At 71.6% G+C, this 57,671-nt stretch carries 39 protein-coding genes, 4 pseudogenes and 1 riboswitch (1 of these 44 running past the window's edge); of the genes and pseudogenes, 30 read left to right on the forward strand and 13 right to left on the reverse strand.

The window, feature by feature from the left end; all coding sequences use genetic code 11:
* Positions 1–455 precede the first annotated feature (455 nt).
* Together ACFW6P_RS16960 and ACFW6P_RS16965 are read left to right on the forward strand one after the other, a co-directional pair.
* Positions 456–758: pseudogene (locus tag ACFW6P_RS16960) on the forward strand (GNAT family N-acetyltransferase); the annotation flags it as partial.
* 376 nt (positions 759–1,134) lie between these two features.
* On the forward strand, positions 1,135–3,111 hold the full coding sequence (locus ACFW6P_RS16965; protein ID WP_386424035.1) for an ATP-dependent DNA helicase: 1,977 nt from the start codon (positions 1,135–1,137) through the stop codon (positions 3,109–3,111).
* Between the two features lie 193 nt (positions 3,112–3,304).
* On the opposite strand, the gene lexA is transcribed toward ACFW6P_RS16965, so the two are convergent.
* Complete coding sequence (lexA, locus tag ACFW6P_RS16970) at positions 3,305–4,084, reverse strand: transcriptional repressor LexA (protein ID WP_171145262.1); 780 nt, start codon at positions 4,082–4,084, stop codon at positions 3,305–3,307.
* Between the two features lie 621 nt (positions 4,085–4,705).
* Between lexA and nrdR the strand changes: the two genes are divergently transcribed.
* Both nrdR and ACFW6P_RS16980 read left to right on the forward strand, forming a co-directional pair.
* The gene (nrdR, locus tag ACFW6P_RS16975; RefSeq protein ID WP_386352841.1) at positions 4,706–5,266 is read left to right on the forward strand and encodes a transcriptional regulator NrdR; all 561 of its coding nucleotides are present in this window, start codon (positions 4,706–4,708) and stop codon (positions 5,264–5,266) included.
* Between the two features lie 172 nt (positions 5,267–5,438).
* Complete coding sequence (locus ACFW6P_RS16980) at positions 5,439–8,324, forward strand: vitamin B12-dependent ribonucleotide reductase (RefSeq protein ID WP_386424037.1); 2,886 nt, start codon at positions 5,439–5,441, stop codon at positions 8,322–8,324.
* A 115-nt stretch (positions 8,325–8,439) separates the two neighbouring features.
* On the opposite strand, the gene ACFW6P_RS16985 is transcribed toward ACFW6P_RS16980, so the two are convergent.
* The gene (locus ACFW6P_RS16985; RefSeq protein WP_386352847.1) at positions 8,440–8,973 is read right to left on the reverse strand and encodes a TerD family protein; all 534 of its coding nucleotides are present in this window, start codon (positions 8,971–8,973) and stop codon (positions 8,440–8,442) included.
* Between the two features lie 154 nt (positions 8,974–9,127).
* Here ACFW6P_RS16985 and ACFW6P_RS16990 point away from each other — a divergent pair, with 154 nt between their 5' ends.
* From ACFW6P_RS16990 to ACFW6P_RS17000, 3 genes are all read left to right on the forward strand, one after another.
* The gene (locus ACFW6P_RS16990) at positions 9,128–9,733 is read left to right on the forward strand and encodes a YdbC family protein (RefSeq protein WP_386352850.1); all 606 of its coding nucleotides are present in this window, start codon (positions 9,128–9,130) and stop codon (positions 9,731–9,733) included.
* Positions 9,734–9,862: 129 nt separating this feature from the next.
* Complete coding sequence (locus ACFW6P_RS16995; RefSeq protein WP_386352853.1) at positions 9,863–10,522, forward strand: histidine phosphatase family protein; 660 nt, start codon at positions 9,863–9,865, stop codon at positions 10,520–10,522.
* A 12-nt stretch (positions 10,523–10,534) separates the two neighbouring features.
* Positions 10,535–11,440, forward strand: coding sequence for an ADP-ribosylglycohydrolase family protein (locus tag ACFW6P_RS17000; protein WP_386352855.1), 906 nt, complete (start codon positions 10,535–10,537; stop codon positions 11,438–11,440).
* Positions 11,441–11,770: 330 nt separating this feature from the next.
* Here the strand turns inward: ACFW6P_RS17000 and ACFW6P_RS17005 are convergent.
* Positions 11,771–13,309 (reverse strand): annotated as a pseudogene (locus ACFW6P_RS17005) (MFS transporter); the annotation flags it as partial.
* Positions 13,310–13,494: 185 nt separating this feature from the next.
* On the opposite strand from ACFW6P_RS17005, the gene ACFW6P_RS17010 reads away from it, so the two are divergent.
* The 3 genes from ACFW6P_RS17010 (at position 13,495) to ACFW6P_RS17020 (ending at position 15,583) form a co-directional block, all read left to right on the forward strand.
* A complete protein-coding gene (locus ACFW6P_RS17010; protein WP_386352858.1) occupies positions 13,495–14,112 on the forward strand; it encodes a TetR/AcrR family transcriptional regulator in 618 nt (205 codons plus the stop codon).
* An 81-nt stretch (positions 14,113–14,193) separates the two neighbouring features.
* The gene (locus ACFW6P_RS17015) at positions 14,194–14,895 is read left to right on the forward strand and encodes a ribonuclease HII (RefSeq protein WP_386352861.1); all 702 of its coding nucleotides are present in this window, start codon (positions 14,194–14,196) and stop codon (positions 14,893–14,895) included.
* 67 nt (positions 14,896–14,962) lie between these two features.
* Positions 14,963–15,583, forward strand: a complete 621-nt coding sequence (locus ACFW6P_RS17020; RefSeq protein ID WP_386352864.1) for a hypothetical protein — start codon at positions 14,963–14,965, stop codon at positions 15,581–15,583.
* Positions 15,584–15,836: 253 nt separating this feature from the next.
* On the opposite strand, the gene ACFW6P_RS17025 is transcribed toward ACFW6P_RS17020, so the two are convergent.
* On the reverse strand, positions 15,837–16,451 hold the full coding sequence (locus tag ACFW6P_RS17025) for a hypothetical protein (protein WP_386352866.1): 615 nt from the start codon (positions 16,449–16,451) through the stop codon (positions 15,837–15,839).
* 322 nt (positions 16,452–16,773) lie between these two features.
* Positions 16,774–18,939 (reverse strand): RecQ family ATP-dependent DNA helicase, encoded by a 2,166-nt coding sequence (locus ACFW6P_RS17030; protein ID WP_386352868.1) that lies wholly within the window; start codon positions 18,937–18,939, stop codon positions 16,774–16,776.
* A 139-nt stretch (positions 18,940–19,078) separates the two neighbouring features.
* Here ACFW6P_RS17030 and ACFW6P_RS17035 point away from each other — a divergent pair, with 139 nt between their 5' ends.
* The 7 genes and pseudogenes from ACFW6P_RS17035 (at position 19,079) to ACFW6P_RS17065 (ending at position 30,571) form a co-directional block, all read left to right on the forward strand.
* Complete coding sequence (locus ACFW6P_RS17035; RefSeq protein ID WP_386352871.1) at positions 19,079–20,842, forward strand: DUF4192 domain-containing protein; 1,764 nt, start codon at positions 19,079–19,081, stop codon at positions 20,840–20,842.
* 632 nt (positions 20,843–21,474) lie between these two features.
* Positions 21,475–23,391, forward strand: a pseudogene (locus tag ACFW6P_RS17040) (glycogen debranching N-terminal domain-containing protein).
* A 130-nt stretch (positions 23,392–23,521) separates the two neighbouring features.
* Positions 23,522–24,280: an NUDIX domain-containing protein gene (locus tag ACFW6P_RS17045; RefSeq protein ID WP_386352874.1), complete on the forward strand. Its 759-nt coding sequence runs from the start codon at positions 23,522–23,524 to the stop codon at positions 24,278–24,280.
* A 133-nt stretch (positions 24,281–24,413) separates the two neighbouring features.
* Entirely contained in the window at positions 24,414–26,585 is a 2,172-nt protein-coding gene (locus ACFW6P_RS17050) for an ATP-binding cassette domain-containing protein (RefSeq protein WP_386424039.1), read from the forward strand.
* 161 nt (positions 26,586–26,746) lie between these two features.
* Entirely contained in the window at positions 26,747–27,634 is an 888-nt protein-coding gene (locus ACFW6P_RS17055) for a FadR/GntR family transcriptional regulator (protein ID WP_386352880.1), read from the forward strand.
* Positions 27,635–28,059: 425 nt separating this feature from the next.
* The gene (locus ACFW6P_RS17060) at positions 28,060–29,601 is read left to right on the forward strand and encodes an RNA polymerase sigma factor (RefSeq protein WP_386352883.1); all 1,542 of its coding nucleotides are present in this window, start codon (positions 28,060–28,062) and stop codon (positions 29,599–29,601) included.
* Between the two features lie 136 nt (positions 29,602–29,737).
* On the forward strand, positions 29,738–30,571 hold the full coding sequence (locus ACFW6P_RS17065) for a serine protease (RefSeq protein WP_386352886.1): 834 nt from the start codon (positions 29,738–29,740) through the stop codon (positions 30,569–30,571).
* Positions 30,572–30,703: 132 nt separating this feature from the next.
* Here ACFW6P_RS17065 and ACFW6P_RS17070 read toward each other — a convergent pair whose 3' ends face one another.
* Positions 30,704–30,934, reverse strand: a complete 231-nt coding sequence (locus tag ACFW6P_RS17070; RefSeq protein WP_386352889.1) for a hypothetical protein — start codon at positions 30,932–30,934, stop codon at positions 30,704–30,706.
* 441 nt (positions 30,935–31,375) lie between these two features.
* On the opposite strand from ACFW6P_RS17070, the gene ACFW6P_RS17075 reads away from it, so the two are divergent.
* The 3 genes from ACFW6P_RS17075 to ACFW6P_RS17085 all read left to right on the forward strand — a co-directional run bounded on the left by ACFW6P_RS17075 (position 31,376) and on the right by ACFW6P_RS17085 (position 35,817).
* Entirely contained in the window at positions 31,376–33,499 is a 2,124-nt protein-coding gene (locus ACFW6P_RS17075; RefSeq protein WP_386424041.1) for a type IIA DNA topoisomerase subunit B, read from the forward strand.
* A gap of 168 nt (positions 33,500–33,667) precedes the next feature.
* A complete protein-coding gene (locus ACFW6P_RS17080) occupies positions 33,668–34,228 on the forward strand; it encodes a DUF485 domain-containing protein (RefSeq protein ID WP_386424042.1) in 561 nt (186 codons plus the stop codon).
* Positions 34,225–35,817: a cation acetate symporter gene (locus ACFW6P_RS17085; protein WP_386352897.1), complete on the forward strand. Its 1,593-nt coding sequence runs from the start codon at positions 34,225–34,227 to the stop codon at positions 35,815–35,817. The genes ACFW6P_RS17080 and ACFW6P_RS17085 overlap by 4 nt, the downstream gene beginning before the upstream one ends.
* Before the next feature lie 14 nt (positions 35,818–35,831).
* Here ACFW6P_RS17085 and ACFW6P_RS17090 read toward each other — a convergent pair.
* The 4 genes and pseudogenes from ACFW6P_RS17090 to ACFW6P_RS17105 form a co-directional block, all read right to left on the reverse strand.
* A pseudogene (locus tag ACFW6P_RS17090) lies at positions 35,832–36,511 on the reverse strand (response regulator).
* Complete coding sequence (locus tag ACFW6P_RS17095; RefSeq protein WP_386352900.1) at positions 36,511–38,181, reverse strand: ATP-binding protein; 1,671 nt, start codon at positions 38,179–38,181, stop codon at positions 36,511–36,513. Before ACFW6P_RS17095 ends, ACFW6P_RS17090 begins: the two are co-directional and overlap by 1 nt.
* A 103-nt stretch (positions 38,182–38,284) precedes the next feature.
* Complete coding sequence (locus ACFW6P_RS17100; RefSeq protein ID WP_386424044.1) at positions 38,285–39,229, reverse strand: sucrase ferredoxin; 945 nt, start codon at positions 39,227–39,229, stop codon at positions 38,285–38,287.
* A gap of 53 nt (positions 39,230–39,282) precedes the next feature.
* Positions 39,283–40,542 (reverse strand): citrate synthase, encoded by a 1,260-nt coding sequence (locus ACFW6P_RS17105; protein ID WP_386352906.1) that lies wholly within the window; start codon positions 40,540–40,542, stop codon positions 39,283–39,285.
* Between the two features lie 109 nt (positions 40,543–40,651).
* Here ACFW6P_RS17105 and ACFW6P_RS17110 point away from each other — a divergent pair, with 109 nt between their 5' ends.
* Positions 40,652–41,818, forward strand: a complete 1,167-nt coding sequence (locus tag ACFW6P_RS17110) for a citrate synthase/methylcitrate synthase (protein WP_386352909.1) — start codon at positions 40,652–40,654, stop codon at positions 41,816–41,818.
* Positions 41,819–42,177: 359 nt separating this feature from the next.
* Complete coding sequence (locus ACFW6P_RS17115) at positions 42,178–43,281, forward strand: CobW family GTP-binding protein (RefSeq protein WP_386352912.1); 1,104 nt, start codon at positions 42,178–42,180, stop codon at positions 43,279–43,281.
* On the opposite strand, the gene ACFW6P_RS17120 is transcribed toward ACFW6P_RS17115, so the two are convergent.
* A complete protein-coding gene (locus ACFW6P_RS17120; protein WP_386352915.1) occupies positions 43,278–45,734 on the reverse strand; it encodes a DNA topoisomerase (ATP-hydrolyzing) subunit A in 2,457 nt (818 codons plus the stop codon). The genes ACFW6P_RS17115 and ACFW6P_RS17120 overlap by 4 nt on opposite strands.
* 218 nt (positions 45,735–45,952) lie before the next feature.
* Between ACFW6P_RS17120 and ACFW6P_RS17125 the strand changes: the two genes are divergently transcribed.
* From ACFW6P_RS17125 to ACFW6P_RS17140, 4 genes are all read left to right on the forward strand, one after another.
* The gene (locus ACFW6P_RS17125; protein ID WP_386352917.1) at positions 45,953–47,323 is read left to right on the forward strand and encodes a M16 family metallopeptidase; all 1,371 of its coding nucleotides are present in this window, start codon (positions 45,953–45,955) and stop codon (positions 47,321–47,323) included.
* Positions 47,320–48,708, forward strand: a complete 1,389-nt coding sequence (locus tag ACFW6P_RS17130; RefSeq protein ID WP_386424045.1) for a M16 family metallopeptidase — start codon at positions 47,320–47,322, stop codon at positions 48,706–48,708. The genes ACFW6P_RS17125 and ACFW6P_RS17130 overlap by 4 nt, the downstream gene beginning before the upstream one ends.
* 190 nt (positions 48,709–48,898) lie before the next feature.
* A riboswitch (cyclic di-AMP (ydaO/yuaA leader) is annotated at positions 48,899–49,064 on the forward strand.
* 12 nt (positions 49,065–49,076) lie between these two features.
* Positions 49,077–49,865, forward strand: coding sequence for a M23 family metallopeptidase (locus ACFW6P_RS17135; RefSeq protein ID WP_386352923.1), 789 nt, complete (start codon positions 49,077–49,079; stop codon positions 49,863–49,865).
* Between the two features lie 188 nt (positions 49,866–50,053).
* The gene (locus ACFW6P_RS17140) at positions 50,054–50,770 is read left to right on the forward strand and encodes a GntR family transcriptional regulator (RefSeq protein ID WP_386352926.1); all 717 of its coding nucleotides are present in this window, start codon (positions 50,054–50,056) and stop codon (positions 50,768–50,770) included.
* Between the two features lie 144 nt (positions 50,771–50,914).
* On the opposite strand, the gene ACFW6P_RS17145 is transcribed toward ACFW6P_RS17140, so the two are convergent.
* The gene (locus ACFW6P_RS17145; RefSeq protein WP_386352929.1) at positions 50,915–51,196 is read right to left on the reverse strand and encodes an HPr family phosphocarrier protein; all 282 of its coding nucleotides are present in this window, start codon (positions 51,194–51,196) and stop codon (positions 50,915–50,917) included.
* Between the two features lie 176 nt (positions 51,197–51,372).
* On the opposite strand from ACFW6P_RS17145, the gene ACFW6P_RS17150 reads away from it, so the two are divergent.
* Genes ACFW6P_RS17150 through ACFW6P_RS17165 form a run of 4 tightly spaced genes read left to right on the forward strand, consistent with a single transcriptional unit; the run spans position 51,373 to position 56,841 of the window.
* Positions 51,373–54,309, forward strand: a complete 2,937-nt coding sequence (locus tag ACFW6P_RS17150; RefSeq protein ID WP_386424047.1) for a GNAT family N-acetyltransferase — start codon at positions 51,373–51,375, stop codon at positions 54,307–54,309.
* A gap of 51 nt (positions 54,310–54,360) precedes the next feature.
* Complete coding sequence (locus ACFW6P_RS17155) at positions 54,361–54,948, forward strand: DUF5998 family protein (protein ID WP_386352935.1); 588 nt, start codon at positions 54,361–54,363, stop codon at positions 54,946–54,948.
* Positions 54,948–56,144, forward strand: a complete 1,197-nt coding sequence (locus ACFW6P_RS17160; protein ID WP_386352937.1) for an alkaline phosphatase family protein — start codon at positions 54,948–54,950, stop codon at positions 56,142–56,144. Before ACFW6P_RS17155 ends, ACFW6P_RS17160 begins: the two co-directional genes overlap by 1 nt.
* 49 nt (positions 56,145–56,193) lie before the next feature.
* A complete protein-coding gene (locus ACFW6P_RS17165; protein ID WP_386352940.1) occupies positions 56,194–56,841 on the forward strand; it encodes a thymidine kinase in 648 nt (215 codons plus the stop codon).
* Between the two features lie 36 nt (positions 56,842–56,877).
* On the opposite strand, the gene ACFW6P_RS17170 is transcribed toward ACFW6P_RS17165, so the two are convergent.
* Positions 56,878–57,671: the 3' portion of an ABC transporter permease gene (locus tag ACFW6P_RS17170; protein ID WP_386352943.1), read on the reverse strand. 511 nt of this gene lie beyond the right edge of the window; the window shows 794 of its 1,305 coding nt (coding positions 512–1,305); the start codon falls outside the window, past its right edge; the stop codon is at positions 56,878–56,880.

Raw genomic sequence — 57,671 nt, forward strand, 5'->3', positions numbered from 1 at the left:
GAGGACATGCCCGATCCCTCCTTCTGAACGGAGCCGTCGGTGTCTCCCCGCCGGCCCGACCGCCGACACTGCCACCGCTGTCAGTACCGCTGTCGGGACCGCCGTCAGTACCGCTGTCACGGCCAAGGCCGGTGCCGGCTCCCGCGCCGAGCCCGGCTTCGGCTCCGGTCGCCCTGCCGACGATCCCTCCGGCATCGGGGCCCCTGCGGAGCTCCGGCCGGACTCCGCTGCGGACGGGGACAGCGCAGACACCATGGACCTGCGGCACCCGGTGGAACTCCTGGCCCTCATCGCGGAACAGACAACCGATCGCACTCCGCGCGAGGTGGGCTGTGCCGGAGAGGACCCGGGACCACACATCACTCCCGCTTCCGCTGCCCGCTCCGTAACCGCGCCCCCGACCACCTCCGGCTTCCAGTACGACGATCTCCTCGACCACGTCTCCGACTGGGGCCGCGCACCTGGACCCGCTGGCCCGCCACTACCCGGCCCGGCCGCACGACACCGGAGTCCATCTGCTCGTCGGCGCCGTCGCCGACCGGGGCCGTGGTCTGGGCGGTCTGCTCCTCAGAGCCGTGGCCGATCTCGTTCTCGCTCGGCGTCCCTCCTGCGTACGGGGCATCGCGGAACCCGACATCCGCAACACCCCCTCCCTCGCCGCTTTCCTCACCGCCGGCTTCCGGTTCTCCGCCGAGGTCGATCCGCCGGGCAAACGGGCCGCCCTCGTGATCCGAGACCGATCACTCCGGCATCTGATGCAGCACTGTGTCACCGGCCCGTCACCCTTCGAACGCGAGGCGTTCCGCCCCGGTTCCCGGAGACCGGGAGAACGCACACATTTCTCCGGCCGTTCTCCGATTCCCGGCGCCGTCTCCCGGCGCGGTTCCGCCCGCCGCCTCCCTCCTCGCGATCCCTGCGGCCCGCCGTCCCCCCTGCGGCCTCCACCGTCCCGTCCGGCGCACCAGGAGCCCTCGGCCTTGATCCCCTCACTGCCCGCGCCTCGAACTCACCGGACGTCTCGGCCCGCCACCACGCCCCCACGGTCGCTCCGTCCCCTGCCGTCGCCCCGATCGCACCCGGCGTCTCCGTCTCGATCGCCCGTTTGTCAGTGCTGGGTCGTAGGGTGGTCGCGCTATGACGAAGCCCTCACTCCCCGAACTCCTGCATGCTGCCGTCACTGCCGTCGGCGGTACGGAGCGCCCCGGTCAGGTGGCCATGGCCGAAGCCGTCGCGGAAGCGATCGATGACGGCTCCCACCTGCTGGTCCAGGCCGGCACCGGCACCGGCAAGTCGCTGGGTTACCTGGTGCCCGCGCTCGCGCACGGGGAGCGAGTGGTCGTCGCGACCGCCACCCTGGCCCTGCAGCGCCAGCTGGTGGAACGCGACCTCCCGAGAACGGTCGAGTCGCTGCACCCGCTGCTGCGCCGCCGCCCGGAGTTCGCGATGCTCAAGGGCCGGTCGAACTACCTGTGTCTGCACCGCCTCCACGAGGGCGTCCCGCAGGACGAGGAGGAGGGCCTCTTCGACCAGTTCGAGGCGGCCGCACCCACCAGCAAGCTCGGCCAGGACCTGCTGCGCGTGCGTGACTGGGCCGACGAGACCGAGACCGGCGACCGCGACGACCTCACGCCCGGTATCTCGGACCGGGCCTGGTCCCAGGTGTCGGTGTCGTCGAGGGAGTGCCTGGGTGCCTCGAAGTGCGCCTACGGCGCGGAATGCTTCGCCGAGATGGCCCGGGAGCGGGCCAAGCTCGCCGAGGTCGTCGTCACCAACCACGCCCTGCTCGCGATCGACGCCATCGAGGGCGCCCCGGTCCTTCCGCAGCACGAGGTGCTGATCGTCGACGAGGCGCACGAGCTGGTCTCACGGGTCACGGGAGTCGCCACCGGCGAACTCACCCCCGGCCAGGTGAACCGCGCCGTACGTCGGGCCGCCAAACTCGCCAACGAGAAGGCCGCAGACCAGCTCCAGACCGCCGCAGAGGGGTTCGAGCGGTTGATGGAGCTGGCGCTGCCGGGCCGTCTGGAGGAGATCCCCGAGGACCTCGGGTATGCGCTGATGGCGCTGCGTGACGCGTGCCGCACGGTCATCTCCGCGATCGGGAACACCCGCGACAAGTCCGTCCAGGACGAGGACGCGGTCCGCAAGCAGGCCCTTGCGTCCGTGGAGAACGTGCACGACGTTGCGGAGCGGATCACCAACGGCTCCGAGTGGGACGTGGTCTGGTACGAGCGGCACGACCGCTTCGGCGCGTCCCTGCGCGTCGCCCCCATGTCGGTCTCGGGCCTGCTGAGGGAGAAGCTCTTCGCGGATCGGTCGGTGGTCCTGACGTCCGCGACGCTGAAGCTGGGCGGTGATTTCAACGGGGTCGGCGCCTCCCTGGGCCTCGCCCCCGAGGGCACGGAGGGGGACGACGTCCCGCAGTGGAAGGGCATCGACGTCGGCTCGCCCTTCGACTACCGCAAGCAGGGCATCCTGTACGTGGCCAAGCATCTGGCGCGCCCAGCCCGGGACGGCGACCGCGCGGACATGCTCGACGAGCTCAGCGAGTTGATCCAGGCGGCCGGCGGCCGCACATTGGGCCTGTTCTCCTCGATGAGGGGCGCGCAACTGGCCGCCGAGGAGCTGCGCTCCCGGATCCCGGAGCTCCCGATCCTCCTCCAGGGAGAGGAGACGCTCGGCGAACTGATCAAGAACTTCGCGGCCGACCCGAAGACCTGCCTCTTCGGCACACTGTCGCTGTGGCAGGGCGTGGACGTCCCCGGTCCCAGCTGCCAGTTGGTCGTCATGGACAAGATCCCGTTCCCGCGCCCGGACGATCCTCTGATGAGCGCGCGCCAGAAGGCCGTGGAGGACGCGGGCGGCAACGGCTTCATGGCGGTCGCCGCGACCCATGCCGCGCTCCTCATGGCGCAGGGCGCCGGCCGCCTCGTACGGGCGTCGGGTGACCGGGGGGTGGTCGCCGTACTGGACCAGCGGCTGGCCACGGCGCGGTACGGGGGCTACCTCAAGGCGTCGCTGCCCGACTTCTGGTACACGACGGACCGTAACCAGGTGCGGAAGTCGCTGGCCGCCATCGACGCGGCGGCGCAGCAGGCGGAAGCCGGGTGAGGCTCGGGGGGCCGGTCCGCAGCACGCCGGCCCTGCACGCCGCAGGGCCTGTCCGGGGCACCGTGCGGGCCGCGCCCTCCAGGTGGTACGGCTGCTGCCTCGGGACAGCGCAGGACCCCGGAACCGGCGCAGGGGTTCCGGGGTCCGGTACAGAGGGCGGGCCGGCTGGGCCCGCCCGACGCGGTGCGCGGCGTCAGACGCGGCGCAGTACGGCCACCACCTTGCCGAGGATGGTCGCGTCGTCGCCGGGGATCGGCTCGTAGGCCGCGTTGTGCGGCAGCAGCCACACATGGCCGTCCTCGCGCTTGAAGCGCTTGACGGTGGCCTCTCCGTCGAGCATCGCCGCGACGATGTCGCCGTTCTCCGCGACCGGCTGGCGGCGGACCGTCACCCAGTCGCCGTCGCAGATCGCGGCCTCGATCATCGAGTCACCGACGACCTTCAGGACGAACAGCTCACCGTCGCCGACGAGCTGGCGGGGGAGGGGGAAGACGTCCTCGACGGACTCCTCGGCGAGGATCGGCCCACCGGCGGCGATCCGGCCGACGAGCGGGACGTACGACGCGGCGGGCTTGCCGGCGGTGTCCGTCGGCTGCACCGAGGCCGCCTGGTCGGAACCCCGCACCTCGTACGCGCGCGGGCGGTGCGGGTCGCGGCGCAGGAAGCCCTTGCGCTCCAGCGCCATCAGCTGGTGCGCCACGGAGGAGGTGCTGGAGAGGCCGACGGCCTGGCCGATCTCGCGCATCGACGGCGGGTAGCCGCGTCGCTGGACCGAGTCCCTGATCACCTCGATGACGCGGCGCTGGCGGTCGGTGAGGCCCGAGCTGTCCGCCCGGATGCCGGGAGGTCGGCCCGGCAGGGAGCGCTTGTGCCCCTCAGGGTTCGTGGCTTCGTTCATCGCATGCACCGGCTCCAGTCGGCCCTGGGAGCGGTCCTGGGCAGTGATGGTGGCACTGTCTGCGGTGGTGGTCACGTCGGCCCCTCTCGATGGTCTCCCTGCTGGACAACGGTAGTTTCTTTCGAAAGGTTGCGCCAAACACACGTTCGAGTGAAAAATCGCGAATCAGGGGACGCGATCACGAGTCCGGGTGTATTGGCGGCCGCGCCACCTGGCGGGTAAAAGGGCCCGTTGCTGTACTCTTCACCGCCGGATGATCGCCTCGCGGACAGGTGCCCCAGTCTGCCATCCGGCATTCCCGCGTCCCGGGACCGGCCCTCATCCGTGCGGGAGTCGCACGCTCCCTCCCTGCGGCGCCCACGGTATCCCCGCATGCGCCGCAGCGATACGGCTGTGCGTCGAGAGGTGCCGACCGCGGCGGAATGCGGCGGGGCCCAGCGGTGGGGCGGAGGGCGTGCGGGGCCGGTGAGGTACCGCCGGACGTGGGCCGCCAGGGCCCTCCGACGCGACACGCGCGTATGGCCTGGGTGTATGAGCCAATCCCCACATCTAGTGGTTGCATTGCTACAGCAGCCCAGAAGTTGTGGTCCCCCGGGTCTTCGGCTCCATGGTCATCGCCTATGCTGGGGTCTGCTTCGTGGGGCGCAAGAGGCCCGGCGAGGTCATTGAGCCTGTTGTGAGGAGGGTTGGGAAATCATGCACTGCCCCTTCTGCAGGCACCCCGACAGCCGTGTCGTCGACAGCCGTACGACCGACGACGGCACGTCGATCCGAAGGCGCCGCCAGTGCCCTGACTGCTCCCGTCGTTTCACGACCGTGGAGACGTGCTCGCTCATGGTGGTCAAGCGCTCCGGCGTCACCGAGCCCTTCAGTCGCACGAAGATCATCAACGGAGTGCGCAAGGCGTGCCAGGGGCGTCCGGTCACCGAGGACGCACTCGCCCAGCTCGGCCAGCGGGTCGAGGAGGCGGTGCGGGCGACCGGGAGCGCCGAGCTCACCACACACGACGTGGGGCTGGCCATACTCGGCCCCTTGCAGGAGCTCGACCTCGTCGCTTATCTCCGCTTCGCCTCCGTCTACCGGGCCTTCGACTCGCTCGAGGACTTCGAGGCGGCCATCGCGGAGCTCAGGGAAGAGACGGGGCGCCTCGACGCGGACGACGGCGATCGCGGGGGCGAGACCGCGGTGAGCCGCGAAGACGACCGCGGGCCCGGAGGGGCGAGCCAGGTCCCCGAGCCCGCGGGTGCCGCCGACTGACCGGTGGGCCGGTCCCGGAAGGCAGGTCCGGGCCCGGCGGGGCGGCGGCGTGTGAAGAGTGAGGACCTGTTGCGGGTCACGTGAGTGGACATCCGCAACACCAGACAGAACACCGTGCCACGGGAACAAACGGGGCACTTCAGGGCGTTTTCGCCCGTACCAGGGAGGCGGCATGACAGAGACGGCGAGCGGTCCGGCACGGAGTTCCCGCGCCAAGAGCCCCAAGGCGAGCAAGGGCCTGCGTATCGAGCGCATCCACACCACCCCGGGCGTCCACCCTTACGACGAGGTGGCCTGGGAGAGCCGTGACGTCGTCATGACCAACTGGCGCGACGGCTCGGTCAACTTCGAACAGCGCGGCGTCGAATTCCCCGACTCCTGGTCGGTGAACGCGGTCAACATCGTCACCAGCAAGTACTTCCGCGGTGCCGTCGGAACCCCGCAGCGCGAGACCAGCCTCAAGCAACTGATCGACCGCATCGTGACGACCTACCGGAAGGCCGGTGAGGACCACAGGTACTTCGCCTCGCCCGCCGACGCCGAGATCTTCGAGCACGAGCTGGCCTACGCCCTCCTGCATCAGATCTTCAGCTTCAACAGCCCCGTCTGGTTCAACGTCGGCACCCCGCAGCCCCAGCAGGTCTCCGCCTGCTTCATCCTGTCCGTCGACGACTCCATGGAGTCGATCCTCGACTGGTACAAGGAAGAGGGCATGATCTTCAAGGGCGGCTCCGGCGCCGGCCTGAACCTCTCCCGGATCCGCTCCTCCAAGGAACTGCTCTCCTCCGGCGGCAACGCCTCCGGCCCCGTCTCCTTCATGCGCGGCGCCGACGCCTCCGCCGGAACGATCAAGTCCGGTGGCGCCACCCGCCGCGCCGCCAAGATGGTCGTCCTCGACGTGGACCACCCCGACATCGAGGACTTCATCGAGACGAAGGTCAAGGAGGAGGAGAAGATCCGCGTCCTGCGCGACGCGGGGTACGACATGGACCTGGGCGGCGACGACATCGCGTCCGTCCAGTACCAGAACGCCAACAACTCCGTCCGCGTGAACGACGAGTTCATGAACGCGGTCGAGCAGGGCGGCCGGTTCGGGCTGCGCGGCCGGATGGCCGGCGAGGTCATCGAGGAGGTCGAGGCCAAGGCGCTCTTCCGTAAGATCGCCGAAGCCGCTTGGGCCTGCGCCGACCCCGGCATCCAGTACGACGACACGATCAACAACTGGCACACCTGCCCCGAGTCCGGCCGGATCACCGCGTCGAACCCGTGCAGCGAGTACATGCACCTGGACAACACGTCCTGCAACCTGGCCTCGCTGAACCTGATGAAGTTCCTCAAGGACGACGGCAAGGGCAACCAGTCCTTCGAGGCCGAGCGCTTCCAGAAAGTCGTCGAGCTGGTCATCACCGCGATGGACATCTCGATCTGCTTCGCGGACTTCCCGACCCAGAAGATCGGCGAGAACACGCGCGCGTTCCGTCAGCTCGGCATCGGCTACGCCAACCTCGGCGCCCTGCTGATGGCCACCGGCCACGCCTACGACTCCGACGGCGGCCGCGCCCTCGCCGGCGCGATCACCTCCCTGATGACGGGTACGGCGTACCGCCGCTCCGCCGAGCTTGCCGCCGTCGTCGGCCCGTACGACGGCTACGCCCGCAACGCAGACGCCCACAAGCGCGTCATGAAGCAGCACTCGGACGCCAACGACACGGCCGACCGCATGGACGACCTGGACACCCCGGTGTGGGCCGCAGCCAGCGAGGCCTGGGGTGACGTGCTGCGCATGGGCGAGAAGAACGGCTTCCGCAACGCCCAGGCGTCCGTACTCGCCCCGACCGGCACCATCGGCCTCGCGATGTCCTGCGACACCACCGGTGTCGAGCCCGACCTCGCGCTGGTCAAGTTCAAGAAGCTGGTCGGCGGCGGCTCGATGCAGATCGTCAACGGCACGGTTCCGCAGGCCCTGCGCCGTCTGGGCTACCTGGAGGAGCAGATCGAGGCGATCGTCGCCCACATCGCCGAGCACGGCAATGTGATCGACGCCCCGGGCCTCAAGCCCGAGCACTACGAGGTGTTCGACTGCGCCATGGGCGAGCGGGCCATCTCCCCGATGGGCCACGTCCGCATGATGGCCGCGATCCAGCCGTGGATCTCCGGCGCCATCTCCAAGACGGTCAACATGCCGGAGACGGCAACCGTCGAGGAGGTCGAGGAGATCTACTTCGAGGCCTGGAAGCTCGGCGTCAAGGCGCTCGCGATCTACCGCGACAATTGCAAGGTCGGCCAGCCGCTCTCCGCCAAGAAGAAGGAGGAGAAGAAGGCCGAGGAGCCCGCCACCGTCGAGACCAAGGTCGAGAAGGTCGTCGAGTACCGCCCGGTCCGCAAGCGTCTGCCGAAGGGACGTCCCGGCATCACCACGTCCTTCACCGTCGGCGGCGCCGAGGGCTACATGACCGCCAACTCCTACCCGGACGACGGTCTGGGTGAGGTCTTCCTGAAGATGTCCAAGCAGGGCTCGACCCTCGCGGGCATGATGGACGCCTTCTCCATCGCGGTCTCCGTCGGCCTCCAGTACGGCGTGCCCCTGGAGACGTACGTCTCGAAGTTCACGAACATGCGCTTCGAGCCGGCCGGTATGACGGACGACCCGGACGTGCGGATGGCGCAGTCGATCGTCGACTACATCTTCCGCCGCCTGGCGCTGGACTTCCTGCCCTTCGAGACGCGTTCCGCGCTCGGCATCCACTCCGCCGAGGAGCGCCAGCGCCACCTGGAGACCGGCTCGTACGAGCAGGCCATCGGGGATGACGAGGTCGACGTCGAGGGCCTGGCCCAGTCGGCGCCGCGCACCCAGGAGCTCAAGGCCGTCTCCGCGCCGAAGCCCGAAGAGGCGGCCAAGCCCGCCCCGCAGCAGGCGCACACCAGTGCCGAACTGGTCGAGATGCAGCTGGGCATCCAGGCCGACGCCCCGCTCTGCTTCTCCTGCGGCACGAAGATGCAGCGCGCCGGTTCCTGTTACATCTGCGAGGGCTGCGGCTCGACGAGCGGCTGCAGCTGACGCCGAGCGCCTGACCGGATGACGGAGGGGCACCGCCTTCGGGCGGTGCCCCTCTCGTGGTCACGGGCTCCGGCCGGCGGGGCAGCTCCTCACTCACCGTCCGGAGCCTGAGGGCTCACGGCCGCTGCGCGGTGCCCATCGTCCTGGTGAAGTCCACCGGGTCGCCCTCGAATCCGCGCAGGCCGGGGCGGAAGGACCACGGTCCGGAGCCGTCCCGGGCGAACTCCGCGACGGTGGTCGCGGTCGCCGCCAGGACCCCGCCGAAGTCGTCCTCGGCCAGGACGTCGTACCCCTCGCGGATCCGCAGACCGGGGTTGACCACGCTGACGAAGGTGCGTTCGGCCGGGCGCTGCTGGATGACGACACCGACCACCACGCGCGCGTAGCGGGCGTCGAGCCGGTGCAGCTCCAGGGTCATCACCTCGTCGAAGCCGAAGCCCTGTCCGTCCTTGCTGTCCCGGTTCAGATAGATGGTGCCGTCGGGGGATCGGCTGTCGAAGTGCACCACGTACGCCGGGTCGCCGTACGGGTCGTCCGCCGGATAGGTCGCCGCGACGAGATCCAGGTCGGTGGACGGCTGCCCCGCCGAACTGGGATCCCACCGCACCGCGATCTCGACCTTGCGCAGCCCCTTGTTGAGCCCGTCCACCCAAGTCCCCTTCCCCGTCCGTCCCGCCCGTTCGCCCCAACTGCCCGGCGCTCACGACTGTTTGTCCATCCTGCCACGTGTGCGGGTGCGCGCGGGGAGGAGCGGTCCAGCCGACAATGACCGGTGCCACCCCCGCTGGCCTTACCATGGCGCGGTGCTGGTCAAGTGGATTCGCTGCACCGTGGTGGACCGCCGTCGGTTCGAGCGGGGGCAGCGGAAGTGGGCGGGGCTTCTGGGGGAGCCGGGGTTTCGCGGGCAGGGGGGTGGCTGGAGCCGGAGCCGACCGGGCGTGGCGCACATCTTCGCGTTCTGGGAGAGCCGTGCCTTCTACGACTCCTTCATGGCGCGCTCCCACGACCGGCTCGCGTCCGCCCAGTCGGGCACGTTCAAGGACGCCCAGGTCAGGCTCTTCGACTACCGCTTCGACGTGAAGACCGGCTTCGAACCGCGCTTCGCGGACGCGGACCTGCTCCGGGTGGCGCTCTGCCGAGTCCACGAGGAACGGGCCGAGCACTTCGTGCTGATGCAGGAGAAGGTGTGGAACCCGGCGATGGCCGGCTCGCCCGGCATGGTGCGCGGGCTGTTCGGCGAGGCGCCCGGGAACGAGTACCTGGTGCTGTCGATGTGGCGGTCGGCCGCCGAGCACGGCAAATACCGCACCGAGCGGGTGGAACGGCTTGCTCTGCGGGCCCAGACGGAGGCCGATGTGGCTGCTCTCACCGGTGATGTCGTGGACATGGAGACAAGCTGGACCGTGTGATCGCCGTCCGTGCGCGGGTGCGACCGCGAGCCGGACATTTGTGATCCGTAGTGCGGGATCTGTGTGACCTACGCTGTATGCGTACGGTCCGGGTGCTCGACGGGCCCTCACCCGATCTAGGGTTTTGGCATGGCACGACCACGGCGCATCGTCCTTGTCCGGCACGGCGAGTCAACGGGCAATGTTGATGACTCCGTGTACGAGCGTGAACCCGACCACGCCCTGGCGCTCACGGAGCGCGGAAAGCGGCAGGCGGAGGCGGCGGGGGAGAAGCTGCGCGAGCTGTTCGGGAACGAGCGCGTCAGCGTCTACGTCTCCCCGTACCGCCGTACGCACGAGACCCTGCGCCACTTCCACCTCGACCCCGGGCTCATACGGGTACGCGAGGAGCCCCGGCTGCGCGAGCAGGACTGGGGCAACTGGCAGGACCGCGACGAGGTCCGCCTGCAGAAGGCCTACCGGGACGCGTACGGCCACTTCTTCTACCGGTTCGCGCAGGGCGAGTCCGGCGCCGACGTCTACGACCGGGTCGGCGGCTTCCTGGAGAGCCTGTTCCGCAGTTTCGAGGACCCCGACCACCCGCCGAACGTCCTCATCGTGACCCACGGTCTGGCCATGCGGCTGTTCTGCATGCGGTGGTTCCACTGGACGGTGGCGGAGTTCGAGTCGCTGTCCAACCCCGGGAACGGGGAGGTCCGGATGCTCGTTCTCGGAGACGACGGCAAGTACTCACTGGACCGGCCGTTCGACCGCTGGCGAGATCCCGAACAGTACGGGGTCACCGGATAGAGTGGCAGGGCGATGACCGCTGACTTCTCCCCCGACGCCCGCCTGGACCGCGCCCTGGCAGCCCTGCGCGGACTGTCCGTCGGGGACGCCCTGGGCTCTCAGTACTTCGTCCCGGTGAACTACCCTCTGCTCAAGCGCCGCGAGATCCCGAACGGGCCCTGGCAGTGGACCGACGACACGGAGATGGCCGGTTCCGTCGTCGCCGTCCTGGCCGCCCACCACCGCATCGACCAGGATGCCCTCGCCCACTCCTTCGCCGAGCACCACGACTTCGACCGGGGCTACGGCCCCGCCGTCAACCGCCTGCTGCGGCTGGTCCGGGACGGCGGCGACTGGCGCGAACTCGCCGCCGCCCTCTTCAACGGGCAGGGGTCCTGGGGCAACGGGGCAGCGATGCGGATCGCCCCGCTGGGCGCCTGGTACGCGGACGCTCCGGAGCAGGCGACCCACCAGGCGGAGATCTCCGCTTACACCACCCACCAGCACCGTGAGGCCGTAGTCGGCGCCATGGCCGTCGCCGCGGCCGCGGCCTTCGCCGCCGCCCCGGGCGGTCCGCCGGGTGCCGAAGCCCTCCTCGACGGGGTCATCGACCTGGTGCCCAAGAGCGCGGTCGGCGCGGGGCTGCGCCGGGCCCGGGACATGCTCGACTACGGCGACGCGGCCACGGTCGCGGCGGTCCTGGGATGCGGGCGGCGCACGACCGCCCACGACACCGTGCCCTTCGCCCTGTGGTCGGCCGCGCGAAGCCTCGGTGACTACCAGCAGGCGTTCTGGACGACCGCCCAGGTGGGCGGGGACGTCGACACCACCTGCGCCATCGTCGGCGGGGTGATCGCCTCGGGGAAGGCGGGGACACCGCCCGCCGAGTGGGTGGAGCGGACCGAAGCACTCCCGGAGTGGGTGCCCAGGGTGGTATAGGGGACCACGTTCGCCACCGATCGCGAGTCGATCGGAACTCTCCGTGCGCACCGGGGGCTCTGCGTGACCGCCCGTGCGGTCGAGACGTCCGCCGTGCGAGCCGTAAGGCCGTATGCACGGACGGTGCCACGAGCGGAGAGCCAAGGACGCTGGGGGTGGCCGATGCGGACCTTGTACGCCGTTCCGAAGGCCCTGATCCACTGGTGGGGAGCTTTCGCCCGTCGTGAGGGGTGCGTGCGGAAGGCGAGGAGCCGGTCCGGCGGGTGCCGGCGGGTATGTGTCGTGCCCGCCCACGCGCTGCCGGGGCCGATTCAATGCGCCTCCGGGGCAGCCGAGTCCGGGCCCGGCCGAGCCGGAGAGCGCCTCCAGGTCGCTCTTGCGGACCCGGATGACCAGCCAGGCCGTGACCAGGGCGAGGACGGCCATCGCCGCGGCCGGCACGAAGGCCGTGGAGACGCCCTGGGCCAGCACCTCGTGCCCCCACGGCGCGGGCGGTTGCCGCGTGGTGGCGAACTCCGCCTTCTGTTCCGCGGAGCCTTCGGCCATGAACCGTGGAAGCTGTTTCTCCGCCTCCTCCTTGGTCGCGGTGCCGAACACGGTCGTCAGAATGGACAGCCCCAGCGACCCGCCCACCTGCTGCGTGGCGTTGAGCAGTCCGGACGCGGCACCGGCCTCGTGCTGGGCGACGCCGGAGACGGCCGTGAGCGTCAGAGTCACGAAGTGCAGTCCCATGCCGAAGCCGAAGACCGGCATCGGGCCGAGGGCACCGCCGGCGTACGAGCTGTCGGCGCTGATAGTGCCTGCCAGGCCAGTCCGATCATGGCGAGCGCCGAGCCCACGAGCGCGAACGGCTTGGGTCCCAGCACCGGAAGGAACCGCTGCGACAGCCCCGCGCCGAGCGCGATGAGCACCGTCACGGGCAGGAAGGCGAGCCCGGCCTGGATGGGGCTGCAGCCGAGCACGTTCTGCACGAACAGCACGATGCAGGAGAAAACATGCCGAACATCGCCGCGGCCAGACTCAGCATGATCACGTAGGTGCCCGAGCGGTTCCGGTCGGCGAACATCCGCAGCGGGGTGATCGGTTCCTTGGCCCGCGACTCGATGACCGCGAAGGCGACCAGCAGCATCACCGCGGCGCAGAAGGACCCGATGGTGAGGCTGTCCCGCCATCCCTCGTCGGCGGCGCGGATGAAGCCGTAGACGAGGGACGCCGTACCCGCGGTCGAGGCCACCGCGCCCGCGATGTCGAAGCGACCGTTGTGGCGTTGGGACTCGCCGATGTAGAGCGGGGTGAGGACGGCGATCAGCACGCCGATCGGCACGTTCACGAAGAGCACCCAGCGCGGTCCAGCCACTCCGTGAGCATGCCGCCCGCGAGCAGGCCCATGGCGCCACCGCCCGCGGGCACGGCGGCGAAGACGCCGAAGGCCCGGTCAGGGCCCTCGGGGAGCGCGGTGGTGATGAGGGCCAGAGAGGTGGGCGACGCGATCGCGCCTCCCACACCCTGCAGGACTCGCGCGGCCAGCAGCCGCCACGGTTCCTGGGCGAGCCCGCCGAGCAGCGAGGCGAAGGTGAACAGCAGGGTGCCGGTCATGAAGACCCGACGGCGGCCGAGGATGTCCCCGGCGCGGCCGCCGAGGAGCAGCAGACGGCCGAAGGTGCGTGTGTAGGAGCTGACGACCCAGGTGAGGTCGGTCGTGCTGAACCGGAGCGCTTCTTGAATGTGCGGGAGTGCGGTGTTCACAATCGTCGCGTCGAGTACGACCATGAGTTGGCAGGCCGCGATGACCGTGAGCGCGATACCTGGTCGTCCCTCCCGGCGTGCCGCACGCGGCTTGTGATCCTGGAGCAATGGAGAGGTTGTCACAGTGGGTCCCCCACGAGAGCTTTAGTGAACGCTGGCGTTCACTGCTGCGCCCAGGGTGCTGAGCCCCCGACAATGAACGCAATCGTTCACTAAAAGATGGCGTGGCTCCGCACGTCCCCCTGGGGTGCCGACGGACATGCCCCCATCCCCGGAAATCCCGCTTCCTCAGCTCGATGGGGAGTCCGATGGCTACCCCGAGCTGGGCGGACGCCCCCGCTCAGACGGCCCGCCGTCGCGGCGCCGTGCTCGAACGCGCGATCCTTGACGCCGCCCTGGACCAACTCAGCACCGTCGGCTGGAACGGCTCGACGGTGGAAGGCGTCGCCGCCGGCGCCCAGACCGGAAAGGCGGCGGTCTACCGGCGTTGGCCTTCCAAGGGGGACCTGGTCGCCGACGCGCTGCGCGCCGGGCTGCCGCAGTTCGACGTGGTGCCGGACGAAGGCGGAGTCCGTCAGGACCTCTTGGCGCTGTGTCTGGGGGCCCGCGACGCGATGTTCTCCCGCCCTGGTGTCGCCCTTCGCTCGGTCATTCACGAATGTGACACGACGCAGGCGGAGTGCTTCCATGCCGTGATCTTCGAGGGCGTCGTGGAGCCGACGATCAGGATGCTCCGGGAGGTCATCGAGCTTGGGATCAAGCGAGGTGAGGTCCGCGCGGACGCGGCCAACGGATACGTCTTCGATGCCATCCCGGCCATGATGATGTACCGCTCCAGTATGTGCGGCTGCGAATGGAAGGATCAAGAAGTCGAGGAGATGATCGACCAGTTGATGGTCCCGCTGCTGCGCCCGGAGAGCGGCTGACACGGGCTGGTGGGGGAGCGACCTCGTGGAGGCGGGCCAGGGTGTCGCGGGCGGTGGAGGGCGGCGTAATCTAGGGACGCCATGCCGTACGAACCGCCTACTCACACCGTCGAGCGCTCCCTTCGCGCCACGACCGGAGCGAAGATCGTTGCAGGTGTCGACGAGGTGGGGCGCGGTGCGTGGGCCGGTCCCGTCACCGTCTGCGCGGCGATCACCGGACTGCGCCGGCCGCCCGAGGGCCTCACGGACTCGAAGCTGCTCACCGTCAAGCGGCGCACCCAGCTCGCCGAGGAGTTGCGGCAGTGGGTGACGTCGTATGCCCTGGGGCATGCCTCCCCCGAGGAGATAGACGACCTGGGCATGACGGCCGCGCTGCGCCTGGCCGCCGGGCGGGCGCTGGAAGCCCTGCCGGTCCGTCCGGACGCCGTCATCCTCGACGGCAAGCACGACTATCTCGGGGCGCCCTGGCAGGTCCGTACGGTCATCAAGGGTGACCAGTCGTGCGTGGCGGTCGCCGCGGCCTCGGTGATCGCCAAGGTTCAGCGCGACAAAATGATGGCCGAACTGGGTATCGACCATGCAGACTTCGGTTTTGCGGACAACGCCGGGTATCCCTCACCCGTGCACAAGGCCGCACTGGCGGCACGGGGCCCCACCCCCTACCACCGCTTGTCGTGGGCGTATCTTGATGCGCTGCCCCGGTGGCGGCACCTCAAGAAGGTCCGCAGCTTGGCGGGCGCGGGCGTTCCGGAGATCGAGGGTCAGCTGGGCTTCGATTTCTGACCGTTCGTTCGCACTCATGTGCCACCCGCTGACGCGGGCCGTACCAACGTTTGATAGACATCAACCCATGCCTCTCATTCCCGAGGAGCCTCAGATTCACGAGAGTGCCCAGGGTCCCCGCGCCACTCCGGCCACCGGCCGCTCCGCGCCGACCCCTCGTCCCGTACCCGGTCCCCGTTCCGCGGCTTCGTCGCGTCCCGGTCGTCCCGGCCCTCTCCGGCCCGCGTCACCGGTTCAGCGCACGCCGCGTGAGCTGGCCGCCCAGCCCGGTCCTTCGGGCCCCGCCGCCGCTCCGGCTACCCCACAGGTCCAGTTGATCCCGGCTTCCGCCGAAGGCGCGCTCGACGCCGCCGAAGAGGCCGTGGACCTGCTCCTGGACTCCGGTCGTGCCCCTGGCGACGTCCTGGTGATCACCACCGGCGAACAGCACCCGTGGGCCACCCACGAGCTGTCCTTCGGCGAAGCCTCCTACTGGGCGCAGCACGACGCCCGTGACGACGTCTTCTACACGGACGTCACCGTCGCGGCCCGCGCGGCGTCGCGCCCGGTCGTCGTGGTCGCCGTCAACGGCGGTCCCGAGGACGCGGCCGCGAAAGCCTTGCCCCTGGCCCGCTCACGGGCCGACGCCCTGCTGATCGTCTGCGGTGATCCGCAGCGGATCAACTCGGTGCTGGGTGCGGGTGTCTGAGCCGCTGCCGTAGCGCCCACCCGTGCGCTGGGGGATGACTTCAGGTGCCGCGTCGGCGGCTGTGCACAGGGGGCGGTCCGGCGTGGCCGCACAGCGGGACCCCGTGGCGTCAGCCCGGTGGAGGCCGTCTTCGATCCGCGGTGCCGGGGCGTTCGTCGCGGTGCCTGCGCCGACTGTTCCCGGTGGGAGCGTGGCGTGCTGTGCGCTTCGGGGCGGCCCCGGTTCCCGTGTGCGGAACGCGCTGTCCGGTGCCTCAGCGTGCGGCGGCCGCGCGGCGCAGTATCTCGGAGGTGGCGCCACCGGTGCGCGGGGGCGGCGGTGGCGCCTCCGACGTCTCGAACGGCTCCGGCGCCGAGGCCGAGTGGGGGCGGCGTCCGCCGCGGCCCTCGCCCAAGACCTGCCAGCCGTCACGCGTCAGCGTGATGTACGCCCCGCAGCGCAGCCCATGCAGGGTGCACGCGTCGCGCAGCCCCCACATCCAGGCGCCGTCCTCCTCCGTCCAGCGGGCGTCGCCCTCACGGCAGTAGAGCAGGACCGCCGTACGCACCGGTGTGCGGCGCCGCAGGTCGTGCGGGATGACCCGGCGCAGCTGCGCCAGCAGCACATTGCGGAACATCCAGCCGTCGGCCGGGGCCGGGCGGCGGACGAACGAAGCGCTCGCCCGCAACCGTTCGTCCGGGTCGAGCACGGCGATGACGGCGGTGGCCGGCTGCGGATGGTGCCGGGCGTGCAGTCCGCTGACCACCTCGCGGGGGTTGCGCAGCAGTGGGATCCCGGCGGCGGCCCATTCCGCGGGTTCGAGCAAGCGGTTGGCGGAAGCAGTGGACGTCGACGCCGCTGCCGAGGCCGGAGCGAATCCGAAGGTCACGGTCCTCCCTTCGGCTACGCGCCCACACTGCGGGCGGGATGGATTCCTGGGAGCGCACACCGCAGCGAAGCCCTGCCGGAGCGGCTGGCTGTCCGTGCGGGAGCGGATCTCAATTGTTCCTGTCGAACCTGAATGCGGCAACGAGCAATTGAGGCAGCCGACCGTTATCAGATGATGCGCGGCCAATATCCCCACCCGATGTGCCGCCGGAACGCCCCTGGGGCGTTCGAGCCAGACACGTTCATACGCCACGGGGAGGCGCGGCGTCCAGGGGCGTGCGGGACGGGCCGGTGCCTCATGGCCCGAAACAGGCGGCCTGTGGTCAGCCCTGTACCGCCAGCACCAGCGGCAACACCCCCTGCGCACCGCTTCCTCGGAGCAGCCGGGCAGCCACCGCGAGGGTCCAGCCGGTGTCCGTGTAGTCGTCCACGAGGAGCACAGGACCCTGGGCCTCGGCCAGGGCGGACGACAGGACGGGCGGCACTGTCAGCGCGCCGTCGAGCGCCTTCAGCCGCTGGGCGCTGTTGCTGCGGGGGCCGGTGTGCGCGTCGTCCGTGTACTCGACGCTGCCCAGCAGCGGCAGTCGGCCGATCTCGGCGATGCGCGCGCCCAGTGAGTGGATCAGCCGGGGCCGGGTACGGGAGGCCACGGTGACCACGCCGACCGGGCGGGGCGCGGCGTCCGGTGCGCCCGAGGCCCAGCCGCCGGGACCCTTGGCCCAGTCCGCGAGCACGCTCACCACGGCTTTCGCGACATCGTCCGGGACCGGTTCGTCGGGAGCCTGGGGCGCGAGCATGGGGCGCAGGCGGTTGCCCCAGCCGATGTCCGTCAGACGTCCCAAGGCACGCCCGGTCGAGGCCAGTTCACCGGCCGGGATGCGTCCCTTGAGCTCCACTCCGATCGCCGGGAGACCGGTCGGCCACATCCGCCGGGGCTCCACCTCGACACCCGCGCGGCCCAGGTCCACGCGCGCGGCGTCGAGCGCGGCGTCGGAGGTGTCGGCGGTGAAGCGCGGCCCCGCGCAGTTGTCGCAGCGGCCGCATGGCTTGGCCGCCTCGTCGTCCAGCCGGCGCTGCAGGAACTCCATGCGGCAGTCGGCCGTCGAGGCGTACTCGCGCATGGCCTGCTGCTCGGCCTCACGCTGCCGCGCCACCCACGCGTACCGCTCGGCGTCGTACGTCCACGGCTGCCCGGTCGCGATCCAGCCGCCCTTGACCCGCTTGACGGCTCCGTCCACGTCGAGGACCTTCAGCATCGTCTCCAGACGGGAGCGGCGCAGCTCCACCAGGGGTTCCAGAGCAGGCAGCGAGAGGGGCTTCTCCGCGTGCGCCAGGATGTCGAGGGTGCGGCGCACCAGGTCTTCGGAGGGGAAGGCGAGCGATGCGAAGTACTTCCAGATCGCCTCGTCCTCCTTGCCGGGGAGCAGCAGCACCTCGGCGTGCTCCACACCTCGTCCCGCGCGGCCGACCTGCTGGTAGTACGCGATGGGCGAGGAGGGCGAGCCGAGGTGCACCACGAAACCCAGGTCGGGCTTGTCGAAGCCCATCCCGAGGGCGGAGGTGGCGACCAGCGCCTTGACTTTGTTGGCGAGCAGGTCCTCCTCGGCCTGCTGGCGGTCGGCGTTCTCCGTCTTGCCCGTGTACGAGGCGACGACGTGCCCGCGCTGGCGGAGGAAGGCGGTGACCTCCTCGGCACCGGCCACGGTGAGCGTGTAGATGATCCCTGAGCCCGGCAAGTCGTCGAGGTGCTCGGCGAGCCAGGCCATCCGGTGAGCGGCGTCCGGCAGCCGCAGCACGCTCAGACTCAGGCTGTCCCGGTCCAGCGGTCCCCGCAGGACGAGGGCGTCCGAGCCGCCGCCGGTGCCGAGCTGCTCCGCCACGTCGGCCGTCACCCGCGCGTTGGCCGTGGCGGTGGTGGCGAGCACCGGCACGCCGGGTGGCAGATCGGCGAGCATCGTGCGCAGGCGGCGGTAGTCCGGCCGGAAATCGTGGCCCCAGTCCGAGATGCAGTGGGCCTCGTCCACCACGAGGAGCCCGGTGGCGGCCGCCAGGCGGGGCAGCACCTGGTCCCGGAAGTCGGGGTTGTTCAGCCGCTCGGGGCTGACGAGCAGGACGTCGACCTCACCCGCGGCGATCTCGTCCTGGACGGCCTCCCACTCCTCGGTGTTGGAGGAGTTGATGGTCCGGGCGTGGATGCCGGCCCGGGCCGCCGCATCGACCTGATTCCGCATGAGCGCGAGCAGCGGGGACACGATCACGGTCGGACCGCTGCCCCGTGTCCGCAGCAGCGAGGTCGCCACGAAGTACACCGCGGACTTGCCCCAGCCCGTGCGCTGCACGACGAGGGCCCGGCGTCTGTCCGCGACCAGTGCCTCGATCGCCCGCCATTGGTCCTCGCGCAGCCGGGCCCCTCCCGAGTCGTCCCCGACGAGACGGGCGAGGACGACATCGGCCGCCGCCCGGAGATCCGCGTTGCTGATGTGCTCCATGCGCTCCATACAACAGGACGCGACCGACAGCGGGGTCCCGCCTGTGGACAACGGGGCCGCATCCGACGGGTGACGTGTTCCTGATCGAAGTTATCCACAGAGCAAAGCGGAGCTATGAATTCCGCGAGATCGTCTCCGCATGACGAATCGCAGCGAAACGACTGGATCCCCCGAAAACGGCGACATCACCGGGTCCGGGGCACCCCAAGCGCACCAGGGAACGCCCCACGCGCACAAGGACGACGGACGCGAGAAGCAGGAAAGCGACCCGACCGGCATGCATGTTCCCGCCCCCGCAGGCAACGGCTACTGCGGCGAGCACCAGGTGACCCTGCGCACCCCCGCCGAGCTGGCCGACGCCTTGCCGTACCTCCTCGGCTACCGGCCCGAGGACAGCATCGTGCTGGTAGCCCTGCACGACAAGGACGGACGCGGCCGGTTCGGTGGCCGGGCCCGTCTCGGGATCCCCGCGCACGCGGACGACTGGCCCTCCGCGGCCCGGCAACTCGCCCACGGCCTGATCAAGGGCAGCGAGCGCCGAGGATCCCGGCCCGAGTCGATGGTGGCCTTCCTGTGCCAGGAGCCGGAGAAGGGCCAGACCGGCCGCCAGGTCATGGAGCGGTTGAGGCCGCTGGCGCAGAGGCTGCGCGTCGAATGCGGCTCCCAGGACGTGGTCGTCGTCGAGGCCTTGTGCATCTCTGAGGGGCGCTACTGGTCCTACTGCTGTGACAACCGGGCATGCTGCTCAACCGAGGGAGCCCCCATGGGCCTGCCGGGCACATCCGTGCTCGCAGCGGCGGCCACCTACGCCGGTATCCAGGTCCGTGGCACGCTGCGAGAGTTGCGAGCCAGGCTGCAGCCCTGGGAGAGCGCCGCAGCGCTCGAGCAGGAGACCGCCCTGGACGCCGCGAGCATGGAGCTGGTCCCGAGGATCCTCGACGCGGCCGGCCGCGTCGAGGTCGCCGACGAGACGCTCGCACTGGCCGCACGGATCCTCGGCCGCTTGGCCGAGGCGCAGCCCGCTTCCGGCGTCCTCCTGGCCGATCTCCGCGACGACGACCTGATCGGACACGACGAGGCCGCCCGGATCGTCCTCGGCCTCCAGGACCGCGCGACCCGGGATCGTGCGGCCGAGTGGATGGAGGGCGACGAGGCCGGACTCGCCTTGCGCCTCTGGCGGTCACTGGCCCGCCGCTGCGTCGGACCCTACGGCGAGCACGCCGCCGCTCCACTGACACTCGCCGGCTGGGTCGCCTGGTCCACGGGTGACGAACTGGAGGCCCGGGAAGCACTGGCCATGGCCCTGGGCGCGGATCCCGATTACCTCTTCGCGCGGTTGCTGCACCAGGCCTGCAACGAGGGACTCGACCCCGAATCCGTCCGCACGTGCCTGCGGACGGAACAGCAGGAACGGCCCCGCAGGGAGGCCGTCACCCCGGGTGCCCAGGTTGAGCGGGCCGTCACGGGGGCGGAACCGGCCTCGGATCGGGAAGGGAAGGCGCACAGGCCGGTGGCTGGAGCCGACGGCGACGACGCTGCGACCGCGCCGCAGGCTCCCACGGCCTCACCGGCGGCGACATCGTCACGCCGCCGACGCCGGCCCCGGTCCGCCGGTGACCCCGCTGATGCTCTCGGGGCCGCCGACGGCCGAAGCCGCATCACTGACCGCGACCTGAACACCCACACGTCTGCCCGGAGGATGCCGACGGGGCCCGCACGCCCTGCCGGTGCCGCGGACGCCACTACGCGCCCCGGCCGCGGGACAGCGGCGAACGTCTCCAGGGTCGGCGACCCACGCACCGGCGGTCCGCGTGCGCGCACCTCGGCCAAGGCGGCACGGCAGCGCCCCCACACCGGTCAGCAGGGCTTGTGGACCGGCCGTGCCACGGAAGGGGAGGAGTGAGGATTCGTGTGACTCGGGCGCACGACGGGCCGGGCCACCGGCGTGACCCGGAGCGGGGCCACACCGTTCACCTGAGTGGCGGAACGCTCGGACGGGCCGCGACGCCGCACCGGCGCTGCCCCATCGGAGCCCTCCGCCACCGGCACCGAACCCTGTCGAGGCGTACAGAGCGCAGAGGAAGCCCTCCCATGCACCAGCCGACGTTGCCCTCCACAACCGCCGATGTGCGGCATGCTCGGGGTGGGACCCCGCCACCCAGCGGAACACACCCGGAGCTGTCCGGAGCCGCTGTACCCCGGTCCGGTGCCCCGGACACCCCGTCGATGCCGGAGGCTCGCATCGAAGGCTTCGGCCCCAGGTTCCTCGAAGGCCCTCCTCCTGCCGCACACGCTGCGCCGCCCCCGGGTCCGGAGTCGTGCCCGGCATCGTCCCCCGGCTCGGGCCGTTCCTCCGCTCGGTCGACGAGTCAGAGCCGTCGACCCGTGTGGGCGCCGGACCACGTATCGCCGACCCCACACTCGACGCAAGGCCGGACTCCGATGCGCACGGGACACACGTCCGCGCCTCCTTCCCGAGGCGCCACAATCCCCGGACTGCGCTGGTCCGCCGATCTGCCGCCCACCCACACCGCGATGATCTGCGTCGCCCTCCCCGGCCTCGCCATCTCCACGGAGGCGGGGCAGATGACCGGCCGGGGGCTGGAGGGCTTCTACCGGGCGGGCCGCCGTGTGCTCTCCCGGTGCGAGATCCGGGTCGCCGGACGGGACCCCCTCGCCGTGCAGGCCCGGATGGCCGCGGCCGACCGCGCCCGGTTCGTGGGCACGCTCTGCGTCTTCCCCCGGACCGGCCCGGATCCGGATGTGATCGTGGAACGCAACCGGTGCGCGGACGGCACGGAGCGGATCACACTGCACAACTGCGCCCCGTGCCCGCTGCGGCTGCCGGTCGAGGTGGCCCTCGGCACGGACCTCGCCGACCTCGGGGCCATCGCCTCCGGCAACGCGGGACCAGAACTCCCCGCCACCGTCCACGGCTCCGGCCTGCGCTGGGTCGGCGCCACCGGCAACGCCACCGTCACGGCCGACCCGGCACCATCGGAAGTTGGCCTCGGCCGGGCTGATGCGGTGGGAGATCGACCTGCCGCCTGGCGGAAGCAACAGCGTGGAGCTGCGAGTGCGGCCTGACGGCCCCGGACCCCTCCGTGCCGCCGGGCGCGCGGCGACCAGCCCGGTCGCGGAGGCCCGCGCGGAAGGGGACGACCCGAGAGTCCCGCTCCTGCTCAGGACGGGCATCGAGGATCTCCAGGCGCTCCTGTTGCGTGACCCCGCCCGCCCCGCGGACACCCACCTCGCCGCGGGCGCACCCTGGCGCTGCGGCCTCGCACCCGCGGACGCCCTCGCCGCCGCCCGCATGGCGCTGCCCCTCGGGACCGGTCTCGCAGCGGGAACGCTGCGGACCCTCGCACGGACCCAGCTCCACGGCACGGGACCGCAGTCAGGGATGATCCCCGGGCCAGACGCGACGCCGGCCCCCATCTGCCGCCGCAGTGCTCCGGTACGCAGGCCACGCTGCTCTTCCCCGCCGTGCTCGCCGAGGCCCGCCGCTGGGGCCTGGCCGACCGGGAGACGGAAGCACTGCTGCCCACCGCCGAACGCTGCCTGACCTGGCTGCGCACCACCACGGGCGATGACACGTACGTGCGCGACCCTTGCCCCCACGGGACCGTCCGCTGCGAGACACAGGCCCACGCCCACCGCGCCGCTCTGCTCGGCGCCGACCTGCTCGACGCCTGCGGCCGCACGGGTGGGCCGGCACTCCGGCACTGGGCGCAGCAACTGCGCACGGCGTTCCGGGAGGACTTCTGGGTCGATGACCCGGGGGGCGGCAGACCCGGGCTGGCCCGCGCCGCCGACGGCAGGCCCATCTCCCACCTTGGTTCGGCTACCGTCCACCTCCTCGACACGGGCCTGCTCGGTGGGGGAGTGACGGCACCCGGCCTGCTCGACAGGGGACGTACCGAGAGCCTCGCCCGGCTGCTCGGCAACCCGGTCATGGACTCGGGCTGGGGGTTGCGCGGGCTCGGCGCCAAGGAGCCCGGCTTCAATCCGTTCGGCCACCGCACCGGTGCCGTACGGGTCCACGAGACAGCTCTCGCGGTCGCGGGCCCGGCCGTCGCCGGCTACGAGAAGGAGGCGGGCGCACTGCTGCGCGGCGTGCTCGCGGCGGCGGAGACCTTCGGTTACCGCCTTCCCGAGATGTACGCGGGGGAGCAGCGCAGAGAAGGGAGTGCTCCGCTGCCCCACCCGGCGGGCTGCCGGCCCGCCGCCACATCTGCGGCCGCCGGAGTCCTGCTGCTGACCGCCCTCGCCGGTATCCGCTCCGACGCCCCGGCGGGGACGGTCACCCTCCGGCCCGTCCGCAGCGCACCCCTGGGCGAGATCGGCCTCACGGGGCTGAGAGTGGCCTGCGCCCCTTTCTCCCTGTGGGTCGGTCGGCTCGGTATCGCCATGGTCGAAGAAGCGGCCGATGGATTGCAGCTGGGGGTGTGACCTGCCACCACAGGTCGTCTTCGCATCATCGGCACCGCACGGTGAGCCCATACCGGATCGAAGTGGATCAGCACGCGAAGCGACCGGCGATGGAGGTGTTTATCGTCAGGCAGACGACTATGATCGCGGCATGCCCTACGACCCGTCAGCGTTTCCCCCCTTCGCCGTCACCGTGGACCTGGTCGTGCTGACCGTGCGCCGCCATGCCCTGTGCGCGCTCGCGGTACGCAGGGGGGAACCGCCGTTCCAGGGGCGTTGGGCGCTCCCCGGTGGCTTCGTCCGGGCCGACGAGGACCTGGCGCAGGCCGCGGCACGCGAGCTGGCCGAGGAGACGGGGCTGCGGGTCCACGACCCGGCCGCTCCCGCGCAGGACAACGGCGCGCATCTCGAGCAACTCGCCACCTACGGCGATCCCAAGCGGGACCCCAGGATGCGGGTCGTCAGTGTCGCCCACCTCGCCCTCGCCCCCGACCTGCCCGCTCCCCGGGCGGGCGGTGACGCCAGCAACGCCCGTTGGGCTCCGGTCGAGGAACTGCTGCAGCAGGGCGGTTACGGACGCGACGCCGAGCCGCTCGCGCCGCTGGCCTTCGACCACGCGCAGATCCTGGCGGACGGGGTGGAGCGCGCCCGTTCGAAGATCGAGTACTCGTCGCTGGCGACGGCCTTCTGCCCGCCCGAGTTCACCGTCGGGGAACTGCGCCGCGTCTACGAGGCGGTGTGGGGCGTGGCGCTCGACCCGCGCAACTTCCACCGCAAGGTCACCGGCACGCCGGGCTTCCTCGTCCCGACCGGTGGGACGACCACCCGCCAGGGCGGCCGCCCCGCACAGCTCTTCCGGGCCGGCGGAGCGACCCTGCTCAACCCCCCGATGCTCCGTCCTGAGGTGTGACCGCCGACAGGAGCGTGGACGGGCAGCGGCCTCCCCACGTTCCGGTCCGCAGCTCGGAGATGGTGCACCGAGGAGCGGGGGTAAGGCCTTCAGGTGCCCGGAAAAACGGACATAGCGCGCTATCTTGCTGCGGGTGATCGAGGCTTTCGGACTGACCAGCAACCCTCGCAAAGAGCTTCCGCCCGCGGCTGACGACGTTTCCTTCGAGGCGCGAGCGGGTCGTGTGACCACACTGCTCGGAGCACCGGGCGCCGGAAAGACGACGGTCCTCAGACTCATGCTCGAGCTCCAACAGGGCCGCGGCATCGCCTACTTCAACGGCCGCCCCCTGCACCGCATCGCCCACCCCTCACGCGAGGTCGGCGTGCTGCTGGGAGATGTCCCGGGCCATCCGGCCCGCACGGTACGCGGTCATCTGCGCATGTTGTGTGCCGCGGCAGGAGTTCCGGTCCGGCGCGCCGACGAAGTCCTCGAGGCGGTCGGGCTGATGAGCCAGCGCGACGAACGCCTCAGCACCCTCTCGCGCGGCATGGACCGCCGCCTCGGCCTCGCCTGCGCCCTGCTGGCCGACCCGCACACCCTTGTCCTCGACGACCCCGCCCAGGGGCTCTCCCCCCGGGAGAGCACCTGGCTGCACGGCATGCTCCGCGCACACACCGCCCAGGGCGGCACAGTCCTGCTGACCACGGCGGACCCGAAGGAGGCCGCCCGTACGGCCGACCGGGTCGTCACCCTGGAGCAGGGCAGGCTCGTGGCCGACCAGGAGGCAGCGGAGTTCGCGCGTACCCGCCTGCGCCCACGCGTCGCCGTACGCAGCCCGCACACGGCCCGTCTGGCGGCTCTCCTGGCCAAGCAGGCCCGCACGGCCCAGCGCTCCGTCGAAGTCGTCCGCGAGGGCGGCAACCGCCTTTCCGTGTACGGCAGTACGTGCGCGGACGTCGGTGAGGTCGCGTTCCGCCACGGCATCGTCGTCCATCAACTCGCGGACGAGATCGGTGACATGGGACCGGGTGCGGGAGTGGCCGTCCCGGCGGAGGCGGAACCCGCCGCCGCCCCACCCGCACCCGCCGTCACCGAGGCCCGTGCCACCCTCGACGCGCCACCGCACGCCGACCCCGCAAGGCCGACCGACACGGGGCTTCCGACCTCCTCCCCACAGCCGGCCCCTTCCACGCCGTCGCCCCTGTCATTGGCCTGCCCCGAGCAGGCAGAGCCCGCCCTCGCCCCCCACGACAAGTCCGCCGAACCGGCAGCCGGTCATCCCCCTGACACCGACCCGCCGCACGCCGCAACCGCGCCCCTCCCGGTCTCTCCGGCAGAACCCCCGGCTCACAATCACGCCCACCACCCACCGCGCAACACCGACACCGATACCGACATCGGCTCCGATACCGACACCGACACCGGCCCGATCCGCATGGCCCGCCCTACCCGCCCAATCCGTACGGCCCGCCCGGCTCACCCCACCCGCCCCACCACCGCGCGCGCCCTCGACGCCCTGCCCCCGCTCCCGCCGCCGATCTCCGTCCGCCCCGCCCCCAGCCCCCTGCGACCGCTCCGCTACGAGATCCGGCGTGCCGCCGGGATCGGCACCGGGTTCCTCACCGGGGCCGTCGTGCTCGTCGTGTCCGCCGTGACCGCCGTGGTGCTCGCCCGTATCGGGCACACCCCGCAGCAACGTCTGCTCGCAGCATGGCCGCGTGAGCTGCCCCTGCCGCCCGCCGCCCTCGGTGCGGGACTGCTGGGCGCGCTGGCCTTCGGTGACGAGTTCCGCCACCCCGCCCTGGCGGCCGACCGCGGCACCGTGCCCCGCCGGCTGGGGCTGCTGGTCGCCAAACTGCTGGTCTCCTCGGCCGCCGCGCTGGCGCTGGCCCTCCTGACCGTCGGCTGCGACGCCGAAGTGCTCCATCTCGTCTACGGGCCGGAGCTCACCAGGGTTCCCGCCGACTGGTTGCCGCTGAGTGCGAGTTGGATCGGGCTCGTGGTGGGCTGCGCCTGGGCGGGTGTCCTGGCCGCGGGAGTGTTCCGGTCGACCTCGGCGGGGCTCGCCGCGGTGGCCGCCGTACCCCTCCTCGTCGTGCCCGTCGTACACCAGCTCCTGAGCGGGCCGAACGTACGAACCGCGGCGGGTCTGCCCATGCGCCTGCGCGAGGCCCTCATGCCGCGCTGGCCCTTCGGAGGGGAGCGCTACCTGGAGGCGGGGCTGCGCCTGATCTCCCAACCTTTCGGTGGGGCAATGGTGTTGTCCCTGGTCACGCTGCTCTGCGCGTACCTGTTCAGCGGCTTGCGCAACAGGGTCAGGTGACGACTGTCCGTAACCCCTCGTTCGGCCATGCGCACAACTCCCCACAGAACGCCCATTTCTTTCCGATAAGGCGTCAATTGCGACGGGGTGAGCGATCACCCTTTCGTGTGCTTTTCACCAAAGACCTCAAGGGAGTTGGAGACGACGCCGACAAAGGATGCGTGAGTACCCTTGCGCACACCATGATGACCGCCGCCCGCTCCGCTGACTCCGGCCTCGCGACCCCGGGCGAACTCGACCGCTACCCCTACGCCGAGGCGCCCTCCGTCGACCGCGTCGGGGTCCCTGCCTGGGACGGCGCGGAGCCTGAGCTGGGCCGTGTGGGCCGGCGCGCCACGGGCAGCCGCGGGCGCGGACTGCACGGCCAACTCGTCCAGCAACTGGGTCAGATGATCGTCTCCGGTGACCTGGGTGCCGACCGCCCGCTGGTCCCCGAGGAGATCGGCCAGCGCTTCGAGGTCTCGCGCACCGTCGTCCGCGAGTCGCTCCGCGTCCTGGAGGCGAAGGGCCTGGTGAGCGCGCGGCCGAACGTCGGCACGCGGGTGCGCCCCGTCAGCGACTGGAACCTCCTCGACCCGGACATCATCGAGTGGCGGGCCTTCGGGCCGCAGCGCGACGACCAGCGCCGTGAGCTCAGCGAGCTGCGCTGGACGATCGAGCCGCTCGCCGCGCGCCTCGCCGCCGGGCACGGGCGTGAGGACGTCCAGCAGCGCCTGACGGACATGGTCGAGATCATGGGGCACGCCATGGCCCAGGGTGATGCGCTCACCTTCTCCCGCGCCGACTCGGAGTTCCACTCGCTGCTCATCCAGGTCGCGGGCAACCGGATGCTGGAGCACCTCTCCGGGATCGTGTCCGCGGCTCTGCAGGTCTCGGGCAGCCCGGTTACGGGCTGCGACCGGCCGAACGAGGCGTCACTGGCGCACCACGGCCGCATCAGCGACGCCCTCGCGGCGGGCGACGGGGCGGCGGCCGAGACGGCCATGCGGCAGCTGCTCACCGTCCATCCGGAGGTGGAACGGGTGGTGCCCGCCCCGCGCGAGCACTGACCGCGTTCCGCGCGCGGCGCGGCCGGATGCGACCACCCCCTCCTGTGGCAGTGCCCGGTCGGTGACCCGCCTTCCGTCGGACCCCGTGGGATCCTCCGAGATCCCACGGGGTCCGACGGCGCGATGAGGCCGCATCTCCGTAGAGCGTCCGGTTCGAGGCCTGGGATGACCTTTTCTGTGTGCGTCTGACTGCTTATTTCGCTTACGGGGTGTGACTCGGGCCACGAAGATTGGGCGTAACGCTTCGGGGAAGAAAGCGATGACCTAAGAGGTGACAGCCGCGGAGGGAATACGGACGCCGTTCATGGCGCTGTGCATCTTCCCGGCCCCGCCCGCGCCGTCGGCCCATCCCCAAGCCGGTGGTCGGCTCCTGTCCCCTGTGGACGGGGCCGGAAGCCGTTTTCCAACGTTCCGAGAGGTTGTTCGTGTCGGCCAGCACATCCCGTACGCTCCCGCCGGAGATCGCCGAGTCCGTCTCTGTCATGGCGCTCATTGAGCGGGGAAAGGCTGAGGGGCAGATCGCCGGCGATGACGTGCGTCGGGCCTTCGAAGCTGACCAGATTCCGGCCACTCAGTGGAAGAACGTACTGCGCAGCCTCAACCAGATCCTCGAGGAAGAGGGTGTGACGCTGATGGTCAGTGCCGCAGAGCCCAAGCGCACCCGAAAGAGCGTCGCAGCGAAAAGTCCCGCCAAGCGCACCGCCACCAAGACGGTCGCGGCCAAGGCGGTGACCACCAGGAAGGCCACTGCCTCCGCCACGCCGGCGTCACCGGCCGTCGAGCCCGACGCCGCGGAAGAGGCGCCCGCCGCGAAGAAGGCGGCCGCCAAGAAGACCACCGCCAAGAAGGCGGCCGCGAAGAAGACCGCCACCAAGAAGACGGCGGCCAAGAAGACCAGCGCCAAGAAGGACGACGCCGAGCTCCTCGAGGAGGAGGTGCTCGAGGAAGCAGCCCCCGGCAAGGCCGGCGAGGAGCCCGAGAGCACCGAGAACGCGGGCTTCGTGCTCTCCGACGAGGACGAGGACGACGCGCCGGCGCAGCAGGTCGCCGCCGCCGGTGCCACCGCCGACCCGGTCAAGGACTACCTCAAGCAGATCGGCAAGGTCCCCCTGCTCAACGCCGAGCAGGAGGTCGAGCTCGCCAAGCGCATCGAGGCGGGCCTGTTCGCCGAGGACAAGCTGGCCAACGCCGACAAGCTGGCGCCGAAGCTCAAGCGTGAGCTGGAGATCATCGCCGAGGACGGCCGCCGCGCCAAGAACCACCTGCTGGAGGCCAACCTCCGCCTCGTGGTCTCCCTGGCCAAGCGCTATACCGGCCGCGGCATGCTCTTCCTGGACCTCATCCAGGAGGGCAACCTCGGTCTGATCCGCGCGGTCGAGAAGTTCGACTACACCAAGGGCTACAAGTTCTCCACGTACGCCACCTGGTGGATCCGGCAGGCGATCACCCGCGCCATGGCCGACCAGGCCCGCACCATCCGTATCCCGGTGCACATGGTCGAGGTCATCAACAAGCTCGCGCGTGTGCAGCGCCAGATGCTCCAGGACCTGGGCCGCGAGCCCACCCCGGAGGAGCTGGCCAAGGAGCTCGACATGACCCCGGAGAAGGTCATCGAGGTCCAGAAGTACGGCCGCGAGCCCATCTCGCTCCACACCCCGCTGGGCGAGGACGGCGACAGCGAGTTCGGTGACCTCATCGAGGACTCCGAGGCCGTCGTCCCGGCCGACGCGGTGAGCTTCACGCTCCTGCAGGAGCAGCTGCACTCCGTCCTGGACACCCTGTCCGAGCGCGAGGCGGGCGTCGTCTCGATGCGGTTCGGTCTCACCGACGGTCAGCCGAAGACCCTCGACGAGATCGGCAAGGTCTACGGCGTCACCCGTGAGCGGATCCGTCAGATCGAGTCCAAGACCATGTCGAAGCTGCGCCACCCGTCGCGTTCCCAGGTGCTGCGCGACTACCTCGACTGATCCGGCCGTACGACGCGGAAGGCCCGGTCCCCTGAAGGGGGTCGGGCCTTCGTCGTGCCGGGGCCACGCGGGTGCGGGGGGCCGAGGATTGGATGACCCTGGGTGTCCCACCGACCCCACGGAGTGAGGAGTGCGTATGCGTCGTCGCCTTGTCCTAGCCCTGGTCAGGCCTCTGGTCCTGGCGGCCGCCCTATCTGCCGTATCAGCGGGCTCCAGCGTCTCTGTGGCCGCCGACCGGGGGGTCATAGGGGGCTTTCCCGTGGAGGCGTCGGACAGCCCGTGGACGGTGGCCCTGTCGAGTCGTGACCGGTTCGGGCGTATGCGGGCGGGGCAGTTCTGCGGGGGCGTGGTGATCGGCCGCAGCACGGTGCTCACCGCGGCCCACTGCATGGACGAGGCGGTCCTCGGCGGGCCCCCGCAGCAGGTCTCCGACCTCAGGGTCATAGCGGGGCGCACGGATCTGTCGGACCGTGACGGCCAGGAGATCGCCGTGCGTTCCAGCTGGGTGAACCCGGCGTACGACGGTGCCAGCAACTCCGGGGACTTCGCCGTGCTGACCCTGGCCGAACCGCTCCCCGCCGAGTCCGTGATCGGCATGGCGGCCGCCGGTGACCCTGCGTACACGGCGGGCGGGACGGCGACCGTGTACGGGTGGGGCGACACCTCGGGGACGGGGGAGTACGCAGACGGTCTGCGCGCGGTACGTGTGCGGGTACTGCCCGACACTCTCTGTGAGAGGGCCTATCCGGGCGGCGCCGATGGCAGCTACGACTCCGGGAGCATGCTGTGCGCCGGCGAGGCCGAGGGGGGCCGCGACGCCTGCCAGGGGGACAGCGGAGGTCCGCTGGTGGCCCAGGGGCGTTTGATCGGGCTCGTGTCCTGGGGGATCGGCTGCGGCCGGGCCGGCAGCCCCGGGGTCTATATGCGGGTGTCCGACATCATGCGGACGCTGGGCCGGATGCGGGCCTGAGGAGGATGAGGGGCGTCCAAGGGGGCCCCTGACGGCGCCGGGACGACGAGGACGGGCGGCTGCCTCCGGGATGCAGAGGCGAACCGCCCGTACCGGCCTGTGCCGGGCTGGCTCGTCGTCGGACGCGCGGTGTCAGCGCTCTTCTTCGGAGGCGGTCTCGGGAACGGCCGTGAGCCGCTCCGTCTCGTCCTGTATCTCAGCGGCGATCTTCTTGAGTTCCGGCTCGAACTTGCGCCCGTGATGGGCGCAGAAGAGCAGCTCTCCGCCGCTGAGCAGGACGACGCGCACGTACGCCTGGGCGCCGCAGCGGTCGCAGCGATCAGCGGCCGTCAACTGGCTCGCAGGGGTCAGAACAGTAGTCACGTCGCCTCTTCTCTAGCTCGACGAGCTGTCGTACCAGGGTCAACATCCAACCAGCCCCAAAACGTTCCCGCTCGTGGCTTTTCCTCGAAAGAATCTTGCGAGGCGGCTGTCTGCTGCCGGTTGGCGGCGAATGTGCCGTATTGCGTGTCTATGTGTCTTACGGGGCTTCGCGTATATCGGTCGGTCGGTCCTCCCGGCTGGGTTGCCGGTTGTTCATGAGGACGTGCCCGGAGCCTAAATGGTTCATGCCTGGAAGGGAACGTGACGTGTACTTCACTCCATCGAGGGATCGAACAAGCATGCGACTCTGGACTAGGGTGAGTTTCTGACGAGGGTGGCGTTACAGCGGCCCTACCAGGCCTCGGTACCCTCTCACCGGTGACTGAAGCCGCGCCCTTACCCATGAGGGCCCCATCTGAAATTCAGCGAGGAGCGAACCGCGTGACCGCCGACACGTCCGTGCCGTCCACAGCTCTGCTGGCAGGAGCAGACCGGGACGGTTCCAACTACACCGCGCGGCACCTGCTCGTCCTCGAGGGGCTCGAGGCCGTGCGCAAGCGCCCCGGTATGTACATCGGATCGACCGGCAGCCGTGGCCTGATGCACTGCCTCTGGGAGATCATCGACAACTCCGTCGACGAGGCTCTCGGCGGCTACTGCGATCACATCGAGGTCATCCTCCACGACGACGGCTCGGTCGAGGTCCGGGACAACGGCCGGGGCATCCCGGTCGACGTCGAGCCCAAGACCGGACTCTCCGGTGTCGAGGTCGTCATGACCAAGCTGCACGCCGGCGGCAAGTTCGGAGGCGGCTCCTACGCCGCCTCCGGCGGTCTGCACGGCGTCGGCGCCTCGGTGGTGAACGCCCTGTCCGCCCGCCTGGACGTCGAGGTGGACCGCAGCGGGCACACCCACGCGATCAGCTTCCGCCGCGGTGTCCCCGGCGCCTTCTCCGGGAACGCGCCGGAGGCGAGGTTCGAGGCCAAGAGCGGCCTGCGCAAGGCCAGGAAGATCCCCAAGAGCCGCACCGGCACGCGCGTGCGCTACTGGGCCGACCGCCAGATCTTCCTCAAGGACGCCAAGCTCTCGTTGGAGAACCTGCACCAGCGGGCCCGGCAGACGGCGTTCCTCGTCCCGGGACTGACCATCGTCGTCCGCGACGAGTGCGGCCTGGGCGAGGGCGGCAGCAAGGGTGAGGAGTCCTTCCGCTTCGACGGCGGGATCAGCGAGTTCTGCGAGTACCTGGCCACCGACAAGCCGGTCTGCGACGTTCTCCGGTTCTCCGGCCAGGGCACGTTCAGGGAGACCGTCCCGGTCCTGGACGAGCACGGCCAGATGACCCCGACCCAGGTGGCCCGCGAGCTCGACGTCGACGTGGCGATGCGCTGGGGCACCGGGTACGACACGACCCTGAGGTCGTTCGTGAACATCATCGCCACCCCCAAGGGCGGCACCCATGTCGCCGGCTTCGAGCAGGCCGTCGCCGCCACGATGAACGAGGTGCTGCGCGCCAAGAAGCTGCTGCGGGTGGCCGAGGACGACATCGTCAAGGACGACGCCCTGGAGGGCCTGACCGCGGTCGTCACGGTGCGTCTCGCGGAGCCCCAGTTCGAGGGCCAGACCAAGGAGGTCCTCGGCACCTCGGCGGCCCGCCGCATCGTGAGCAACGTGATCAGCAAGGAACTCAAGGCCTTCCTGACCTCCACGAAGCGCGACGCCGCCCAGCAGGCCCGGGTCGTGATGGAGAAGGCCGTCGCCGCGGCCCGCACCCGTATCGCCGCGCGGCAGCACAAGGACGCGCAGCGCCGCAAGACGGCCCTGGAGTCCTCCTCGCTGCCGGCCAAGCTCGCCGACTGCCGCAGTGACGACGTGGACCGCAGCGAGTTGTTCATCGTCGAGGGGGACTCCGCGCTCGGCACGGCGAAGCTCGCCCGGAACTCCGAGTTCCAGGCGCTGCTGCCGATCCGCGGCAAGATCCTCAACGTCCAGAAGTCGTCCATGACGGACATGCTGAAGAACGCCGAGTGCGGCGCGATCATCCAGGTCATAGGGGCCGGCTCGGGCCGGACCTTCGACATCGACGCCGCCCGCTACGGCAAGATCATCATGATGACCGACGCCGATGTCGACGGCTCGCACATCCGCACCCTGCTCCTGACCCTGTTCCACCGCTACATGCGGCCCATGGTGGAGGCCGGGCGGGTCTTCGCCGCGGTGCCGCCGCTGCACCGGATCGAGATCGTCCAGCCCAAGAAGGGCCAGGACAAGTACGTCTACACGTACTCGGACCGGGAGCTGCGCGACAAGCTCATGGAGTTCCAGACCAAGGGGATCCGCTACAAGGACTCGATCCAGCGCTACAAGGGCCTCGGCGAGATGGACGCCGACCAGCTGGCCGAGACGACCATGGACCCCCGCCACCGCACCCTGCGCCGGATCAACCTCTCCGACCTGGAAGCGGCGGAGCAGGTCTTCGACCTGCTGATGGGCAACGACGTCGCACCCCGCAAGGAGTTCATCTCCAACTCCGCGGCGACGCTGGACCGGTCGCGGATCGACGCCTAGTCACCACCTGACCCGTTCAAAGGTCCCGGCACGGCTTCGGCCGCGTCCGGGCCGCGTTTGCGCGAACGGGTGCGGATCGACGCGGCCACCCGGATTCCGGTCACCTGATGGGGTGAAGAGAACGGGGAAGAAGAGTCGGGGATCTTCCCGTTCTGTCCATCCTTGGGCATGCAGTCAAGCAAGGGCCGGGCCCACGACGCCGTGGCAGGTCAGGAGAGTTCGGTCGAGCAACTCGACGGTCATGACCCGGCCGCCCCCCAGGAGGCCTGGCAGCTGAAGTACGACGACCCCTGGTACGACGGCCTCGCGTCCGGCTGGGGCGAGATGGCGGCCGGCGGAGAACCCGCTCCGGCCGCCGTGCCGTCGGCTCGCGGGGAGGGCGTGAGCGGGCCCTCCGAGGCGGATGTGTACCTGGAGGTGCAGCGCAGCGCGGCCTTCCAGGAGGTGCGGCGCCGCTACCGTCGGTTCGTGGTGCCGGCCTCCGCGGCCTTCCTCGTCTGGTACGTGGGCTACGTCGTGGTGGCCACGACCGTGCCGCAGCTGATGGCCCGGCCCGTCGCGGGCGCGTTGAACGTCGGCCTGGTCGCGGGGCTCGGGCAGTTCCTGACCACGTTCCTGCTGACGTGGGCGTACGCGCGGCACGCGCGGCTGCGCCGGGACCGGGCAGCGCTCGAACTGCGCTGGGACACACAGGAACTGACCCGCGGCGTGAACGGCGGTGCCTCGTGACGAGTGAGCATCAGACCCTGGCCCCACTGCTGTTCAGCGCGTTCATCGCCGTCACGCTGGGCATCACGACCTGGGTGAGCCGCAACCGGCGTGGTTCGGCGGAGGAGTTCTACGCGGGCGGGCGTCTCTTCTCCTCGATGGAGAATGGTTTTGCCATCGCCGGTGACTACATGTCGGCCGCGTCGTTCCTCGGCGTCGCCGGGCTCATGGCGCTGTGGGGCTACGACGGGCTGCTCTACGTGGTCGGATTCCTGGTGGCCTGGCTGGTGGTGCTGTTCCTCGTCGCGGAACTGGTGCGCAACTGCGGCCGGTTCACCCTCGCCGACGTCGTGGCGGCGCGGATGCGGGAGCGGCCGGTCCGCATCGCGGCGGGCACCTCCTCGGTCACCGTCTCCGTCCTGTACCTGGTCGCGCAGATGGTCGGTGCGGGCAGCCTCGTGGCTCTGTTGCTCGGGGGGACGAGCGAGGCGGTCCGTGCCTGGACGGTCATCGGAGTCGGAGCGCTGATGGTGATCTACGTGTCGATGGGAGGGATGCGGGCGACCACATGGATCCAGATCGTCAAGGCGGTCCTGCTGCTCGGCGGCACCGTCGTGCTGACCGTCCTGGTGCTGGTGCGCTTCCACGGAGACCTCGACCGGCTGCTGCTCACGGCTGCCGAGCGCAGCGGGCACGGGCGGGCGTTCCTGACCCCCGGCCTGAAGTACGGCGGCGACTGGACGGCCCGCTTCGACTTCATCAGCCTCGGACTGGCCCTGGTGCTGGGCACGGCGGGTCTGCCGCACATCCTGTCGCGCTTCTACACCGTGCCCACGGCGCGTGCCGCCCGCCGGTCGGTGGTCTGGGCCGTGGGGCTCATCGGCGGGTTCTACCTGATGACGATCGTGCTCGGGTTCGGCGCGGCCGCGATCGTGGGGCCGGAGGCCGTGCGGGCGTCGAACGCGGCCGGGAACACGGCGGTTCCGCTGCTCGCCCTGGACCTGGGCGGCGGCGCCGGATCCACGGGGGGAACGGTCCTGTTCGCCGTCGTCGCCGCGGTCGCGTTCGCGACGATCCTCGCCGTGGTCGCCGGGATCACGCTCGCCTCCTCGGCGTCCGTGGCGCACGACCTGTACGCGTCGCTGCGCCGGAAAGGCGGCACGCCGCGCAGTGAGGTCGCCGTGGCCCGGATCGCGGCGGTCGGGGTCGGGGCCGTGGCGATCGCCCTCGGTCTGCTGGCGCGGGACCTCAACGTCGCGTTCCTGGTCGGCCTCGCCTTCGCCGTCGCCGCGTCCGCGAACCTGCCCGTGCTGCTCTTCTCCCTGTTCTGGCCCGGCTTCACCACCCGCGGTGCCGTGTGGGCCGTCTACGGCGGGCTGGTCCCGGCCGTGGTCCTCGTGGTGTTGTCGCCGGTGGTCTCGGGCGGCCCGGACTCGCTGTTCCCGGGCGTGGACCTGCAGTACTTCCCGCTGCAGAACCCGGGTCTGGTGTCGATCCCGCTGGGCTTCCTCGCGGGCTGGCTGGGCACGGTCACCTCGGCGGAGGCCCCGGACGAAGCCCGGCACGCGGAGACCGAGGTGCGGTCACTGACCGGAGCCGGGGCCGCGTAGAGGCCACGTGCGCCCTAACCGCGGGTCGCCCATACGTAACGGTGCGCCGGGCGGCCCGCGTCCCCGTACTTGAGGGTGAGCCGGGCCCGGCCCGTGCGCTCCAGGAGTTTCAGATACCGCTGGGCGGTCTGGCGGCTCACCCCGGTGCGTTCGGCGATCTCCCGGGCGGACAGGGGCCCGTCGTCGTTCATCAGCGACTGACGGACCAGTTCGGCGGTGGTGGGGGAGTGCCCCTTGGGCAGGTTCGGCTCCGACGACGCCGACAGCGCCTTGAAGATGCGGTCCACCTCGGACTGCTCGGCCTCCCCTGCGCCGTCCAGGGTGCGGCGCAGCTCCGCGTACGCTTCCAGCTTGGCGCGCAGGCCGGCGAAGGAGAACGGCTTGACCGGGTACTGCAGCGCACCGTGCCGCATCGCCGCCTGCACGGTCGAGACGTCCCGGGCCGCCGTCACCATGATCACGTCCGTCTGGTGGCCGCGCCGCCGCATCTCCTGGACGACCGCCTACCCGTCTCGTCGGGCAGGTAGTGGTCCATGAGGACCAGGTCCAGCCGCGGCAGCTCCTCCAGCCGGCGCAGGGCGTCGGCGGCGCTGTGGGCCTCGCCGGCCACGTGGAAGCCCGGCACCTTCTCGACGTAGCCGGCGTTGACCCGGGCGACCCTGGTGTCGTCGTCGACGACCAGCACCTCGATCATCACGACGCCTCCTCGGTTGCCTGCCGGGCCGACAGGGCGGTCAGGGCCGGCTCGGGGCCCGGTCCGGACAGCGCGTCGGGCAGGACGACCGTGAACTCGGCGCCCCCGCCGTGCGCCTCGCCGACGGCGGCACTGCCGCCCTGCCGTTCGGCGAGCCTGCGTACCAGGGAGAGTCCGATGCCGCGCTCGCGATGCGCCGGCGGCTTCTTCGTGGACCATCCCTCGGTGAAGATCAGCTCCCGGTGCTCCCGGGGGATTCCCGGACCGGTGTCGCGCACCCGGAGTACCACCGTGTGCCCCTCGGCGCGCAACTCGACCTCCACGCGCGCGTGCGGCGTGCCGGCGACGGCGTCCAGGGCGTTGTCCACCAGGTTCCCGACGACGGTGACCAGCCCTTGGGGGTCGATCAGCCGGTCGGGCAGGCGGGTGCGGTCCGACACCCACAGGGCGACCCCCCGTTCGGCGGCGACGGTCGCCTTGCCGACCAGCAGGGCGGCGAGCAGCGGGTCCTCGATCCGCTCGGTGACCTGTTCCGCGGTCGCCCGGTGGTCACCGACGACCTCGCCGACGAACTCGACGGCGTCGTCGTACATCTCCAGTTCGAGCAGTCCCAGAAGCGTGTGCATCCGGTTGGCGTGCTCGTGGTCCTGGGCGCGCAGGGCGTCGATCAGGCCGCGCGTGGAGTCGAGTTCACGGCCCAGTTGCTCCAGCTCGGTGCGGTCGCGCAGGGTGGCCACGGCACCGCCGTCGTCGGTGGGCATGCGGTTGGCCACCAGCACGCGCTGGCCTCGCACGGTGAGCAGGTCCGTTCCGGTCACACGCCCGGCCAGCACATCGGACGTACGGCCGGTGCCGAGCGCCTCGTCGGGGGTACGGCCCACCACCGCCTCCCCGATGCCGAGCAGGCGCTGCGCCTCGTCGTTGACCAGACGGATACGGCCGGTCCGGTCCAGGGCGACGACGCCCTCCCGGATGCCGTGGAGCATCGCCTCGCGCTCCGACAGCAGCGCCGCGATGTCCGAGAACGCCAGGTCCCGGGTCTGTCGTTGCACGCGCCGGGAGATGAGCCACGCCGCCAGCGCGCCGGCGGCCAGCGCACCTCCCGCGTACGCGAGCAGCCCCGGGATCGCGTGGATGAGCCGGGCCCGGACGCTGTCGTAGGCGATGCCGACCGAGACCGCGCCGACGACCGTGCCGTCGCCGTCGCGCAGCGGCACCTTGCCCCGGGCCGAGCGGCCCAGGGTGCCGCTGTCGATCTCCATGACCTCCTTGCCGGCCAGGGCCTGGCCGGGGTCGGTCGAGACGATGCCGCCGATCTGCCGCGGGTCGGTGTGCGACCAGCGCACGCCCCGCCAGTCCATCACCACCACGTACTCGGCCTTGGTGGCCGTCCGGATCCGCTCCGCCTCCCTCTGCACCGGGCCGTCGGGCGCGGGCGGCGTGTCCCTCAGGTCCTCCGCGAGCCCCGGCCGCTGCGCGGTCGTCTGCGCGATGGCGAGTGCGCGGCGCATGGCCTGGTCGTCCAGTTGGTCGCCGAGGGGCGCGAGGAACAGCCCGGTCGCGAGGACCGCGACGCCCGCGGCGATGGCCACCTGCATCAGCAGCACCTGCGAGAACACCCGCCGCGGCAGGCCGAGGCGCAGGCGGCGTGCGGGGGGAGTGGGGCTCATACCCAAGACGGTACGTGCGGCCGACTACCTGCCCTAACGGGTGTGGTGTGGATCTCTTGATCCATGTGTGGGCAGCCGGTCCCGCGTGCCCAGGACGGGGCGATCAGCTCGCGAGCGCCGTCGTGAGGCCCCGCTGCCGTACCGCCACCACGTTCATCCGCCCGGGCGATCCGAGGACGGACGCGCCGCAGCTCTCCGGCCGGGGCGGCAGGCCCGCTTCCTGGGAGACCTCCACCCGCCAGCGGCGTCCGTCGACGTGGGCGACGGTCACCTCCCAGTACGGGGCGGCACCCGTCGTGCGCACGACGCTCAGCGCCTCCGCCCGGTACTCGCCGATGTGAGCGCGCACGGCCAGTTCGGCTGCCTGGCCGGGGCGTTCCCAGGCCGAGCCGCCCCGGCAGCCCTCCACCACAATTCGTCCCTCCCGGGCTCCCTGCAGGACCTCCTTGAGGGTGTGCGCCTCGGCCCGCCCGTAGGCGTATCCGTACGGCAGCACCAGGGCGGTCGGGGCGAAACGGTGACCACCCAGATGAGTGACCTCCCAGACGCCCTCGACCCCGGAGGCGGCCAGCGCGGCGGCGAGGGGACGGCCCAGCAGGGCGCAGCATCGGTCGCGCTTGCCGTTGGTGCACACGAGCGCCAGCGGGTCGCCGTCGTGCGGCCGGCCGCCGAGCTCCTCGTCGAAGCCGTGGTGGTCGCCCCGGCCCAGCGCGGCGAAGTCGAGGTGGAGCAGCCGGCCCGGGTCCGAGGTCGTGGCGGTGTGGAGCCACACGTTCCCGGGGACGGTGTGGGCCGCGTACACCCGGCGCGTGGAGGGCATCCGGCGGTCCGCGTGGCGCCCGGGGCGCCGGATGAGCACGATCCGTACGCCCGTGTCCTTCGCGGCCGCCTCCAGAGCACGTCCCAGGGCGGGGTCCAGGTGGCTCGAGGTGAGAGCCTTGGCACCCCAGGGCCCCGGCTGTTCCAGCAACAGCCAGGTCCTCGCGGTGGCCGCGGTTCCCGGAACGGGCTCGTCGATGTCCCGGGAGACGGTTGAGCACGTACTCACAGAGGTGAGCCTAACCTGACTTGGCCTGATCTTCCTCCCCGGGCCGCCCTTTCCTACTCCGGCAGATGCCGGGGCGGCTTCGGACCGGCGTATAGACCGCTCGGGCGCATGCGGAGCGGGCGCTCGCCGTACTCCTCGAGTGCGTGCGCGATCCAGCCCGCCGTTCGCGCCACCGCGAAGATCGTCTCGCCCGCGGCCGGGGGCATCCCGCAGGACGCCGTGAGCACGGCGAGCGCGAGGTCGACGTTGGCGTGCAGCGGGGTGTGACGGGCGGTCGTCTCGACGATGTCGCGGGCCGCGAGCAGGGCGGGTTCGGCGCGCGGGACCCGTTCGAGGAGGGTGAACAGGGCACGCGCGCGTGGGTCCTCGCCCGGGTACAGCCGGTGGCCGAGTCCGGGGACACGGCGGCCCGCGCGCAGTTCGCCGGCGATCACGGGGGCCGCGTCGCCCTGTTCGAGCACGTCCTGGAGCAGCCGGTGGGCGAGCCCGCTGGCGGCACCGTGGAGCGGGCCCTCGATCACGCCGAGACCGGCGGAGATCGCCGCGTACGGGTGTGCGCGGGCCGACGCGGCGACCCGCACGGCGAGCGTGGAGGCGGCGAGGTCGTGGTCGGCCAGGAGTCCGAGGGCGGCGTCCAGGGCGCGCAGGGACTCCTCGTCGGCGTCTCGCACGGACAGCCGGTCCCACAGGCGCCGTGCCAGCGGGCCCTGGTCGTGGCGGCCGTGTCCCCGCGGCGGCAGCGCGGCGACGAGGGTCGGGACGAGAGTGCGTGCGGTGCCGAGCACGGTGTCCTCGGACAGGTCGAAGCGCAGCGGGTCCGCGGTCGCGGCGGCGATCGTCGCGACACGCAGCAGGTCGGTGGGCGCGGCGTGTTCGGGCAGGGCGTCGACGGCGCGGCGGGCGACGGCCACGGAGGCGGCGGGGGCGGTGAACGTGCTGCCCGGCTGCATCCGGCCCGTCCAGAGCCACTCGGCGACCTCCTCGTAGGTGTGCCGGGTGGCCAGGTCGACCGCGTCGACGCCGCGGTAGTAGTAGCGGTCGCTCTCGATGAGCGTGATGCCGGTCCGCACCGACAGCTCACCGGCGCCGGAGCCGGAAACTGCCGCGCCCTCACGCCGGTTGCGCCGGGCGAGTGCCTCGATCTCGCGGGCGTCGAAGGTGCTTCCGCGGCCGCCGGCCGCACGCCGGCTGCTGAGCTGGCCGCGGCTCACGTACGCGTACACGGTCTCCGGCTTCACGCCGAGCAGGTCGGCGGCCTCCCTGGTGGTCAGCCGCCGTTCCGTGTCGAGGGGAGCGGGCTCGTGATCGCGCATGGGGGTCACCGTATCCGTCCAGCGAACCATTGATCAAATATTGATTCAATCAATATTGACACAGTTTGAGTCGAGCATGGACAGTCGAATCAAGTTCAGGGAGGAAGACATGTCCGTCAACAGGTCCGCAACCACTCTCGTCGAGGCGCCGCGGGGACTCGCCGGTGTCGTCGTCGCCGACACCCGCATCGGTGACGTCCGCGGTCGTGAGGGCTTCTACCACTACCGGCAGTACTCCGCCGTGGATCTCGCACGGACCCGCTCGTTCGAGGACGTCTGGCATCTGCTCGTGCACGGCGAGCTTCCGGACGCCGAGCAGGGCGCGGCCTTCGCGCGCCGCACCGCCGCGCTGCGGCGGCTTCCCGGCGAGGTGCGCGCGGCTCTGCCGGCCCTCGCGGCCGCCGGCGGGCGTTCCGGCCCGCTCGCCGGAATGCGCACGGCGCTGTCGCTGCTGGGAGCGGCGAAGGGTTTCCGGCCCGTGTACGACATCGAAGCCGGGCAGCGCCTGGAGGACGCGCTGGTGGCGGCCGCGGCCGTGCCGACGCTGCTGACCGCGCTGCACCGCCTGGGAAAGGGGCTCGAACCGGTGGAGCCGCGCGAGGATCTCCCGTACGCGGCGAACTACCTGTACATGCTGACCGGTTCGGTACCGCACGATCAGCACGCCCGGGCGATCGAGCGCTACCTGATCTCCACCATTGACCATGGATTCAATGCATCAACCTTCACGGCCCGGGTCATCGCCTCCACCGGCGCGGACGTGGCGGCGTGCCTCGCCGGTGCGGTGGCGGCGCTGTCCGGGCCGCTGCACGGGGGTGCCCCGAGCCGGGCGCTGGACACGCTGGACGCGATCGGCACCCCGGACCGCATCGACTCCTGGGTGCGGGAACGGGTGCTCGCCGGGGACCGCATCATGGGCTTCGGGCACGCGATCTACCGCACGGAGGACCCGCGGTCGCGGATGCTGCGCGAGGTCGCCCGGAAATTCGGCGGCCCGCGCGTGGACTTCGCCGTGGAGGTCGAGTGTCAGGTCGAGAGGATCCTGGCGGAGCTGAAGCCGGGCCGGGAACTGCACACCAACGTCGAGTACTACGCGGGCCTGGTGATGGAACTCTGCGGCCTGCCGCGCGAGATGTTCACGCCGACGTTCGCCGCGGCGCGGGTGGTGGGCTGGAGCGCCAACATCCTGGAGCAGGCGGAGGACACGAAGATCATCCGCCCGGTGGCGCGGTATGTGGGGCCGGATGCGCCGGTGGCGGTGCCGGCGTCCGCCTGATGGTGCATCGACGCGCACCTCATGACGGGCTGGGGTGCCCTGCTCCGTGCCTCGCGGGGGCTCGCCTCCGGGCAGGGTTGCTGCGGGTGCGGCACGGGCGAGGACTACCTCGTCACAGCCTCACAGCAGCGGCAACGCCCCGTCGCTGGTCGTCCCTACCGCTTGGCCAGGCTCGCCGCCGCTGGCTCCGCCAAGGCGTCGTTGGTCGTGCCTCTCACCCGGACGCCTGAGGGCCGGTGCCGCAACAGCCCTTCACCTCGGCGTGATTCCCACGGCTCGTATCCTGGGTCGGCATCCCGTTCTCGTACGCGTGCCGGGACACGAGCCGGTGCACGCGTCGGCGTCAGAGAGGTCGCACGGTGAGTCAGCCGAGCCCGAAACCGCAGCAGATCCCGGTCGTCGTCCTGGCCGGGTTCCTCGGCTCCGGGAAGACCACACTGCTCAACCACCTCCTCCACCACAGCGGTGGCAGCCGGATCGGCGCCCTCGTCAACGACTTCGGGGCGATCGAGATCGACGCGATGGCCGTGGCGGGAGCGCTGGGCGACTCGACGCTCTCGCTCGGCAACGGGTGCCTGTGCTGTGCCGTCGACCCCGGCGAGCTGGACCGGTACCTGGAGCGGCTCGCGGAGCCCTCCCTCGGCATCGACGTCATCGTCATCGAGGCCAGCGGCCTCGCCGAGCCGCGGGAACTCGTGCGGATGCTGCTCGCCAGCGAGCACCCCGGGATCGTGTACGGCGGGCTCGTCGAGGTCGTCGACGCCGCCGAGTTCGACGAGACCCGCTCCCGGCACCCCGAGATCGACCGGCATCTCGCCCTCGCCGACCTCGTGGTGGTCAACAAGCTCGACCGGGCCGAGGACGGCGAGCACGTGCTCAGGCTCGTCACGTCCCTCGTCGACGGAGCCGCCGTCGTCCCGGCCACCTACTGCCGGATCGACCCCGAGTTCCTCTTCGACTGCCGTCCGAGCGAGGAACGCGTCGGGCAGCTGTCCTTCGACGACCTGCACGATCACGACGCCGACGGGGACGAGGGCCACGCCGGGCATCTGCACGCCGCCTACGACAGCCTCTCGTTCGTCGCGGCCGAGCCGCTCGGCCCGCGGCGGCTGATGGCGTTCCTCGACAGCCGGCCCGAGGGGCTGTACCGGATCAAGGGATACGTCGACTTCGGCCCGTACGACGTCCTCAACCGCTACGCCGTACACGCCGTCGGGCGCTTCCTGCGCTTCTACCCCGAGCCCTGGCCGGCCGGCGAGGAGCGCCTCACGCAGCTGGTCCTCATCGGCTCCGGCATCGACGCCTCCGCGCTCGGCAAGGAGCTGGACGCGTGCAGGAACGGCACCCCACACGCCGACGAGCACGGCATGTGGGGCGTCCTGCGGTACGTACGCGACCCCGAAGGGCCTGACGGGGCCGCCGACGGGAGCGGCCCCGGCGAGGAGGCCGCTCGGCCCGTCTAGGCCGGTCCGGCCACCACCGACACCGTCTTCGCCAGGGACACGCCCGAGCCGTCGCGGCGCGGGTCCATCTCCGGGAGGTCGGCAGGGGAGCCGTTCTTCTGCGCGGCACGGGCGGGGGCCGGGCCGGCCCAGGCCAGCGACAGGCAGTCCTCCCCCTTCAGGAACCGCTGGCAGCGCACGCCCCCGGTGGCGCGGCCCTTGCGCGGGTACTGGTCGAACGGGGTCAGCTTGGCCGTCGTCTGGACCGAGTCGTCCAGCGTGCCCCGCGAACCCGCGATCGTGAAGACGACGGCGTCCGCGGCCGGGTCCACCGCCGTGAAGGAGATGACCTTCGCTCCCTGCGCGAGCTTGATGCCGGCCACGCCGCCGGCCGGGCGGCCCTGTGGGCGGACCTGGGAGGCCTGGAAGCGCAGCAGCTGGGCGTCGTCGGTGATGAAGACCAGGTCCTCGTCGCCGGTGCGCAGCTCGACGGCGCCGACGATCCGGTCACCGTCCTTGAGCGTGATCACCTCGAGCTCTTCCTTGTTGGACGGGTAGTCCGGGACGACGCGCTTGACCACACCCTGTTCCGTGCCGAGGGCCAGGCCCGGCGAGGACTCGTCGAGCGTCATCAGGCAGACGACCGTCTCGTCGTCCTCCAGGGAGACGAACTCCGCAAGGGGGGCACCTCCCGCCAGGTTCGGCGTCGGCATGGCCTCCGGGAGCTGCGGCAGGTCGACCACGTTCAGCCGCAGCAGCCGGCCCTCCGAGGTGACGGCGCCCACCTCGCCGCGGGCGGTGGCCGGCACCGCCGAGACGATCACGTCGTGCTTCACGCGCTTGGCGCCGGCGGGCTCCGGGAACGGCTCGGCGTTCGCCGTACGGGCCAGCAGACCCGTCGAGGACAGCAGCACCCGGCACGGGTCGTCGGCCACCTGCAGCGGCACGGCCGCGACCGGGGCACCTCCCGACTCCAGCAGGACCGTACGCCGGTCGGTGCCGAACTTCTTGGCGACCGCGGCCAGTTCGGTGGAGACCAGCTTGCGCAGCTCCGCGTCCGAGTCGAGGATCCGGGTCAGCTCCTCGATCTCCGTGGTGAGCCGGTCCTTCTCGGCCTCCAGCTCGATGCGGTCGTACTTGGTCAGACGGCGCAGCGGCGTGTCGAGGATGTACTGCGTCTGCACCTCGCTCAGCGAGAACTGCTCCATCAGGCGCTGCTTGGCCTGCGCGGAGTTCTCGCTGGAGCGGATGAGGCGGATGACCTCGTCGATGTCGAGCAGGGCCGTCAGCAGGCCCTCCACGAGGTGCAGCCGGTCCCGCTTCCTGCCGCGGCGGAACTCCGAACGCCGCCGGACGACGTTGAACCGGTGGTCGAGGTAGACCTCCAGGAGCTCCTTGAGCCCCAGCGTGAGCGGCTGGCCGTCGACCAGCGCCACGTTGTTGATCCCGAAGGACTCCTCCATGGGCGTCAGCTTGTACAGCTGCTCCAGGACCGCCTCCGGCACGAAGCCGTTCTTGATCTCGATGACCAGGCGCAGGCCGTGCTCGCGGTCGGTGAGGTCCTTGACGTCGGCGATGCCCTGGAGCTTCTTCGAACCGACCAGGTCCTTGATCTTGGCGATGACCTTCTCGGGGCCGACCGCGAAGGGCAGTTCGGTGACGATGAGGCCCTTGCGGCGGGCCGTCACCTGCTCCACGGACACGGTTGCCCGGATCTTGAAGGTGCCGCGGCCCGACCCGTACGCGTCCCGGATGCCGGAAAGGCCGACGATGCGGCCACCCGTGGGCAGGTCCGGGCCCGGGACGTGCTTCATCAGGGCGTCGAGGTCCGCGCTGGGGTGCCTGATCAGGTGGCGGGCGGCGGCGATGACCTCGCGCAGGTTGTGCGGCGGCATGTTCGTGGCCATGCCGACGGCGATGCCCGAGGCGCCGTTGACCAGCAGGTTCGGGAAGGCGGCGGGCAGGGCCGCCGGTTCCTGCTCCTGGCCGTCGTAGTTGGGGTTGAAGTCGACCGTGTCCTCGTCGATCGACTCGGTCATCAGGCTCGTGGCCTCGGCCATCCGGCACTCGGTGTACCGCATGGCGGCCGGCGGGTCGTCGTTGCCCAGCGAGCCGAAGTTGCCGTGGCCGTCGACCAGGGGGACCCGCATCGAGAAGGGCTGCGCCATGCGCACCAGGGCGTCGTAGATCGACGCGTCGCCGTGCGGGTGCAGCTTGCCCATCACCTCGCCGACGACACGGGCGCACTTGACGTAGCCGCGCTCCGGGCGCAGGCCCATCTCGTTCATCTGGTAGACGATGCGCCGGTGCACCGGCTTGAGGCCGTCGCGGGCGTCCGGCAGGGCGCGGGAGTAGATGACCGAGTACGCGTACTCGAGGAAGGAGCCCTGCATCTCGTCGACGACGTCGATGTCGAGGATCCGCTCCTCGTACGAGTCGTCGGGCGGCGGGGTCTTCGTGCTGCGGCGGGCCATCGCTGCCGGCTCCTTGCTGCTGCGTTCCGGATCTGACGCGGACCATTGTGGACCGCCGGACTGACAAGCGGGACCAGGACCCGGGTCAAGCGACGCCCCCGCCCGCGGCCCGAGGCCGGCGCCGGGAACTTCACCAGGGCTTCGCGCGCTTGCATACAGTGGCAGGACCGGCAGGAATCCGCGGTCCGACCGACCGCTCAGCGATCGAAGGGACGTACATGCCCATGGGTCACACGGCCACAGCCCAGGCAGGCTCCGGAGGCCTGACAGCGACCGAGCACCGCCTGACCAACGGCCTGCGCGTGGTGCTCTCCGAGGACCACCTGACCCCGGTCGCGGCGGTGTGCCTCTGGTACGACGTCGGCTCGCGCCACGAGGTCAGGGGGCGTACCGGCCTGGCTCACCTTTTCGAGCACTTGATGTTCCAGGGGTCCGCCCAGGTCAAGGGAAACGGTCACTTCGAGCTGGTCCAGGGCGCGGGCGGCTCGCTGAACGGCACCACCAGCTTCGAGCGGACCAACTACTTCGAGACCATGCCCGCCCACCAGCTGGAGCTCGCCCTCTGGCTGGAGGCCGACCGCATGGGCTCCCTGCTGACCGCCCTGGACGACGAGTCGATGGAGAACCAGCGCGACGTCGTCAAGAACGAGCGCCGCCAGCGCTACGACAACGTGCCCTACGGCACCGCCTTCGAGAAGCTGACCGCCCTCGCCTACCCGGAGGGCCACCCCTACCACCACACCCCGATCGGCTCCATGGCCGACCTGGACGCGGCGACCCTGGAGGACGCCCGCGCGTTCTTCCGCACCTACTACGCGCCGAACAACGCCGTGCTCTCCGTGGTCGGCGACATCGACCCCGAGCAGACGCTCGCCTGGATCGAGAAGTACTTCGGCTCCATCCCCGGTCACGACGGCAAGCCCGCACCGCGGGACGGCGCGCTGCCGGAGACCATCGGCGAGCAGCTGCGCGAGATCGTCGAGGACGAGGTCCCGGCGCGCGCCCTGATGGCCGCCTACCGCCTGCCGCACGACGGCACGCGCGCGTGCGACGCGGCCGACCTGGCCCTCACGGTCCTCGGCGGCGGCGAGTCCTCCCGCCTCTACAACCGGCTGGTGCGCCGCGACCGCACGGCCGTGGCGGCGGGCTTCGGCCTGCTGCGGCTCGCGGGGGCCCCCTCCCTCGGCTGGCTGGACGTGAAGACGTCCGGCGACGTGGAGGTGCCGGTCATCGAGGCCGCGATCGACGAGGAGCTCGCCCGGTTCGCCGAGGAGGGCCCCACGGCAGAGGAGATGGAGCGCGCCCAGGCCCAGTTGGAGCGCGAGTGGCTGGACCGGCTCGGCACGGTCGCGGGCCGCGCCGACGAACTGTGCCGCTACGCCGTGCTGTTCGGCGACCCGCAGCTCGCCCTGACCGCCGTCCATCGCGTCCTGGAGGTCACGGCGGAGGAGGTGCAGGAGGTCGCCAAGGCCCGCCTGCGGCCCGACAACCGCGCGGTGCTCGTCTACGAGCCCGTCGCCGACGAGGACGCCACCGACGAGGACACCGCAGCCGCGGCCGGAGACGAGAACGAGGAGGCGGCCAAGTGACCGAGCTCGCCGCGATGGACTTCCACCCCCAGCCCCAGGCGGGCGACGCCAGGCCCTGGGCCTTCCCCGCCCCCGAGCGCGGCACGCTCGGCAACGGCCTGACCGTCCTGCGCTGCCACCGCCCCGGCCAGCAGGTCGTCGCCGTCGAGGTGCTGCTGGAAGCGCCCCTGGACGCCGAGCCGGCCGGTCTGGACGGCGTGGCCACGATCATGGCCCGGGCCTTCTCCGAGGGCACCGACAAGCACCCCGCCGAGGAGTTCGCTGCCGAGCTGGAGCGCGCCGGCGCCACGCTCGACGCGCACGCCGACCACCCCGGTGTCCGGCTCAGCCTGGAGGTCCCGGCGTCCCGGCTCGCCAAGGGGCTCGGTCTGATCGCCGACGCCCTCAGGGCGCCCGCGTTCGCCGACAGCGAGGTCGAGCGGCTGGTCCGCAACCGCCTCGACGAGATCCCGCACGAGCTGGCCAACCCCTCGCGCCGCGCCGCCAAGGAGCTCTCCAAGGAGCTGTTCCCGGCGGACTCGCGCATGTCGCGGCCCCGGCAGGGCACCGAGGAGACGGTCGCCGCGATCGACTCCGCGGCCGTACGCGGCTTCTACGAGAAGCACGTCCGCCCCGCCACCGCCACCGCGGTGGTCGTCGGCGACCTGACCGGCATCGACCTCGACGCTCTGCTGGGCGACACGCTCGGCGCCTGGACCGGGTCGCAGGCCGAGCCGCGGCCGGTGCCGCCGGTGACCGCCGACGACAGGGGGCGGGTCGTCATCGTGGACCGCCCGGGCGCCGTGCAGACGCAGCTGCTGATCGGCCGCATCGGCCCGGACCGGCATGACCGCGTCTGGCCCGCGCAGGTGCTCGGCACGTACTGCCTCGGCGGCACCCTCACCTCCCGGCTGGACCGCGTCCTGCGCGAGGAGAAGGGCTACACCTACGGCGTGCGCGCGTTCGCCCAGGTCCTGCGGTCCGCTCCGGACGGCACCGGTGCCTCGATGCTCGCCATCAGCGGCTCCGTGGACACGCCCAACACCGGCCCGGCCCTGCAGGACCTGTGGACGGTGCTGCGCACGCTCGCCGCGCAGGGCCTGACGGACGCCGAGCGGGACGTCGCCGTGCAGAACCTGGTCGGTGTCGCGCCGCTGAAGTACGAGACGGCGGCCGCCGTCGCGTCGACGCTGGCCGACCAGGTCGAGCAGCACCTGCCCGACGACTACCAGGCCACGCTGTACCGGCAGCTCGCCGCGACCGGCACCGTGGAGGCCACCGCGGCGGCCGTCAGCGCCTTCCCGGTGGACCGGCTGGTGACCGTCCTCGTCGGCGACGCGGCGCAGATCCAGGGGCCGGTCGACGCCCTCGGCATCGGCGAAGTCTCGGTCGTCGCCGCCGAGTAGGGGCACGCGCGCGGGAGCCCTGGTCGTCCTGGAAGGCACCAGGGCTCCTTTACGCCCGAATTGGTATGGAGGTTGCCCGTCTGCCCTGTGGGATGCGCTACAAAAGCGGGGTTCCGTTTGGGAATTGAAAGTGCCCCCGCTTAGCGTCATCCGGGCTGTTCGTCAGGCAGTGCGCCGCACCCGCGGCACCGGACAGTCATCGCCGAGTCCCCGTACGGCGCGAGCCAGGGGAGCCGGGGACCCATCAGCAGTCCCTGGGGTGAATCGGACGCCCGCGCGAGCCGCGAGGGGGTCCGTAGGAGACCTTCCTGCTCCGAACCCGTCAGCTAACCCGGTAGGCGAGAGGGAAGGAAAGGACCAGCCACCACATGGCGTTCACCCGCGCCGCCGGGAAGCACCGACGTCCCAGCCGGATGCAGCGTGGCACCGCCCGCGCGGCGGGCGTAGCGGCCCTCGCCACCACCGGTGTCATCGGCACCGTGGCCGCTCCGGCCGCCGTCGCCGCCGACCCCGCTCCCGAGCAGACCGGTCTCACTCCCGTCGTCACCATGGGCGACACCGTCGCCCAGCAGATCGGCGCCCAGGCCGTCGCCCAGAAGCAGGCGGCCGAGGAGGCCGCCGCCAGGCAGAGGGCCGAGGAGGCCGCCCGCGAGCAGGCCGCCGAGGCCGCCAAGAGGGCCAAGGAAGCGGCCGAGAAGGCCCGCGAGGCCAAGGAGCGCGCCGCCCGCGAGGCCGAGCGCAAGCGCCTCAACACCTTCGTCTCCCCGATCTCCGGCTCGTACGTCTCCACCGGCTACCAGACCAGCAGCGGCCTGTGGTCCTCCGGCAGCCACACCGGCGTCGACTTCCACGCCGCCACCGGCACCTCCGTCCACGCGGTCGGTACGGGCACGGTCGTCGAGGCCGGCTGGGGCGGCTCCTACGGCAACCAGATCGTGATCAAGATGAACGACGGCACGTACACCCAGTACGGCCACCTGTCGTCCATCGCCGTCTCCGTGGGCCAGAAGGTCACGCCCGGCCAGCAGATCGGCCTGTCCGGCGCCACCGGCAACGTGACCGGCCCGCACCTGCACTTCGAGGCCCGCACGAGCCCCGAGTACGGCTCGGACATGGACCCCGTCGCCTACCTCCGCTCGCACGGCGTGAACATCTGACGGATCCCGCTCCGCGTCCCCGGGCCCCGGCCGCACGAGCCGGGGCCTTTCGGGTTTTCGGCAGCCGGCCCCTGTCCGAAAAATATCCCTGATTTCCGGCCCGCCGTCGGAAATTCCCGCTCATTGCCATAGAGTCACGGAACACGTGTCACGCGTCGGCATTTCACGGGGATTGGCGGAGGTCGGTCATGCGTATTCCCGCGCACTCGGTCTGCACGGCCATCCGGGACGACATCGTCGCGGGTGTCCACGAACGCGGCAGCCGGCTCACCGAGGAACTCCTCGCCCGCCGCTACGGTGTCTCACGCGTCCCCGTCCGGGAGGCCCTGCGGACCCTGGAGGCCGAGGGTTTCGTGGTGACCCGGCGGCACGCGGGCGCGTGCGTCGCCGAGCCCACCGAGCAGGAGGCGGCCGACCTGCTGGAGATGCGCGTGCTGCTGGAGCCGCTCGGCGCCGCCCGGGCCGCCCAGCGCCGCACCGAGGCCCACCTGAAGGTCCTGCGCGGCCTGGTCCGGCTGGGCCAGGAGCGCGCCCGCCGGGGAGGCGGCGACGACCTGCGCTCTCTGGGCGGGTGGTTCCACGAGACGCTCGCGCAGGCCTCCGGCAGCCCCGCCCTCACCTCGGCGCTCACCCAGCTCCGCCACAAGATCGCGTGGATGTACGCCGTCGAGCCGCCGGCCAGTCCCGCGGAGTACTGGGGCGAGCACGGGGCGATCGTGGACGCTGTGGCGCGCGGGGACGGCGAGCGCGCGCGGGCGCTCACGGCGCTGCACGCCGAGCGCGCCACGGCCGCGCACCGTCTGCGCATCGGCTCCACCGGGCAGCACATCGGCTCCGCCGGGGAGCGCCCCGAGCGTGTGAGGAATGCGCAACATGGCGTAAACACGGGAAGCCCGCGGCATTAACATGCGAGCCGTATACAAAGAGCGGGATATTCGCGGGGGCTGTTTGCGCTGCCCGCGAACAGGAAATGCGGGGGGAATGCGAAGGGCTCGCCCGTGAATGCGGACGAGCCCTTCAGGGTGCGCCGGGTCAGGCGCGGGAAATACTCAGACGGTCTCGGGAAGCTCCTCGAGGCCCTCGGAGACCAGCTTGGCCAGCCGGTCCAGGGCGACGTCCGCGCCCTCGGCGTCGGAGGCGAGGACGATCTCCTCGCCGCCCTGGGCGCCGAGGCCCAGGACCGCCAGCATGGAGGCCGCGTTGACGGGCTTGCCGCCTGCCTTGGCGATCGTCACCGGGACGCCTGCGGCCGTGGCGGCTCGGACGAAGATGGAAGCGGGGCGGGCGTGGAGGCCCTCGGCCCAGCCGACGTTGACGCGGCGCTCAGCCATGTGTTGCTGCCCTTCGGTTTCAGGGTTGTCTAGACCAGTTTCCCATATCGTGAAGCTGCGCCGGGACGGTCTCCCACGACCGCCCCGGGGTGCCGCCGGGTCGCGGCCTCGACCCGGCTGACGCCCTCCCAGACTGCCTCGCGCCGTCGCCGGGCGCTAGCCGTACTCTGGGGGCCATGCACACCTCGCCGGACCGGCACGAGTATCCCGCCCACTGGGAAGCCGACGTGGTGCTGCGCGACGGCGGCACCGCGCGCATCCGGCCCATCACCGTCGATGACGCCGAGCGTCTGGTCAGCTTCTACGAGCAGGTCTCCGACGAGTCGAAGTACTACCGCTTCTTCGCGCCGTACCCTCGCCTGTCCGCCAAGGACGTCCACCGCTTCACGCACCACGACTTCGTGGACCGGGTGGGACTCGCGGCCACGGTCGGCGGCGAGTTCATCGCCACCGTACGCTACGACCGGATCGGCGCCGACAGAACGCCCGCGTCCGCACCCGCCGACGAGGCCGAGGTCGCCTTCCTTGTGCAGGACGCCCACCAGGGCCGGGGCGTCGCCTCCGCCCTGCTGGAGCACATCGCCGCCGTCGCCCGCGAGCGCGGCATCCGCCGTTTCGCCGCCGAGGTGCTGCCCGCCAACACCAAGATGATCAAGGTGTTCACGGACGCCGGGTACACCCAGAGGCGCAGCTTCGAGGACGGCGTGGTCCGCCTGGAGTTCGGCCTCGAACCCACCGACCGCTCCCTCGCCGTGCAGTACGCGCGCGAACACCGCGCCGAGGCGCGCTCGGTGCAGCGGCTGCTGGCCCCCTGCTCGGTCGCCGTCGTCGGCGCCGGGCGCACCCCGGGCGGCGTGGGCCGCAGCGTCCTCGGCAACATCCGGGACGCCGGCTTCACCGGCCGCCTGTACGCGGTGAACAGGGCCCTGCCCGAGGGGCGGAAGGAGCTCGACGGGGTCCCGGCCCACCGTTCGGTGCGGGACATCGACGGCCCGGTCGACCTCGCCGTCGTGGCCGTGCCGGCCGAGCGGGTACCCGAGGTCGTCGCCGAGTGCGGCGAACACGGTGTGCAGGGCCTCGTCGTGGTCTCCGCCGGGTTCGCCGAGAGCGGCGGCACGGAAGGGCGGGAACGCCAGCGCGCCCTGGTGCGGCAGGCGCGCACGTACGGCATGCGCATCATCGGCCCGAACGCCTTCGGCGTCATCAACACGTCCCCGCGGGTCCGCCTCAACGCCTCCCTCGCCCCCGAGACCCCGCGACCGGGCCGGATCGGCCTGTTCGCCCAGTCCGGCGCCATCGGCGTCGCCCTGCTGTCCCGGCTGCACCGGCGCGACGGCGGCGTCACCGGCGTGACCGGCGTCTCGACCTTCGTCTCCTCGGGCAACCGCGCCGACGTCTCCGGCAACGACGCTCTCCAGTACTGGTACGAGGACCCCGACACCGACGTCGTGCTCATGTACCTGGAGTCCATCGGCAACCCCCGCAAGTTCACCCGCCTCGCCCGCCGGACCGCCGCGGCGAAGCCGCTGGTCGTGGTCCAGGGCGCCCGGCACGGTGCGCCTCCCCAGGGGCACGCCGTCCGGGCGACGCGGCTGCCGCACGCGACCGTCTCGGCCCTGCTGCGGCAGGCCGGGGTCATCCGGGTCGAGACGATCACCGACCTCGTGGACGCGGGCCTGCTCCTCGCGCGCCAGCCCCTCCCCGCCGGCCCGAGGGTGGCGATCCTCGGCAACTCCGAGTCGCTCGGCCTGCTCACCTACGACGCGTGCCTCGCCGAGGGCCTGCGGCCGCACCCCCCGCAGGACCTGACCACGGCCGCCTCCGCCGAGGACTTCCACGCCGCCTTGTCCCGCGTGCTGGCCGACGACCGGTGCGACGCCGTGGTCGTCACCGCCATCCCGGCGGTGGGGGAGGGCTCGGTCGGGGACGCGGCACTCGCCGAGGCCCTGCGCTCGGCGGCGGCCGCCGCCCCGGCCAAACCGGTCCTCGTCGTCCATGTCGAGCTGGGCGGCCTCGCGGAGGCCCTGTCCGCGGCGGCGAGCACGGCGCCCCAGACGGCATCCCAGGCCGCGGCGGTGAGCACCGCCGCCCAGGCCACGGCGGACGAGCCGCCACCTCTGGCCGCCGGGCAGGCACCGCCCGTGGGGCGGCCCCCCGCCGCACAGCGGCCTTCCGCGGGAGAGCCGCACCCCGCGAAGGTCAGCCGCCCCGCCGAGGAGCCCTCCGCCACCACCGGGGCCCCCGAAGGCGACCGCCTCATCCCCGCCTACCCCGCCGCCGAGCGCGCCGTCCGGGCCCTCGCCCAGGCCGTCAGCTACGCGCAGTGGCGCCGGGAGGCCGCCGACCCCGGCAGGGTGCCCGAGTACGACGACATCGACCAGAAGGGCGCCGCCGCGCTGATCGAAGGGCTGCTCGCGCGCGGGCAGGGCCTCACGCTCGGCGCGGAGGAGACCTGCGACTTGCTGGGCCACTACGGCGTCCACGTCCACCGCGCCCTGCCCGCCCCGACCCCCGACGCCGCCGTCGAGGCCGCCCGGGCCCTCGGCTACCCCGTCGCCCTCAAGGCCGTCGCCCCGCACCTGCGCCACCGCGCCGACCTGGGCGGCGTACGCCTGGACGTCACAGATGAGAACCAACTGCGCCGCTCCTACGCCGAGTTGACCGAGCTGTTCGGCGACCCGGACGAGCTGCGTCCGGTGGTGCAGCGGATGGCGCCGCGCGGCGTGGACGTGGTCGTCCGGGCCGTCATCGATCCGGCCGCCGGCGCCGTGCTCTCCTTCGGGCTGGCCGGCGCCGCCTCGCAGCTGCTCGGGGACACCGCGCACCGGCTGATCCCGGTCACCGACCGGGAGGCGAACTCGCTGGTGCGTTCGATCCGTACCGCCCCCCTGCTGTTCGGCTGGCGCGGCTCCGCACCGGCCGACACCCGCGCCCTGGAGGAGCTGCTGCTGCGCGTGTCCCGGCTGGTCGACGACCATCCCGAGGTCGTCGCGGTCACCCTGGAGCCGGTCGTCGTCGCCTCCCACGGACTGAGCGTCCTGGGCGCCTCCGTCCGCCTCGCACCCCCGCCCGTGCGCGACGACCTGGGTCCCCGGACGCTGCCCGCGTACTGACCGGGGGCGAGCGGTGCCTCGCAGTCAGTGGTCCCCCGTAGGATGGGCGTCATGGCCAAGACCAGTACGACGACCCAGGGGCTGCGTGCGGCGATCGAGCGCAGCGGCTACTACCCGGCCCTCGTGGCCGAGGCGGTGGAGGCCGCCGTGGGCGGCGACCCCATCCGGTCGTACCTGGTTCACCAGGAGACCACGTTCGACCAGAACGAGGTGCGCCGGCACGTCACCGTGCTCGTCCTCACGGACCACCGCTTCATCGTCAGCCACACCGACGAGCAGGCCGCCGACAGCACCTCCCCGAGCCCGTACGCCACGACGTCGACGGAGTCCGTGAAGATCGGCCGCATCTCGTCGATCGTGGTCAGCCGCGTGGTCGCCAACCCGGAGTCGTACAAGCCGGGCACCCTGCCCCGCGAGGTGGTGCTCACCATCGGCTGGGGCGCCGTCTCCCGCATCGACCTGGAGCCTGCCGCCTGCGGCGACCCCAACTGCGAGGCGGACCACGGCTACACCGGCAACTCGACGGCGGACGACCTCAGCCTGCGCGTCAGCGAGGCCGGGGACGGACCGGAGACCGTGCGCGAGGCCCTCGCCTTCGCGCAGGCCCTCTCCGAGGCGACCGCGGACAGCGCCCGCTGATGGCACAGCCGCACACGGCCTGGGACCACCACCCCGAACCGCTCGCCGTCGCCTCGGCGCCGGCCCCCGAGTACGGCAGTGGCTCCCTCGCCGACCTGCTGCCCACCCTGACCGCCGGCCAGGGCGTCCCCGGCATGAGCGCCGCGATCACCGAGCTGACCCCCGCCGACCGGAACTGCGTGTTCCTGATCGACGGCCTCGGCTGGGAGCAGCTCAAGGCGCACCCCGAGGACGCCCCGTTCATGACGTCCCTGCTCGCCACCTCGCGCGGCGGCACCGGACGCCCGCTCACCGCCGGCTACCCGGCGACCACGGCGACCTCCCTCGCCTCCGTCGGCACCGGCCTGCCGCCCGGCGCGCACGGCCTGCCCGGCTACACGGTGCGCAACCCCGACACCGGCGAGCTGATGAACCAGCTGCGCTGGCATCCGTGGACCCCGCCCGGCCCCTGGCAGCCCTACCCCACCGTCTTCCAGCTGGCCCACCAGGCGGGTGTGCACGCCGCGCAGGTGTCGTCCCCGACCTTCGAGAACACCCCGCTCACCAAGGTCGCGCTCAGTGGCGGAACGTTCCTGGGACGGCTCCCCGGCGAGGACCGCGTCGACCTGGCCGCCGAGCAACTGGCCGCCGGCGACCGCTCCCTGGTCTACACGTACTTCGCCGAGGTCGACGGCGCCGGCCACCGCTTCGGCGTCGACTCCGACGCCTGGCGCGGCCAGCTCATGTACGCCGACCGCCTGGTCCAGCGCCTCGCCGAGCAACTGCCCCCGCGCAGCGCCCTCTACGTCACCGCCGACCACGGCATGATCGACGTGCCCTTCGACGAGGAGCACCGCATCGACTTCGACGAGGACTGGGAGCTCAGCGCCGGAGTCGCCCTGCTCGGCGGCGAGGGCCGCGCCCGGCACGTCTACGCGGTGCCCGGCGCCGCGAACGACGTCCTGACCTGCTGGCGCGAGGTGCTCGGCGAGCAGTTCTGGGTCGCCTCACGCGAGGAGGCCATCGCGGCGGGCTGGTTCGGCCCGCGGATCGACGAGCGGGTCCACGGCCGGATCGGCGACGTGGTCGCCGCCGCGCGCGACGACGTCCTGCTCATCGCCTCCCAGCGGGAGCCCAAGGAGTCGGCGATGGTCGGCAACCACGGTTCGATGACCCCCGCCGAGCAGCTCGTCCCCCTGCTCGAAGTACGCTCCTGAAGCCCTCGATCCGACCGCCCCCCCCACCACCGAGAGGTGTTCCCTCGACATGCCCGAGCTGGTGTTCTTCTCCGGAACGATGGACTGCGGGAAGTCGACGCTGGCTCTCCAGATCGAGCACAACCGCTCGGCGCGCGGGCTGGTCGGCATGATCTTCACCCGCAACGACCGGGCCGGGCAGGGCAAACTGTCCTCCCGCCTCGGCCTGGTCACGGACGCGGTGGAGGTCGGCGGCGGCGCGGACCTGTACGCCCACCTCGTCGACCACCTCTCGCAGGGCGGCCGCGCGGACTACGTGATCGCCGACGAGGCCCAGTTCCTCGCGCCCGAGCAGATCGACCAACTCGCCCGCGTCGTCGACGACCTGAGCCTGGACGTCTACGCGTTCGGTATCACGACCGACTTCCGCTCCAAGCTGTTCCCGGGCTCCCAGCGGCTGGTGGAGCTGGCCGACCGGGTCGAGGTGCTCCAGGTCGAGGCGCTGTGCTGGTGCGGAGCCCGCGCGACGCACAACGCCCGCACGGTCGGCGGGGTCATGGTCGTCGAGGGCGCCCAGGTGGTGGTCGGCGACGTCACCGACTCCGCGGACGAGGTCGGCTACGAGGTGCTGTGCCGCCGCCACCACCGCCGCCGGATGACGGCGGCGTCGGCGCGGGCGGCGGCGCTGTCGCCGGACGTGCTGCCGGTCACCCGGTGACGGCCGGCCCCGGCGCCCCCGACTCCCGGGCCGGCCCTAGGCCGACGCCAGTGCTTTCGTCGGGGACAGCCGGGAAGCGCGGACGGACGGGTAGACACCGGCCACCACGCCGACCACGGCCGCACCGAGGCAGCCGCCGGCCACCGAGAGCGGCGAGATCACCGATGGCCAGCCCTGGTAGGCCGCGTAGCCGACGGTGACGAGGACACCCAGCACGGTTCCCGCGGCGCCGCCCAGCACCGCCAGCGCCACGGACTCGGTGAGGAACTGGACCCGGATCTGGCCCCGGGTCGCGCCCAGGGCCCGGCGCAGCCCGATCTCCCTGCGGCGCTCCAGCACCGAGATCACCATGGTGTTGGCGACCCCGATCCCGCCGACCAGCAGGGCGACTCCGGCGAGCCCCAGGAAGAGCGACGAGAAGGTGTTCTGGGTGGCGCGCTTCGCGGCCAGGGCGTCCGAGGGACGGCTGACCTGGACCTGACCGGGCTGATCGGGGAACACGGTGGCGGGCAGCACGTCCCGCACCTCCTCGATGGCCTCCTCCCGTGCCTTGATGTAGATCACCGTGGGTTTGCCGTCGAACCGCAGGGTCTCCCGGGCAGCGTGCCATCCGGTCAGTACGGCATGGTCGAGGTCGTCGGCCAGGGGGACGGCGCGCAGCACGCCGATCACGGTGAACCACGACGTGCCGATCCGGATCTGCGGGGGCGGGTCGCCGGCGTGGATCTCGCCGATGCCGAGCCGGGTCGCGGCCTGAACACCCAGGACGGCGGTGGGAAACCGTTCGTCGGCACGGCTGAAGTACCGGCCCGACGACACCGATCCGCCCA

It is taken from the genome of Streptomyces sp. NPDC058741 (assembly GCF_042746715.1).
Taxonomy (GTDB): Bacteria; Actinomycetota; Actinomycetes; order Streptomycetales; family Streptomycetaceae; genus Streptomyces.

Coding starts and splice junctions, on each gene's coding strand:
- ACFW6P_RS17030 (WP_386352868.1), bottom strand. CDS start 18,939: ATGGAGCACATCAGCAACGCGGATCTCCGGGCGGCGGCCGATGTCGTC.
- ACFW6P_RS17110 (WP_386352909.1), top strand. CDS start 40,652: ATGTCCGTCAACAGGTCCGCAACCACTCTCGTCGAGGCGCCGCGGGGA.
- ACFW6P_RS17015 (WP_386352861.1), top strand. CDS start 14,194: ATGCCGTACGAACCGCCTACTCACACCGTCGAGCGCTCCCTTCGCGCC.
- ACFW6P_RS17080 (WP_386424042.1), top strand. CDS start 33,668: ATGCAGTCAAGCAAGGGCCGGGCCCACGACGCCGTGGCAGGTCAGGAG.
- ACFW6P_RS17160 (WP_386352937.1), top strand. CDS start 54,948: ATGGCACAGCCGCACACGGCCTGGGACCACCACCCCGAACCGCTCGCC.
- ACFW6P_RS17120 (WP_386352915.1), bottom strand. CDS start 45,734: ATGGCCCGCCGCAGCACGAAGACCCCGCCGCCCGACGACTCGTACGAG.
- ACFW6P_RS17145 (WP_386352929.1), bottom strand. CDS start 51,196: ATGGCTGAGCGCCGCGTCAACGTCGGCTGGGCCGAGGGCCTCCACGCC.
- ACFW6P_RS17020 (WP_386352864.1), top strand. CDS start 14,963: ATGCCTCTCATTCCCGAGGAGCCTCAGATTCACGAGAGTGCCCAGGGT.
- ACFW6P_RS17150 (WP_386424047.1), top strand. CDS start 51,373: ATGCACACCTCGCCGGACCGGCACGAGTATCCCGCCCACTGGGAAGCC.
- ACFW6P_RS16995 (WP_386352853.1), top strand. CDS start 9,863: ATGGCACGACCACGGCGCATCGTCCTTGTCCGGCACGGCGAGTCAACG.
- ACFW6P_RS17105 (WP_386352906.1), bottom strand. CDS start 40,542: ATGCGCGATCACGAGCCCGCTCCCCTCGACACGGAACGGCGGCTGACC.
- ACFW6P_RS17065 (WP_386352886.1), top strand. CDS start 29,738: ATGCGTCGTCGCCTTGTCCTAGCCCTGGTCAGGCCTCTGGTCCTGGCG.
- ACFW6P_RS17125 (WP_386352917.1), top strand. CDS start 45,953: ATGCCCATGGGTCACACGGCCACAGCCCAGGCAGGCTCCGGAGGCCTG.
- ACFW6P_RS16980 (WP_386424037.1), top strand. CDS start 5,439: ATGACAGAGACGGCGAGCGGTCCGGCACGGAGTTCCCGCGCCAAGAGC.
- ACFW6P_RS17155 (WP_386352935.1), top strand. CDS start 54,361: ATGGCCAAGACCAGTACGACGACCCAGGGGCTGCGTGCGGCGATCGAG.
- ACFW6P_RS17045 (WP_386352874.1), top strand. CDS start 23,522: ATGCCCTACGACCCGTCAGCGTTTCCCCCCTTCGCCGTCACCGTGGAC.
- ACFW6P_RS17135 (WP_386352923.1), top strand. CDS start 49,077: ATGGCGTTCACCCGCGCCGCCGGGAAGCACCGACGTCCCAGCCGGATG.
- ACFW6P_RS17140 (WP_386352926.1), top strand. CDS start 50,054: ATGCGTATTCCCGCGCACTCGGTCTGCACGGCCATCCGGGACGACATC.
- ACFW6P_RS17095 (WP_386352900.1), bottom strand. CDS start 38,181: ATGAGCCCCACTCCCCCCGCACGCCGCCTGCGCCTCGGCCTGCCGCGG.
- ACFW6P_RS17000 (WP_386352855.1), top strand. CDS start 10,535: ATGACCGCTGACTTCTCCCCCGACGCCCGCCTGGACCGCGCCCTGGCA.
- ACFW6P_RS16965 (WP_386424035.1), top strand. CDS start 1,135: ATGACGAAGCCCTCACTCCCCGAACTCCTGCATGCTGCCGTCACTGCC.
- nrdR (WP_386352841.1), top strand. CDS start 4,706: ATGCACTGCCCCTTCTGCAGGCACCCCGACAGCCGTGTCGTCGACAGC.
- ACFW6P_RS17010 (WP_386352858.1), top strand. CDS start 13,495: ATGGCTACCCCGAGCTGGGCGGACGCCCCCGCTCAGACGGCCCGCCGT.
- ACFW6P_RS17165 (WP_386352940.1), top strand. CDS start 56,194: ATGCCCGAGCTGGTGTTCTTCTCCGGAACGATGGACTGCGGGAAGTCG.
- ACFW6P_RS17035 (WP_386352871.1), top strand. CDS start 19,079: ATGACGAATCGCAGCGAAACGACTGGATCCCCCGAAAACGGCGACATC.